The organism is Bacillus sp. FJAT-27245 (assembly GCF_001273955.1).
In the GTDB taxonomy this organism is placed as follows: domain Bacteria; phylum Bacillota; class Bacilli; order Bacillales; family Cytobacillaceae; genus Bacillus_D.
This window is the reverse complement of the sequence record NZ_LIGI01000001.1, coordinates 4023969-4081639: the sequence shown is the minus strand read 5'-3', so window position 1 is coordinate 4081639 and position 57671 is coordinate 4023969. Positions and strand designations below refer to the sequence as shown.

Sequence of the window (57671 nt, the reverse complement as noted above, 5' to 3'; positions counted from 1 at the left end):
AAAAAGCTTTCAGTGTCATCATCCTACGGCCCGTCCGTTGATGTCGTGGCTCCAGGGGAGGACATTTACAGCACGATTTATGAATATGAGCGAAAATCGAGCTACCGAAAACTGACCGGCACCTCGATGGCCGCGCCAATGGTCGCCGGTGTTGCATCACTTCTGCTATCAAAATATCCGTTGCTGACCCCTTATCAGGTCGAGTATATTCTCGAACATACAGCCGAGGATCTTGGCGAAAAGGGGTTTGACGTCAAATATGGAAACGGGCTCATCAACCCTGTTGCCGCATTGCAGTTCGATATGAAAAAACTACCTGATATTGTAAAGAAATCATACACTGAAAAGGAATTACTGGAGAAGGCGCAGCCGGTTTCACTCGGTAAGGAAGTGAAGCTTTCCGGAAACATCACCGCAACCCATGAGGAAAAATGGTATAAGGCAGAGGTGGAGAAAGGCGACAATCTTCAGTTTATTCTTGATGGCGGGTCCCAGTTTGACTATAAATTGATGATCCACATGTATTCAGCTTCAGAAAAAATGATGGTCGATGTTAATAAAGTCCGGGAAGGCGTAAAGGAAGGGAAATTCTTCGAAGCGCCGTTCAGTGGCACAATCCTATTCGGTGTAAAGGATGTAAATGGAAGCTATGACGATTCTGCTAGAGGGGGATCGAAATTCACACTTACTGTACAGAAGTCCAAGGATTTGCCGGAGGATGAGTCTTCCATCGATAAACCGATTGCAATCGAGCTTCCATATAATAGCGGGACCACGCCATTTTACCTGCTCGGAAAAGACGGTGATGATGACTATTACAAGTTTTCCGTCAAAGAACCCCAGGCTGTAAGGATTGAGCTATCGGGAGTGCCGGGCACGGATACGAGCATCAGCCTTTATTCAGCTGATATGTTCTTCCCGCCGGATTTTGACAAGATGCCTGCTGAAGAGCAGAAAAGGCTACTGGATGCATTGGCGTCGGGAGAGATGAAAGCTGACCCGATGCTATACAGCAACAGGGGCGGCCATGGTGCCGGGGAAAGCCTGAACTTTACCTCCAACCCGGAAATGGCCTATATTATTAAAGTTTCGAACAAAATCGACCCGAACTATTTTATGATGTACGATTTCTTTTTCAACCCGGGGCTAATGTCCAAAGACCAGGTTGCCGAGCCTTCGCTTGTCCCTTATAAGCTGAAAGTGGAAGGGAAGGTTTTCCCGGAAGATGAGGATATGTTCCCGTTTATGGGCGGAGGTAAAGAAGAAACAAGCGAAGGCCTTGATGAGCAAAAGAAGGAAATGGGAGTGGGGCCATCAGAAGACGGGGAAGATGAGTACCTGCGGATGATCAAGGAGGGTTCCCAGCCTTATGGGGTTGGCCAACAAGCTGGCGGCTACCTGCAATCGATGGAAGATGAGGACTGGTTCCAGACGACTCCTTCCGAAACGGGCATTTACCAGTTTGCTTTTTCTGAAAAAGGCTTTACCGTGCCGATCATCGGAATTTATAAGATTGTCGAGCTAAAGGATTATAACGGTAAACCATTTAAATATCTTGCCCAGATTGGTTCCAATATGACATGGGACTGGTCCGGAATCAGGATGGATTCATCCCTTTATACCGGATTGCGAAAGGGCGAAACGTACTATATTAGAGTGAACTCGAATTATTATACTGGTGAAATGTCCTTTGATCCGTACGAGTTCACATCAAAGCTATTGTATGCCAACCCGGAGGATCAGTATGAAGACAATGACAAACCTGAAAACGTCCGGAACCTGCCGTCAGGAACAGTGGAAGGAAACTTTGCAATGCCGTTCGATCAGGATAATTTCTATTTTGAATCGAAAACAGATGCAATATATGGCGTGACGTTCGGGATGAAAGCTGTTGATCCGGCCACCTACAGCAAGTATCCAAAAGAGCTGGTCAACCCGATCTACGGCATGGTGATTGTTGTGGAAGACACCAACAAAAACCGGAAGCTTGATGAAGAGGAAGCCAGGAAGGTCCAATACATTGACCGCGGTGCGTTTTCCGGAAATACGTACGGCTCATTCAAAGCAGGGAAGAACAAGAATTATATTCTAATTGTCAATGGGTATGTGGACGGTCCGGTTCCGCTATCCCTTCTGCCATATCAGCTGAAAGTAGCCCCTGTGAACACGGTTGATGAAGACAAAGGATCTGTTGTGAAAAATAATATTCCTTCAAAACCAATTAAGCTTGCGGCTAATGGAAAGAATGTCCTGAAGGCTACCGGTTATTTGAACTCGGGTGTCCCTTATGGGGATGAAGATTGGTATGAGCTGAAGCTGGCTAAGGATTCGAAAGGGAAAATCGAATTTGCGGCCGGAATCGAAGTTGACAGCACCATCTCCCTCTACAAGGACGGAAAGTTGCTCGCCTATGCGGATTATTATCCGGAAGGCGACGCGGAGGTTCTGAATTTCTCTTTGAAAAAAGGAACGTATCATATTAAGGTAAGGGACGCATTTGGGAACTCGACAATAAACCCGTACACTTTGAAAGTGGAATTCAAGTAAAGGATTTACCATCAAAATTGACAAATGGCCATCCCGGCTGTTAGGGGTGGCCTGTTTTTTTTGCCTAGAGGAACTTCAAAAATGCTTTCAGGGGGGAATGCGGCTCATAAATGGTAACGACTCCATAATAGATTGGTGAACTTTCCAGTCGTTCATGAAAGGGGGAGGTTGCCATGTAAAATGGTTTGTGTAAACGTCCCTATTTTTCTATTACGTTCCTAAAACAGGAGAATCGGTTCATTAATATGGAAATCGGTTCATAAAAGTGCGAACAAGGTTCATAAATAGCAAAAGCCGGTTCATAAAGTCAGAAATCCGGTTCATAAAAAACTAGAGCAAATCAACACATTCGTTAAAACCACTTTTGTGGATTAAAAATCAGAAGAAAGGCCTTTTGGTAAAATAAGGTCCCTTTACCAAAATATTTTTCATAAAAGTTTCACTAAAAATTCAAAAATAACAGGTCCATTTACCCAAAAAATGACTAAAGTCCCTCTATACGGAAGAGAGCCAACCTACTAAAATGAGGTGGTACAAAAAAGAAAAAGGGGAATGGGAATGACCTTATATAGAAAGTTGCTTAAGGTGGCTGCGTCCGCATTCATGCTCAGCACCGCCTTTTATTTTGTGCCGGCCGAAAAGGGGAAGGCCGCCGAATTGTGTAGTGGGATTTCATCAGGCACTATCGTTCAATGGGATGGTGATGAGCTGAAGCTTGGCCAGATTGGAAGGCTCACGGTCTTGAGCGACACACCGCTTTATAAGGTGGCTGGCGACAGCAGGCAGTTTGCCCGAATGCTGAAAGCTGGCGAGACATACAGGATTTACGCTTTTAAGCCGGGTATGCTGAGTGTTGGTGGTGGCTACTATGTTGACCGCGACACAAGGGTAAAATACGAAACGCCATCGAAAACGAAGCTTGGCCAGCTGGAATGCAAAAAGGCATCAATAGCCGAAAGCAAGATGCCGGTCGAACTAACGGATACAAGGACAATCATTGTTGATAAACTTGGAACGGAAAAGCGTATTAGCGCAAACGAATACGGAACCTCCTGGTATACCTACCATAAAGGGTACAGAAAGTACTATATGATTAGCTATGTAAATGGAAAAATTGGCGCGCTTTACACTATGGACACCGCCTTTCAATTCGAAAATGTAAAGGTGGGAATGGCCCGCGATGCAGTCATAGCCTCGCTCGGAAAGCCCGTGGAAGGAATTTTGAAGGGGAGTGTCAGCTACTCCACCCAAAATGACAGTGAGCAGCAAACCTTCTATAAGAATGGCTTTTATATAACTGCATTTTACGATATTCATAACTATGGAAAAGTAACTGCCATACAAATTGTTTCCAGTGATGTGGAGAGCAGAAAGGCTGGTTTCCTGGCGTCGCCTTCAGCATCATTGCAGCAGGCATACGAGCCTCAGCTATTTGACCTTGTCAATGCGAGCCGTGTTAGGAATGGATTGGCCGCCCTGGCCTGGAGTGAAAAAGCCCGGCTATCCTCAAGGAATCATTCGCTTGATATGGCGGCAAATAATTACTTCAGCCACACGAACCTGCGCGGCCAAAATCCATTTGACCGGATGAAAGGCACCGGAATTGTCTATCGGGCTGCGGGGGAAAACATCGCAATGGGCTATGTGAGCAGTATTTTCGCCCATGAAGGCCTGATGAATTCACTTGGCCACAGGAGGAATATCCTGAGCGGAAACTATACGTATCTTGGCACAGGGGTACAATTCCAAGCAGGGACAATGCGCCCTTATTATACACAAAACTTTTATAAACCGTATTAATGGACAAGCGTTACAAGCGAAGATCCAGTGCCCGGATTGGCATCAATTCCGGGCACTCTTTTTACAGGATAGGCATTCGGTTTGCTTTATATAGGTTGAAATAATAAAACCAATTTTGAATGTAAGTTGATTGTAACGGAGGGCACCGACTCCTGCGGGATGCAGCGGCAAGGTGGAGACCCCACAGGCGCCCGCGCCGAGGAGGCTCCACTGACGCCCCGCGGAAAGCGTGTGCTCGTAGTGGAAATCAACGGCAAGGTTCCATTAGAAAATAAAATCTTTGATTCAACCTATATAGTCATATTTTGCTATATTTCTAATCCGAATGTCCCGGGCATAACGTTGGCCTGGCTGGAAATATGGTTCAATATTTCCAATTTTATATAAATTAAGGCATTCATGGCAGGAATTGTCGTATACTAGAAAAGAAGTGTTTGAGAGATGAAGGGAGATACAAATGAGAAATAAGGTTTTTATTTGCATAGTCTTATTGTTGTCCATTGTTACAGCCCCATTTTCTGCCGGGAGCGCACATGCCGCGACAACCACTCCATATGTTAGCTGGGACGGGGCGCAGCTTGTGAAAGGCCAGATTGGCAGGGTGGATATCCTTAAGCCGATAAATTTATGGAAAAAGGAAAATAGTAAGCTAACGTTTGTCCGTGTCCTAAACCCGGGTGAACGGTACCGTGTCTATCAGTACAGTTCGGAATTCGGAGGCCAATACGGGGTTGGCGGACCTTATTTTGTTACTAAAATGCCGGGGTACATAGAGTATAAAACTCCGTCTCTCCAAAAGCTGAAGCTTGTGAATCCAGAACTTTATGGCACAAAGCTTTCCATTGGAACGGTGACGGATGAGCAGTCAAAAGTGCTTGCGCCAGGGGTAACCCAGTCCAAGCTTTCGGTCGACAGCTCCCGGGGAAAGCAGCAAATTTACGTTCTTGGAGTTGACCAACAGGCTTCACAAATCAAATTCGAAACAACTCTGGCGAAGGACCAGATGATTGGCTTCGAAACTGTAAGTTCCATGGCTGCCCGAAACCAGGCTGATGAGCACTTTATTATCGGGGGCGTAAATGGCGATTACTTTGAATCGAATGGCGCGCCGACTGACCTGACCGTCCATAACGGGGAGCTTGTGACGACAAACAAAACCCCTGAAAGTGAACGGACCATCTTTGGGGTATCCCCTGAAGGCAAGGCGATGATCGGCAATCCCGATATTACGCTTGGCATGACGGTCAATGGGCAAAAGCCTTATCCGATTGATTCTGTCAACAAGCGCCGGTTTGCCGACCATCTTGTCCTCTATACCCCATACTTCGCTTCTACGACGATGACGAATGAACTGGGGACCGAAGTTGTGTTAACAAATCTTGAAGGCCAGTTGAACGGAAATGGTACAGTCAAGGCAATCGTTAAAGAGGTTGCCATTGGCAAGGGAAGTGCTCCCTTACTTCCAGGTGAGTTGGTTTTATCTGGACATGGAAAAGGAAGCGAGTACCTGAAAAGCCTTGTCGCCGGCGATGTGGTCGAGATTAATCTTGCCTATAACAATCCGGTATGGGACAAGGTTGACCAGGCAATCGGCGGCCGGTACTATCTTGTGAAAAATGGCGTTGCCCAAACGATCAATGTCGCGGGTACGGCGCCAAGGACTGCTATCGGAATCAAGAAGGACGGCTCTGTATTCGTTATCGTTATTGATGGCAGGCAGACAGTTAGCGCGGGTGTAACGTTGACTGATACCGCCAAAGTTATGAAAGACCTTGGTGCTGTTGAAGCAATGACATTTGATGGAGGCGGCTCGTCTACAATGGTCGCTCGTGAACCAGGAAATGCAGACGCAACCGTCATCAACTCTCCTTCTGACGGAAAAGAGCGCTATGTCGCCAATTCATTGCTGATTGTCGGTCTGTGGAAAGCAGGTCCGCTTCATACACTGCTGCTTTCCCCAAATGACCTGAAGCTTTTTGCGGGAGCGACCTATAAAAACCTTAACATCACCGTGCGAGGGCTCGATAAGAACAATAACCCGATTGCTGTAACGGATCCGCTTGCCTGGACTTCGACGATTGGAACATTCAACAGCGATGGATCGTTTACAGCAGGAAAGATGGCGGGGAAAGGCACAATCACTGCTTCAACAGGTACAATCAAATCGAGTGTGAATGCGGAAATCGTCAATACACTTGATAGCATCCAAGTCGCCAATTCAACTGTTATCGTTGATAAAAACGGGTCATTCCCGGTTCCGGCTGCGGGTTATCTCGCCGGCAAAAAAATCGTCGATGATCCGGCTGTATTCCAATACAAGCTATCTTCACCGATCGGAACTGTGGAAAAAGGAATCTTTAAAGCCGGAAATGTTGACGGCTCGGCAACGGTGACTGTTTCATACGGAACCGTATCCGCCAAGTTCAATGTGATTGTCGGCAATCCGGGCTCTATCGTCGCTGAAAACTTTGAAGGCGGCCTGTCAGGATGGAAAGCAAGCGGTGCGCGATTTAATGCTGTGTCGATTGCCCCGGAAAAAGTGTATGTCAAAACCGGAAGCCAGTCTCTGAAGGTAGCGTATGATTTTATTGGAACAACGGGAACGTCGGGGGTTTATGTAACTCCACCTGCATCAATTGACATTCCGGGAGCTCCGGTAAAAATCGGCATGTGGGTATATGGCGATGCAAAAGGCCATTGGCTGCGTGCCCAATTGAGAGATGCGGCCGGCACCGAAGTCCAGCTTGATTTCACAAAAAATCTTGACTGGACAGGCTGGAAATATGTTGAAGCCGAAATACCGGCAGGCTTGAAGGCTCCTTACAGGCTCGAAATGCCTGTCCGCTATATGGAAACAAATGACCTGAACAAGAACAAAGGCCAGATCTTTGTGGATGATATTACAGCGGTTTATTAAAATGTAACTAGTTAACGGCAAAGGCCCCTGCAAGATTTGCAGAGGCCTTTGGTATGATGTCACTGTTGAACTATTTACCTATAATTTAATCTTGCGCCAAGATAGCCAATTTACTTTGCTGAGTAAAAGGGATTAGAAACAGATGTTTGCAGTTTAATAACCATTATGATAATAATAAGATGATATGTTTACAATCTTGTTACTATTGATTATGCTAAAAAAGCATATTACTACTGTGAATCTCTACTTATTGTATCCACTATCTTAAGAGCTGGAGGGAGTATTTTTAGCAATGGAACACTTAAATGGTCAAAATGAGCTTTTGGAACAATTGAAGGAAAACCCTCCGAAAATTATTGGAGGATATAAAAAACAGGGATGGGCAGTCAAAGCACTCGAAAAAATTAGCAATGAGCCGCTTGAAGTAGAAGAAGATGGAACCATTACAGCCAAAGCTGTGCTGGAATCGAGTGATCTCTCATACTATCCGGCATTCCTTAATTTAGATCCGAAGCAATCGGGGAAAATACTTGGCGTTTATTTTATAGCGGAAAGCCAAGACCAGTACGACCTCATTCCGTTTGAACTCGCAATGAAATTTCTTGATAAACAAGAAGGCGAACTGCTTCCCTTGAAATATCGTACAATTGAAAAAATCGAAGGCGATGAATTCCAGAAGAACTGGCCGGAATTCAGTTAAGCAGAAGGCGGGCTCTATAGTGAGCTTGCCTTTTTATTTTGGCCAGAATATATTTTCATTCCCGATTCAGATGTTATTTAAACCTTTGTAACAAAAATGTAATATAAAAACGGCATTTGTAAAACTAGTGAAATAGACTCTAACAAATTCCTATACTAAAATGTACATATGTTGTAAGAAATTCCATAATTTTTGCAAATTCGACAAAGAGAGACTTTTTGGGGGTTGCTGATGAAAAAGGTTAGAAATCTATCATGTTTACTAATGTTAATCATAGCTTTGTTCACTGTGGGCCAAGGGAAAGTTCATGCTGCAGAAATTGTGGATTTGACGGATTATGCGCAAAAATTTATTGGTGTTCCATATAAATGGGGCGGCACGACGCCATCCGGATTCGATTGTTCTGGCTATGTCTCCTATGTATATAGCGAATTTGGGGTGGAGCTCCCGCGGACGAGCGCGGACCAGTTTGCCCAGGGCGAAAAAATCGATTCGGCCGACAGGGTTCCGGGCGACCTCGTGTTCTTCACGACTTATAAAGCTGGCCCATCCCATTCCGGTATCTATCTCGGAGACAATAAATTCATTCATGCCTCACCAAAGGGAATTGCGATTGCCAGCCTGAATGACAGCTATTACAAGAAGAGATATCTAGGCGCAAGAAGGTACATACAGCCTGCTCCAATGAAGGATGGGCAAATCGGGAAAGTTTATATAAAAAAGAAAGTGAACCTTTGGCAACGCGACGAAAACGGTAAGCTGAAGGAAGTAAGGGTCCTCAATCCTGGTGAAACCTACCGTGTATATGGAAGCGATTCACTATACGGGGGGCAATTCAACCTTGGGTCGCAGCTTTACATAACGAATATTGCAACCCACATCGAATTTAAGCCTGCGGGCAATTAAATAGAATCATAGAATAAAACCTCCTGGCTTGGGAGGTTTTTGTTGTGGGAAAAGTAAAAACAGCCCCCTTTTGAAAGGGGCTGCGAAGCATTATTGGTTTTGTGTAGGCATTATTACCTTCCAGCTGGACATATCAGGGTTTTCTTTTGTAAGAAGTTCTTTTGGAAATACAAAAGTCCATGGTCGTGTTGCATTGGACTTTACCTTAAAATCATTAAGTTTAAAGCCTCCCTTGGCGATAATATCCCCGGTCGCATCCACAATTGCCAATGGAATTTGCTCTAATTGAATGGCGTTTTCACTTCCATTCCTTATCATGACTGTTACCCCAAGTTGGCCTTCTGGGGAAAATTCAGCTTTAAATCCCATAATATTTACTTGATTGGGTTCAAGTTTGGGTAGGTCGGCAACAATTTTTCTTAGATTTTCCTTCTGTTCCGGTCCTAGTTGATCCTCCCAACTAGGAGCAAGATCCAATTCATGGGGTTTATCTTCCCGGGATTGTACAAGCTCAAATTCAATTCTCCACCCTGTTTCAGGAATGGTTTCACCGAGCTTATCACTTTCCTCGAAAAGAAATCTCCATGGTATACAAGAGTGTGCTGGAATTTCACCAAGAGTATCCAAATCAAACCTCCTTTTAGCTAACGCTTGTCCCTCGCCATTAAGGAGAATAAGGTTAATAGATTCAAAGTGTATAGGTTTATCCAGTGTGTTTCGGAGGAAGGCGACAACCACAAAACCATCGTTATAATTTAAAAGTTTTATACCATCTATAGAAACCTGGTTCGGCTTTAATAAAGTAAGTTGCTGATGTTGAAACATATAAATATACCGTTCCGAGCTTGAAAGTTCCCAATCTGGATGGAAGATTAGGGTCGTTTTTACGCGACCTTCTTCGTTCGATATATTTTTTTCTTCATTCCCTTTTTCAAAATTATTACTTTCTAATGTCACTATTATTCCCCCTAGAATTATTCACTTTGAAACTTATTTTGGCTCTTTATATATTCAATAAACCGGATAGTGACACCGGATTCGATTTGAAACAAGAGCTCGTTGAATTCCCGGAGTGCGTCAAATTCGAAAAGACGATAAGGGTCTTCCTGGCTGTAACCTCTTAAACCGACTCCATCCTTGTATTGTGTCATTAGAACAAGGTGTTGGATCCAATTCATGTCAATCATTTGAAGTAGGAATATTTTAAGCTGTTTACCAAGATTCTCGTCTTCCTGCAGTGAAAGAATTTCTTTTTTGAGTGCTTCATATTCCTTCATTAAGCTGATTAGAATCTCATCTTTGGTAAGATCTTCGATATCTTCAACTTTCATTTTGAAATGAATAAACACAAACCCAAGTTCCTGTATAAGGCCTTTTAAATTCCATCCCCCAGCATTCATGTCACTGTTATCCGGGCAGTATTTATCGACAATTGCCCTAATGTAGTTTTTTATATAATCGGTCAATTCTGGAAATATATCTTTAGGCTCGGTGTTAAGTACCCTGTCTCGCATAGAATAAATTATCTTGCTCTGGCTATCCAGGACATTGTCGAGCTTCAGGATATGCTTCCTTGAAGAGTGGTGGGCGTATTCGACTGTCTGCTGGACCTTGAGCACGAATTTATGCGGGTCCGGTGACAGGACAAGTCCGGTTTCATCTGTTTTCACCTTCTTCAGGTAGCGTTCCATCTCCTCCTCGTCGTAATAGACAAAAAGGTCATCCTCGAGGGAAATAATGAAAATGGTGGAACCTGGATCGCCTTGGCGACCAGAACGCCCCCTCAGCTGCATGTCAATCCTGAAGCTTTCATGCCGCTCGGTTCCGATGATATGAAGGCCGCCAAGCTCCTTGACGCCCGGGCCGAGGGTAATATCGGTCCCGCGGCCGGCCATATTCGTCGCAATCATGATCTGGCCTTTTTGTCCGGCGGTTTGGATGATTGCGGCTTCATCTTCTTCCGTTTTCGCATTCAGGATTTGGTGTTTGATCCGTTTTTCTTTTAGAAGCTTCGACAGGGTTTCCGATTGTTCAATCGAGGTCGTTCCGATAAGGATCGGCCTTCCGGTTGCGTGGACAGTTTGGACCTCTTCTATAATCCGGCGCATTTTCGATTTTTTATCCCTGTAGATAAGGTCGTCCATATCGATTCGTTGGACTGGGCGGTTCGGCGGTACAGAAACTACGTGCAGGTCGTATGTTTCGAGGAACTCTTCCTTGGAAGGGGTCGCGCTCCCTGTCATTCCGCAAAGCTGACTGTACATACGGAAGTAGTTCTGGATTGTGATGGTCGCCTGGGATTCGTTTTCCTCGGTAATTTCAAGGCCTTCCTTTGCTTCAAGTGCCTGGTGGAGCCCTTCGCTGAAAGTCCTGCCCTCCATGATCCGGCCGGTAAATTTATCGATCAGCGCAATTTTCCCATCCTTGACGATATAATCGACATCGATCTTCATGGTGAAAGCCGCTTTTAAGGACTGAACGACATTATGCAGAAGATCCTGATGCTCGGCGTCATAAAGGTTCGCGATGCCAAACGCCTTCTCGACCTTTGCCGCGCCATTGTCCTTCAGGTAAATTTGCTTTGTTTCCGAGAACAGTTCATAGTCGGAATCAGCTTCAAATGTTTTCATTAATTCTGCTGTAATGTAAAATAAATCGGCCCCATGGCTTGATTTGTTGGCAATGATGAGCGGAGTCCGCGCCTCATCAATCAGGATGCTGTCTATTTCATCGACAATCGCATAATGGTGCGGACGCTGGACCTTGTCATTTATATTGAACACCATGTTGTCGCGCAAATAATCAAAGCCAAACTCAGTTCCAGTTCCATACGTAATATGGGCGGCATACGCCTCACGCTTGGCTTCAGGCGACATTTCGGAAATATTCAAGCCAACTTTTAATCCTAGAAATTCATGGACCTTGCCCATTTGTTCAAAGTCTCTTCTTGCCAGATATTCATTTGCAGTAATAATATGGACGCCTTTGTTTGTAAGGCCGTGGAGATAGCTTGGCAATGTTGCGACAAGCGTTTTTCCTTCGCCCGTCTGCATTTCGGCGATGCTCCCTTCATGAAGGACGAGCCCGCCGATCAGCTGGACGTCAAAATGCCGAAGCCCCAGGACGCGCTTTGATGCTTCCCGGACTACGGCAAACGCTTCAGCCTTTATATCATCAAGGGTCTTGCCTTTTTCCAATTCTTCCACAAAAAACTCAGTTTTGTTTTTTAATTCCTCATCGCTGAGGCTTTCGAATTGTTTTTCAAGTGCATTGATTTTATCAACGATTTTCGACAATCGCCTAACTTCCCGGCTGCTGTCGCTGAAAAGCATTTTAACCTTCGCTAGCATAATTTTCTCTCCTGTATAGGTATAGAATGGTCTAGACGCATTATACCATACATAGGAAGGAAATGGTCGAAAACCGGCACAGGGATAATTTCCCAAGGTGGAAGAGGGGCTTGCCCGGGCATGGTGAAACTTTTAAGGAGAGAATCTCGTCGTTATAAGGAGAAAGGCACAGTTTTTCGAGTAGGGAGGGCGGGTAATGAAAGGTAGGCGGCAGACTATTTTCCTAACTAGTTTGCCTGGAGGGTTCCGTAAAGATGCATCCCAATTAAAAAATCATTGCTTAACCTGCTATATGTGTTACGATAGGAATGATTGGGAAGACTAAAACAAACCTACAAAAGGTGATGATGTATGTACACACAAGCTATCCTGGCTTTTTTTGCTGCATTGATAACTGTCCTGGTACTCACGCCACTTGTCATTAAATTCGCTGTTTGGTTTGGAGCAATTGACAAACCGAACGAAAGAAAAGTCCATCAGAAAATTATGCCCCGTCTCGGCGGGCTTGCCATATTCCTTGGAGTAATTGCCGGCTATCTCGCTGGCGGCCTTTATGAACAAAAAGTAAATACAATCAGCGTAGGAGCAATCCTGATTATCCTAATTGGGATTCTTGATGATAAATTCGAACTTTCCGCAAAAACAAAATTAGCCGGCCAGCTCATCGTTGCTGCGCTTATTCTTGCAAGCGGGCTGAAAATTGACCTTGTTACCATTCCGTATATCGGCAGCTTCGAATTAGGATTGTGGAGCTATCCTCTAACTATTTTCTGGATTGTTGCCATTACAAATGCCATCAACCTGATCGATGGTCTTGACGGGCTTTCGGCGGGGGTTTCCGCAATCGGGATCGCTACGATTGCCATTTTGGCTGCGCTGGCTGGRAAGGTGCTTATTTTCACGCTTTCGCTTATCCTTCTCGGAAGCATCATTGGATTCCTGTTTTATAATTTCCATCCGGCGAAAATATTTATGGGAGACACCGGAGCCTTGTTCCTCGGTTACTCCATCTCGATATTGTCGCTGCTTGGGCTTTATAAAAGTGTTACGCTGTTCAGTTTCCTTGTCCCGATTATTATACTCGGGGTTCCGGTATTTGATACCACGTTTGCCATTATCCGCCGGATTGTAAATAAAAGACCGATTTCGGCACCGGATAAATCGCACCTTCACCATAGGCTGCTTGATTTGGGGCTGTCGCACCGCAATACGGTCCTGGCCATTTATGCATTTGGCATTTTGTTCAGCGCAGCCGCGGTTCTGCTGTCCGAATCAACGCTCTGGGGCTCAATTTTCATCATTTTCGGCCTTCTGGTGATCACGGAAGTGTTTGCCGAATTGATTGGTATTGTCCACGTAAAGTACAAGCCCATTCTTGGGCTCTTTAGAAAACTCACCCAGAAAAGGCCCGTTGGCGGAAGGCGCTACTAATTTTCTCATATGATTGCCTGCACTGTCAGTTTTATGCAACAGCGTAAAGTTAATGGCTGTTTTATGAATGTTAAAGCGATTAAACAAATATCAAGGCTTCCAGCAACTTGCAAGCCTGTCCGGGCCCGGCGGCAGCCGGGCCTTTTTCGTGCAATGAAACGGAAAACGTGCACACAATTGCCTTTCTAGTAAGAAATTATTTCCCTTTTGCCTTGTTTTATGCAAAAATAAGTGTGTTTCCGATTATTTTTTCCAAGTAATGGGCTGTGTCGAATAAAGTTATGCTTTTTTTGTCAAAGTATGGCGGTTTTTAATACGGAAAATATGTTAAACTAAGACATGTTTTTATTTAAAAAACATGCCGATTTTACACTATTGGAGGTTTACCTATGAAAGTGCCTATGCTCGATCTTAGTGAACAATATCAGGGCCTTCGTTCTGAAATTCTGGACGTGCTGGATCAAGTAATGAGCTCCTCGCAGTTCATTCTGGGCAGCAATGTGAAGAAGCTTGAACAAGATGTTGCCGAATTCAGCAATGTCGCTCATGCGGTTGGATGCGCGAACGGCAGCGATGCTATACATATAGCTTTGCAGGGATTGGGAGTGGGTCCCGGGGATGAAGTCATTACAACCCCGTTCACATTCTTTGCTACCGGCGGAGCGATTGTCCGTGCCGGCGCAACGCCTGTATACGTTGATATTGACCCGGTAACCTTTAATATCGATCCGGCCAAGGTCGAGGAAGCGATTACGGATAAAACAAAAGCCATCCTTCCTGTCCATCTGTATGGCCAAATGGCAGATATGGAGAAATTAGCGGAAATCGCGAAAAAGAACAATTTGTATATTGTTGAAGACGCTGCCCAGGCAATCGGGGCAAAGCAAAACGGGCAGTCTGTCGGTGAGCTTGGCGACGCTGCAACCTACAGCTTTTTCCCTACCAAAAACCTTGGTGCATATGGGGATGCCGGCATGATTGTAACCAACAACGATGATACGGCAGAAAAAATGCGTGTCATCCGCGTCCATGGAAGCAAGCCGAAATATTACCACCATGTCCTGGGCTACAACAGCCGGCTTGATGAAATGCAGGCAGCCATCCTGAACGTGAAATTCCCGCATCTTCCAAAATGGGGCGAACTGCGCCGTGAAAAAGCCGCTGAATACACAAGGCTTTTACAGGAAAAGGTTGGGGGCCATGTACAGGTTCCGGTTGAGGTGGAAGGGAACTACCACGTGTTCCATCAGTACACCATCCGTGCCGAAAATCGTGATGAACTTCAGGCATACTTGAAGGAACAAGGCGTGGCGACAATGATTTATTACCCGCTTCCGCTTCATGTACAGCCTGTCTTTAAAAACCTGGGCTACAAGGAAGGGGATTTGCCGCTTGCTGAAAAGGCGGCGAATGAAGCGCTTTCACTGCCGATGTTCCCTGAATTGAAACAGGAACAGCAGGAGTATGTCGTTTCGAAAATTGCTGAATTTTACAATAAATAATGACTGGAAAACGTCGCCAAAAAACGGGGGCGTTTTCTTTGCTTGCCTTTGCGCCAGACTGCTAAGGCAGCAATTCAAGAATTTTTGTAGAGGATGGTGCCGAATTGGCGGAACAAAAGAAATACGTTTTATATGAATATTTGTCTTATTTTTGGAAAAGAAAATGGCTCTTCGTCATTATCCCGCTTGCCACAGCGGTTCTAATTGCGGCGGCGGTGTATATTCTGAAAGCGGATAGCCGCGGGTATATTGCGGAAGGGAAGGTCTTTACAGGGTCTGTTACTGATAGAGAACTTACCGACCCGGATGTTATTGAGGCCAAGTATCAGGATGTAAAGGGACTTGAACCACCTTTTGTATCCGAAAAGGGCAAGGTGAAGTTTACAGTCAAAGCAAAGTCCAAAGCTGAGGCAGAACAAGTACTTGATCAGGTGACGAAGCAATACTTGTCTGATCTTGAGAAGCATGCCAATTTAAGGATTGATATTACGTCCGAGCAACTTGCCGTACTTCAAAAAAGAGCAGATGTCCTTGAGTCCAATTTAACGTTCTACAACGAAAGAGTGGCGGACGAAAATATGGATTTGACACGAGAAAAAGATTACTTGGAATTAATCGGAAAATCGCTGGATGAACAGACAAGGGCCAGTGACCGGGCGAATAAAATGATAGGCGATATCAAGCTCTTCTCCATGCCACAAATCCTGCCTTATGAGATCCATCAGACTAAATCCTATATCCCGGAAAGCCTTGCAATTGGCATTATCCTGGGACTTATCCTGACAGTAGCCATATTGGCCCTGATGAAATACCTGTCGGATGCGAGAAAGTTTTATAAGGAAAGAGGCTCGTTTCTCGATTAATTGAGCATTAAGCAATTTTGACTTCCAGAAGTGGTGATTCCGCCCAGTTAATTGTAATTGCTGGAAGCTGCATGGTGATGGTTTGAATTTAACGATAATTAAATGATAAACTAACAAAAAATTGTCCCTTATCATGAAAAGGGTAATTGCCGGGTAATAGACTCAAAGCCGGCTTCAATTTTTGGAAGCATTGATTTATTTTACGTTGATTAGCGCCCAGCTAGAGAGTGGGGATCAACAACTATTTAACAAATAACAAGTCCAGTGATTCGCAAAGTAAAGGAGAAGAAATCATGGGTTCATATGAAAACTTAATTAAAAAGATTGAAAATAAGGAAGCAGTAATCGGGGTTGTCGGCCTAGGCTATGTCGGCCTGCCGCTAGCAGTTGAAAAGGCAAAAGCAGGCTATAAGGTCATCGGTTTCGATGTCCAGGCATCACGCGTTGAACAGGTTAATATGGGAATCAACTATATTGGCGACGTTGTGGACGCCGAATTGAAAGAAATCATTGACAACGGCAGGCTTCAGGCAACAACCGACTATGCCCGCATCAAAGAAGTGGATGCCGTGGCTATCTGTGTTCCAACTCCGCTTGACATTTATCAGCAGCCTGATACTTCCTATGTGAAAAGCTCGGCAAATGAAATTGCAAAATTTGCCCATGAAGGGATGCTCGTTGTCCTTGAATCGACAACCTACCCAGGCACAACTGAAGAGATCGTAAAGCCAGCCCTTGAATCCAAAGGCCTTGTTACAGGCGAAACAGTATTCATTGCCTACTCTCCTGAACGGGTCGATCCGGGCAATAAGCAGTTCAAAACGAAGAATACGCCAAAAGTTGTCGGCGGCATTACGCCAAACTGTACGAAAGTTGCCGCGGCTCTTTACCGGAACGTCCTTGAAGGGGATGTTCACGAGGTTTCTTCTCCGGCAATCGCTGAAATGGAGAAAATTTTCGAAAATACATTCCGCCATATCAACATTGCGCTTGCCAATGAAATGGCGATCCTTTGCGACAAGATGGGCATTGATGTTTGGGAAGTGATTGATGCCGCTAAAACTAAGCCATATGGCTTCATGGCGTTTTATCCGGGCCCAGGGCTTGGCGGCCACTGCATTCCAATCGACCCATTCTATCTGACATGGAAGGCTCGTGAGTACAATTACCATACCCGCCTGATCGAGCTTGCAGGGGAAATCAACAACGCCATGCCGGAATACGTTATCAACCGGATGATGCAAATCCTCAATGATGAAGGAAAAGCTCTCCGCAACGCGAAAGTCGCCGTACTTGGCGTCGCGTATAAGAAAGATATTGATGATGTCCGTGAATCGCCGGTATTGAAAATTATCGAGCTTCTGGACCACCACGGAGCGGACTTCAAAGTCGTTGACCCGTATGTTAAAAGCTTCCGTTCTTGCAATATGAAGATGGAAACGGTCGAATTGACGAAGGAACTGCTTCAGGAATCCGATTTGGTTATTATCGCTACGGACCATTCCGACTTTGACTACAACATGATTGCACAGGAAAGCAAAGTTATTTTCGATACCCGCAACGCGCTGAAAGATGTTGAAAAGCCGAACAGGTACGTAAAGCTGTAATAATCAACGTATAGTATAAAGGGATTCGAAAAACGAAAGCCCGAATTTGCCTGTAAGGTGAATTGAACAGGTACGAAAAGCATGAGATAGAAATTGAGGGGGCCGGGAAAAAGCCGGCCCTTGCCTACATAACATTCAAAAGGGAGATTTATTTCATGAATTATATCGATCCTTCTGCAGTCCTAGGCTCTAATGTTTCAGTTGGCCACTTTACTGTTATTGAAAAAGATGTCCGCATCGGTTCCGGCGCCGTTATCGGCAACCGTGTGACAATCCACGAAGGTACGGTTATCGGGGAAAATACAACCGTGGCTGATGGAGCTGTGCTCGGCAAGCAGCCGAAGCCGGGGAAGACAAGCACAGTCAAGCTTACCGGAACATTGCCGCCACTTGAACTTGCGGATGATGTGACAATTGGTGCCAACTGTGTTGTGTACAGGGGAGCAAAAATCGGCTCCGGTACATTGATTGCGGACCTTGCGAGCGTCAGGGAAAATGTTGAAATTGGAGAAGCCGTAATCGTTGGCCGAGGTGTAACCGTCGAGAACTATGTCAAAATCGGCGACCGGACCAAGATTCAATCCAACTCGTATATCACAGCCTACACAACGCTTGAGGATCATGTCTTTATTGCTCCGTGCGTTACGACGACGAATGATAATTTCATGGGTAGGACTGAAGAGCGGTTTGATAAAATCAAAGGCGCTTATGTTAAAAAAGGCGCGAGGGTCGGGGGCGCTTCAATCATTTTGCCTGGCATTACAATCGAGGAAGAAACATTTGTTGCGGCCGGTGCACTTGTGACGAAAGATACCGAGCCGAAAGCCCTTATAAAGGGTGTTCCGGCCAAGTTTGTCCGTTCAGTGGATGAACGGGAGCTGTTATAGGGTGCTGGCCCAATTTAAGCGTTTAGGAGCGGATTCGCTCCTTTACGCATTTATGAATGTCGGTACGAAGCTGATTGCGTTTGTCATGCTGCCGATTTATACGAAATTCCTGAACCCTGAGAAATACGGGTACCTGGATATTGTCGACAAATGGACTGCGATGCTGACGTTCCTGATAATTTTCGGCACGGATTCGGCTTTGTCGTTTTATTATTTTGACACGAAGGACAAGGAGAAGCGTCTTCAGCATGTCAGGAATGTGATGTATTTCCGGCTTGTGATTGTCGGAATTCTGGCGCTTGCCGTTGTTACGGCGGGGCCTCAGATTTCCGCGATGCTCTTTAAAGGGGATGCAAGCCACGTAGACCTATTGTATATCTCGATTGCAACGCTTCTCGTTGATACAGTCACAATCGTTGTCCTGATGGTCATGCGCTTTGATTTCAAAACAAAGAAGGTTGTCATCTTTACCGTCGGGAAAATGCTCTTGATGGCGGTTTTCTCCTACCTTTTCCTGAAATATTTCATGCAGTCGGCGGCAGGCATCCTTTGGGGCCGGTTCGCCGGGTTTGGGCTAATCTTTGTCCTTATGCTAGCGACAAGCATTAAATACCTGAAGCCGAAAATCGATATGCACATGATGAAGGAAATGCTGAAATATGCGGCGCCACTCGTGCCCGCTTCTCTCGCATTTTGGGTGATCGCCAACCTGAGCGTGTTTGTCCTCCAGGCGTTCCAGTCAACGGCTGAGGTTGGGATTTATGGCGCAGCGACGAGGCTTGCGACCATTATTACTTTGCTGACAAGCGGAGTCCAGATGGCTTGGCGCCCATATTCAATGAATATTAAGGACAAGGAAACAAGCCCGCTTCTTTTTTCGAAAATTTATATGGCGCTTTTGCTTCTTGGTATTTTCGGCATCATGGCGATTGCCACGGCAATGCCATGGGTCATCCGGATTCTTGATAACGAGTTTTATGAAGCGTATAAATATGTCGCCCTCGTCTCAGCGGCTGTATTCCTGAATTTTTATTACCTGATCATTTCGTCAGGGCTATTTTTTACAAAAAAAACATCCTTTATTTCCCTTGCATTCGGCATCATCGCTGTGGTGAACACTGTGCTTAACCTGGCATTGATTCCAACGTTCTCGATTTGGGGCGCGGTCGCATCGTATGTCATTTCCTATATGCTTGCGGTCATCTTCATTTTCCGAAAAAGCCAGAAGGAATACTACGTGCCAGTGTCATTCGGCAAAATGGCGTTCTTGTTCACGGTCATGCTTGCGGCTGTTGTCGGGATTATCTATGTCCAGGAAAACGGCCTCGGGTGGACGTACCAGGGACTCGCATGGCTGGCAGTCGCGGTGGCAATCGCCATTAGCCGCGTCGACAAGGACCTGAGGAAGAAAGCTGGCGACGTTGCTGTCCGGTAAGGGGCTTTTTAAAAAGAATAGTGATATAACAGATAGGTTCACTGGAAAGAAAAATCAATTTGTGAGTGTTTAAGGAGGCAAATCCGTGAAGATTATTACCGTCCTCGGCGCCCGCCCGCAATTCATTAAAGCGGCGCCCGTATCGCGCGTCCTGCGTGAAAATCATACAGAGATCATCGTACACACCGGACAGCATTACGACCCGAACATGTCCGATATTTTCTTTGAAGAATTGAACATCCCGAAGCCTGATTACCACCTGGCAGTCGGTTCCGGCAACCACGGCAAGCAGACAGGCGAAATGCTTCAGAAGCTTGAGGAGATTGTCCTGGATGAAAAGCCGGACTATTTGCTCGTATACGGGGACACCAACTCCACGCTTGCCGGCGCGCTCGTTGCCGCAAAGCTTCATATCCCGGTCATCCACATTGAAGCCGGCCTGCGCAGCTTCAATAAGAAAATGCCGGAAGAAATCAACCGGATCATGACGGACCATGTATCGGAATACCTGTTCTGTCCGACCGACACGGCTGTCGAAAACCTGAAGAACGAAAACATCACGAGGAATGTCTTTAATATTGGCGATGTCATGTATGACGCAGTCCTTTACAACCGCGCGATTGCAGAAGAAAAGTCGACGATCCTTGAGGACAATGGGCTTGAGAAGAAGGAGTATCATCTCATCACCATCCACCGCGCGGAAAATACGGATGATGTACAAAATATGCAAAACATCCTCGAGGCATTCTCGAAGATCGATACGGTCAAGGTTTGGCCGCTCCATCCAAGAACGAAAAACAAGCTGGCCTCCTACGGCATTGATATCAACTCTATTCCGAATCTTAAACTGATTGAGCCGGTGGGCTACCTGGACATGCTGACATTGGTATCAAATGCAAATAAAATCATCACCGATTCAGGCGGCGTTCAAAAGGAAGCCTATTTTATGAAGGTTCCTTGCATCACAGTCCGCGAACAGACTGAATGGGTAGAAACACTTGAGGAAGATGCAAATATCATTGCGGGCACCTCGGTCGCGAGAATCCTTGAAGCAGTCCAAAAGAATGTTACTCCATCCTACAAGGACGTGTTCGGTGATGGGATGGCTTCCGAGAAAATTGTTGAAATCATTGAAACTCAATCGTAAGGTGGACAGGCTATGCTCTTTCTCCTAATCTGGCTTGTTGTCCTTTCGGGCTCCATCTTTTTCTTTAAGAGGGCAAGCGGGAGCCTGAGCCTATTAAAGCCTAATATGAATTCAATCATTTTTTACTATTCGTTTTTCATTTCCAGCTATATCGGCGCCCTGCTGATTGCGATGGGCGTCGATCATTACTATATGATCAACAGGATGGTATTTGACTACAATCGTTACGTCGGCTTTTTTGCCATCTCGTTTGTGATGCTCGTTTTCCCGCTTGTCATGTACTTAATTGGGAGGCTCGTCGGGTTTGATGCGAAAAAGGAATACAACACCTACCTGGAAAAGCCGGTTGAGCTTCCCTTCGCCGGAAGGAAGGATTTTTTCCTGATTTTCCTTGGTATCTCGCTCGTCTCGCTTGCGGCGATTGCCTATACGATGCTGAAAACAACGCATATCCCGATTCTCGACCTTGTCCTGCACAGGTCGGGGCTTTCGCCGGGGGAATTGAGGATAAGCGCCCAGCGGAACTTTGGCGGCAATGTACTTATCCGGAATATTTTCGCGATCGCACTTACGCCAATCCTGTCTCTCGTGGCTTATGTGTATGCCGCAAGGACAAAGGATCCGAAATGGCAGGTACTCTTTGCGGTACTGTTTTGCGGTGCCATCCTGATCAGTGTGTATGACCTTGCGAAATCACCAATTTTCTTTTACATCATCATGTTCATGCTGCTGATGCTGTATATAGGGAAGCTCCGCTTTACGTGGGGCAGGCTTCTCGCATGGGGTTCGCTCGGTGCGATTTTGCTGGTTGGCATGTACGTCGTGATCCAGGGCGTAACGAATATCGATGCGTATTTATCGTATAACTCCGGCCCAATCGGCAGGATGATTTTCGCGCAGATTTCGCCGACATTCCTGCACTTCGATACCTTCAATGAGGCAAGGCCATTCCTTGAAGGAAGGAGCTTGCCTTCGTCCCTCATCGGGTTGTTTGATGTCGAACAGGTGCGTTCCGCAAGGCTTGTCATGGAAAGGGTCTTCCCGGAAAAGGTAGAACAAGGCACGGCCGGTGTGTTGAATACTCTATTCATCGCCGAAGCGTACGCCAATTTCGGCATGCTCGGTGTAATAGCCGGAACCGTTTATATTGCCGCCCTTGTACAGGCATTGTATATTGCATTTTTAAGGCTGCCGAAGAACCCTGTGTTCCTGTGCCTGTTCATTTATTTTACCGTCAACATCCCTCGCACGCTTGTCGGTGGGTTCAGTGACTTTCTATTTAATCCGATCTGGGTGATGATTACGSTCCTTTTTGTCGGAATCATCGTATTTATTCGCTTGCGGATCGATTTGTTTGCCTTCCTCCGGCATAGAAGATCGAGAGTAGGGCGTTAGGAGGAAATAATGAAAACTGTATTGCTTTACTATCCCTTTCAGCTTGCCAAGAATGCAAACAGCGGCTCGAAGCTCCGGCCGAAGAAAATGCACGAAGCCTTCCTAGAATGGGGGAAGGAGCACGGAATTGACATCCTGCTCCTGTCCGGCCAGTCAAAGGAACGTTCCGCACTGTTTGAGCAATGGAAATCGGAAGGGCGTCTCGACAATCTTCTGTTCTGCTATATGGAAAACCAGACGATTCCGTTCTGGCTGACCGATTCAGGCCATATTCCGAAGCAGCCATTTGTCGACTCAGCTGTAATGTCTTTTTTACGGAAAAAAAATGTCCCTGTCGGGGTTTTTTACAGGGATGTGTACTGGAAGTTCGATGAGCTCTATCCATTGAAGGGGGCCAAAAAGGCGCTCATGCAGTTTGTGTACAGGATGGAAGAGCGTTTTTACGAAAAATACTGCAAGGTTGTCTTCCTTCCAAGCGATGCGATGGGCAGCTTTGTCGATATAGACCTACCGAAGATTTCCCTGCCGCCGGGTGGAACGGACCGAATTTCCGAAACTTCGGAGGCCGATGTACTGGAGGGGGCGGATGGCAGCGTACCGGGCACGCCGTCAAAAGCAATTTACGTAGGCGGAATCAACAACGAAGATTACGGGCTCTTCCTGTTGCTTGATGCCCTTGAAAAAGTGAACGCCGATAGGAAGGTATGCGACCTGACTGTTGTCTGCCGCGAGGATGAATTCGCAAACCTTCCGGCTGACAAAAAGGAACGCCTTGAAAGACAGGAAGTGGCGGTACGCCATGTGAGCGGCGAAGACCTGAATGACCTTTACCTGGAAATGGACTTCGCATTCATCCCACGCTACAAAAGCACCTACAACGACTTCTCCGTCCCTGTAAAGCTCGTTGAGTACCTCTCCAATGGCCTGCCTGTCCTCGGGACGAATTGCAGCGCACAGGAGGAAATCATTGAGGGTGGCGGCTATGGCCTTATCTGTGAGGACAATCCCGCTTCAATGGCCGCGGCAATTAGCCAGATGAGCGGGGAAACCGGGAAGTACCGTGAAAATATTAAAGAGACGTTCATCCGGAACCATTCCTGGAGAGCCAGGGTGGAGAAGGTACATCAAAGCCTGACTGGAGGTGGCAGACTGTGAAAATCCTTCTGCTCGCGCCGGGAAGATCAATCCATACCCACAAATGGGCGCTTTTTTATAAAAATAATGGCATTGATGTGAAAGTTGTCACGTTTGCCGACCACTATTCGGAGGAAAATGCAAAGGAAGTGGAGACCATCCAGCTTCCAAAGCTGCTGCCGGGTAAACTTTCCTATTTTTCGGGTGTGTTCAGCCTGAGGAAGATTTTAAAGGAATTCAAGCCGGACATCCTCCACGCACATTATGTGTCGAGCTACGGCTTCATTGGCGCATTAGCCGGCTATAAGCCGTATTATGTATCCGTCTGGGGACGCGATATTTTCCAATTCCCGCAGCAGGGCTCCGTCAACAGGAAAATCGTTGAATACACCCTTGGCAAGGCGGATACGATCTGCTCAACAAGCCATGTCATGGCAGTGGAAACCAATAAATATACAAGCAAGCATATTTACGTGACGCCTTTTGGGGTCGATTTGGAAAAATTCAAGCCTTTGGAACAGCCGGCTGCTGAGTCAGGCGACGATGGCATCACAATCGGAACAGTCAAAGCCCTGTCCGATAAATACGGCATTGCCGACCTGATCAGGGCGTTTGCAATGGTTTATGAGGTTTACCCTTCCGCGAAGCTGTTGATTGTCGGAGACGGGCCGCAGCGGGCTGAATACGAACAGCTTGCCCGGGACCTTGGAATCGGAGACGCCACGGAATTTACCGGGCGCGTTCCGAATACGGAAGTTCCCGTTTACATCAATCGAATGAATATTTTCGCAGTGCCGTCAACGGAAGACAGCGAAAGCTTCGGCGTGGCTGCGGTTGAGGCCATGGCGTGCGGCGTCCCGCCAGTCGTATCGAACGTGGGTGGCCTGCCGGAAGTCGTCATTGAAGGAAAGACCGGTTATGTCGTTCCAAAGGAAAACCCGAAAGAGCTGTCGGAAGCTTTCCTGAAGCTGATCAGGGAGCCGGAAACAAGGCGGGAAATGTCTGCTAATGGAATCCAGCATGTCCATGAAAACTATGACTGGGCGCAAAATGCGGCCGATATGGTTAAGCTATACAGGGAGACATTGAAGATGGAGTAAGCCAATAACGAATAATTAGCGGTATTCTTTTGGTAAATTCGCTTTGCGGCAATTTTTTTTGATGAAAATGTTGCGTGCTCGAAACACTATGCTACCGTCCTTTAAAGGGCAGCAGTTTTATCCCAACATATTGGAGTTTTTAAAATGAAAGTTATCTATTTATGCCAGCATTTCCCGCCGGAAACAGGGGCGCCTCAAATCCGTGTGTATGAAGTAAGCAAGGAATTGATCCGGCGCGGCCACCAGGCGGAAGTCCTGACCGCGTTCCCGCACCATCCAAAGGGAGTCATCCCCGACGAGTACAAGGGAATGTTTTATAAATTTGAAAATTGGGATGGCATCCCGGTCCATCGCTCTTGGATTTATCCATCGCCAAAGGGCAGCTTTTGGAAACGGCTCGCATCGTATTTTTCGTTTACGTTCAGCGCATTTTATTCCATTTTCAAGGCAAGGCCGACCGATGTCATCATCTGTAACTCCCCGCCATTATTCCTCGGAATAACCGGGTACCTGGGCGCGAAAATCAAACGGGCGAAGTTTGTATTCAACGTTGCCGACATATGGCCGGAGTCTGCCGTTGAGCTTGGTATTCTGAAAAACAAGAAATTTATCCGGATGGCAGAGTGGCTTGAAATGTTCCTGTACCGAAAGTCGTGGAAAATTGCAACCGCAACAGAAGGGATCCGCCAGTATATGATTGACAAAGGAAAAAAGCCGGAAGATGTATTCCTGCTTCCAAACGGAGTCAATACGGATACATTCAAGCCGATGCCAAAGGACGCGGGCCTGCTTCAGGAAATCGGCGCTGAAGGGAAAAAGGTGTTCATGTACGCCGGAACGTTCGGCTACGCCCAAGGGCTTGATTCCGTCCTGGAGGCCGCGGCGTTGTTGAAGGAAACCGAGCCGGATGCACATTTCCTCTTTGTCGGTGACGGCCAGGAGCGTGAGAAGCTTCATAAAATGAAGGAAGACTTGAAGCTCGATAACGTCACTTTTTATGGATCCGTACCGGTTTCCGAAATGCCACGTCTGTTCTCCGCTGCGGATTACAGCATTGTGTCGTTAAGGAATATTGAATTGTTCAAGGGTGCCCGCCCTTCGAAGATTTTTCCTGCCATATCCTGTGGCGTTCCGGTCCTGTATTGCGGCGACGGTGAGAGTGCCGCAATCCTTGAGGAATACAGTTGCGGAAAAATTGCTCCGCCGGAAAATCCCGAGGGAATCGCAGCGGCTATTCGCGATTTGATGAAAGTTGACGAAGCCGAATACACGAAGATGAGCGAAAACGGTAGGAAGCTTGCTGTTGACCAATATTCATGGATCAGTATCGTTGATGACATTTTGGAAAATATTAAAGGCGCGGCGAAGAAATAAGGTTGAGGAGTGCGGGGCAGAGGTGCCCCGCATTTTGTTTTGGAGTGGGAGTATTCTCAGTCAGAGTTTTCCGAGGGTGAACTTTTGGTAGCACCTTTCTAATGCGTCCTGGCTTTTATAAACCGGAAATGTCAGTTTATGAACCGGAAACAGGATTTATGAACCTGAAACCTGAATTTATGAACCACAAACCTTATTTTACGAACCGATTTTTAGAATTATGAACCTGGCCCCACTCCCCAACCCCAACGAATACGTAGTAAACACCAAATAGAAACCCACACCAACACCAATGAACACGACTAAAACCCCAAAATGAAAAACCCGCACCAGAACCAGTGCGGATTTTCCAAAAAACATTAAATTACTTCGATACAGTCGTTCCCTTGAAGTAGTGGGTGACGATTTGTTCGGCGGTGTAGCCTCGTTCAGCGAATCCCTTGGCTCCGTATTGGCTCATGCCGATTCGGTGGCCCCAGCCTTTTCCGGTGACGATGATTTCAGATATGCCGGATCCTTCGCTGGAAACGACACCTCCGGAGGTTTGGATTGAGACACCCGAACCATCCAGTGTGACAGTGCCTTGAGGCGTCTGGACTGTGTAGCCTTTCAGTGATTCAATGGCTTCCGTGCCTGTCGATGTCTGGACGGACATGTCGGCTGTTTCCCTCTTCACTGATACATCGAACCAGTTCGAGTAAAGAATATTGTAGGCTCCCGGGTTGTTGAGCGGGAATAGCTGCCTGATTTGCTGCTCGTTTCCGGTTTTTGTCATTGTTCCGGCTGATGTTTCAATTGTGACGCCCCTTACTTCACCATTCGCGCCTGTTTTTGAAAGGGTGATGTTGTAAAGGGTGGCCGTTGCCGGGTAACCGAACGATTTTAAAATAGTGGAGGCAGGGAAAACCTCTGTCCACGAAGTATATTTCGATGTTTCATATGGGTCATCGACGGAAACGAGATACGGATAGTAGGATTGGTTGGAATTCCAAACATCGCCTACGTTCGCTGTTTTTCCGCCGCTTGTGGAAAAGAAGAATGTTTCGGCCACTTTACCGCCGTATTTTACTAGAAGCCCTTCAGTTTCCTTAATGGCCGCATTGGACCTCGGATCTTCCGCAGTATAGCCGCGGTAAACCTGGCTGGCCGCAGTACTGGTAAGGGCCCTTATCCGGGTGGCATATGTCCGTGCGACGATAGCCTGGGCCTTCAGGGCTTCCTTGTGCCAGGAGGCGGGCATTTCGCTCGGTACGACCCCTTTTAGATAATCCTCCATGCCGAGTGTGTTCAAGACTTCAACCTTTGAGCCGTTCGGCTTCAGGAAAAAGCTGCCCCGGTATGTGAGGTTGTTGTTGATTTTCGTAAGCGACTCGGAAGGCGCGTCGAGCAGGTTGACGTACATGAATGGAACCCAGCCTGTTTTTCCGGCGGCTGTGACCCTGTACCATACTTGTCCCTGTGAGTTTGTAATCTCCTCAAGGAAATCGGCGGTATCGTTTCCCTGGAATGTATGAATGACGTCATAGCCGGTCGAGGCACCGCGCCTCATGTCGGTTTCATAGGTGAAATAGGCAATCTTTTTCGTTGAAGAAACTTCCTGGAGGTCAAACCCCTTGGCGGAAGTCGCGCTGAATCCGGTGTACGTTACCGTTACGCCGGCTGTGTCCTTTTTTACCGAAATGGTCGTTTCGGGCGGAATGATCTGGACTTTTCCTGTATCTTTGTTAACAAGCTGGTACGCCCCATTCAATGCCATTGGAAAGCTCGCCGCCAGGAATATCGAGACGTCGACTTTATTCTGGTACTGGATGGGTTCAGCCGCCTTTCCTGTTTTCGGAAAAGCTGAAAATAAAAGCAGGAGGCAAAGGAACGGATAAAACTTTTTCAACTTAATTCACCTCGCCAAGGGTGCTGATCATCCAGCCCCGGACTCCGGCTGAGGTTTCTACGTTGTACCAAGTTTCCCCTTTTGAATTTGTGAACGTGTTCAGGTATTTCAGCGTTGCCCCCGCTTTAACGGTTGCAACAATCGGATAGCCAGTTGAAGCCCCTTTACGGATATTCGCCTCTGATTTAACTGTGACAGTCGTTGGAGTAGTGGCAGATGGCTTTGTTGTTGAAACATCGCCTGAGAAAACCCAGCCCAATGTGCTTGATGTTACTTCAACCCTGTACCAGAGCCCTGTGGAAACTGTTATGGAACCGACTACCTTCAATGCGCTTCCGGCAGGTTTTGTGGCAAGGATTTTATATTCGGTCGATGCCCCGGAACGGATGTTGACAGAGCCCTTCGCGTAAACGGTGGACGGCAGCTGTCCTTCTGCAGGCGGCGGTGGCGGTGTCTGGTTCCCGATTTGTGCCCTAAGGCTCTCGATTTCCTGCTGCTGTTTAGTGATTTTTGCTTCAAGGTCGGCTGTCTTTGTTTCAAGCGTTGTTAATCTCGTTTTTAACGGATTAACCTGGGATGTTACCCAATCTACGCTTGCAAGGACAACGTTCCCGGCTGCGTTCATGCCCATTGGTGTAAAAATGACTGCTCCTGTGCCAATCCCAAGGGCGATCGCCCCTGCGGCAATAAGTTTCTTCGTGCGTTTCATTCTTTTTAACCCCCTGTACAAATGTTTAAGAGAAAATGATAGGGGAAAAAGTAAAGCAGTGTCCCTATCATTTTCTCTTGATGACTAGAATTATATGAAAGTCGCAAACTGGCGATTTTTTTCAACAAGTAGATTGAAAATTCCTAGAGATTGCTGAAATACTCTTCAAGCCCTTTGCGGATTCCTATTGCCGAGTTCCTCCTGAACGTATCGGAACGCATGAGGGTTTCTTCTGTTTTATTCGAGATAAAGGCGAGTTCAATCAAAATGCTTGGCAGCTCGTTCATCCTGTTGACATAAAACTCCTGTTCCTTGACGCCCCGGCTTGGAGTTCCGATGGTCGAAACGAGATTTTTTTGAATCGAATCAGCCATTTTCGCACTTTTCACGCCATTGAAGTTCACAGTCGTATTGTAATACGTTTCCGTCCCTCTAGGTGTTTGGGAAGTATTCGCATTCGCATGCAGGCTTATAAACGCATCGTAATCAGAGGCATTTGCGATCGCGGTCCTTTGTGAAAGTTCAAGGAACACATCAGTCGAGCGGGTCATGAAAACGATTGCCCCTTGGCTTTCCAATTCCTTTTTTAACAGAAGGCCGGTTGAAAGGACAACATCTTTTTCCCGCAATCCGGTAGGGCCGATTGCTCCGGGATCCTTGCCGCCATGTCCGGGGTCAATGAGGATTTTTTTGCCGAATAGGCCAGTTTCCATGACTTTGATCGTTACCTCGGTCTTGCTGTTGCGGATGGTGAAAGTATGTCCTGGCTGGAAGGTCAGCACCGCGGACTTTTCTCCCGAGCCATAATTCTGTACTGAAACCGATTCGATTCCCGGCACAAATACATTGGGCGTTTCAATGTCCGTCAGGCCGCCATACAGTTTCAGCTGGTTGCCTGATGTTGAATATTTAAATTTATAGTTGGATGACTTTTTCCAAACGAGATACTGGTCTCCGTTCCTGACTTCCAAAGTTGGCGCCGAAAGCCTTCTTATCGTAAGGGACGTAGGGGAGGTAAGCGATTTGTCGACCCATCCGCGGATTCCGGCCGATGTTTCGACATTCAGCCAGCCGTTCAGCTCGTTCAGGACCGTCACTGCCTCGTTTTCCTTCAGATACACAGAGACGGCGTAATTCGTGGAAGCTCCTCGCCTCACCGGTGCCTTGTTCATCCCATATACATAGGTGATTTCACTTTTTGATGTAACAAGTTCAGATTTGGGCACCCAGCCGGTGACGCCTGTTGGCGTTTTTACATTCAGCCACGTTTGCCCTAGGGAGTTCGTGAATTCTTGTAAAAAAGTAACAGTGCCTAAATAATCCAATTTTTGCTTTATTCTATATTGATAGCTCGCTCCCGAATACAGGGAGGTGTTTCTGGTCGCTACATACCTTGTAGGAGAAACATAGACAGGCTGCTGTGAAACGACCGTCTCGTGCACCCAGTAGTTCTGGTTTGACGGGGTCAGCACCTTGTACCATACATCCCCGGTAGCATCCGCCTGCTGCTCCAATGCCCTGAATGCTGTCCCTTTCGGATAGGCTTCCATTACATCATTGTCCATTGAAGGGCCGCTGCGCACATTCGCCGAATTGACGCTCACGAATAAAGGCATGTCCAATGCCTGGGCAGTGCCCACCTGTGAGGCGGGAATCCAGCCAGCGACCGTTGGTGTTGCCTGAACCCTTAGCCATACTTCACCAGACGGGGATGTGTAGGTTGCCAGGACAGGTACTTTTGCATTAAAGGAGAGATAGGCATTGACTGCGTAAGAGACCGATGCGCCACGCCTTACTTCCGCGTTGTTCAGATAGGAATAAACATCTGCGCCAATTTCCAGGCCTCCGCCTGGAAGCTCGGGAGCCGGTGGTGCTGGCGGTTCCGTTTCATCCAATTTTTTGAATTGGGTGGCCGGTGCCCACCCTTTTATTGTTCCAAGGTCCACCCTGTACCATAATTGGCCAAGAGAATTTGTAAATTGATCAATGACTGTAACTTTCTGGCCGGAGGAAATAAAAGTAACGACCGGGTAATTCACGGTGGCACCTTTATGTATTTCTACTTTCTCGGCTGTAGTTAACTTGGTCGGCAAACGCAACTCTTCCGCTCCAGCGAGGACAGGAAACAGAACCGTTGTAGCAAGGACAGAAGAGGCTAAAAACTTTTTCACGTTATCGTTATCCCTCCATGGACATTCAGATTCAATAACTATTTTAGCGGAATTTGTCAAACATTCCAATGCGAATATAGTTCTATTCTGGCAGATTGGGAGATTAATGGGCGAATTGCCAAGGATACCATCACTTTGAAAACTGCGGTACATAGCGGTTTCTTGAAAAAAAAGAAATGGGTTCGCAGGAATAAATTACCGGTTGTTTGCATATAAAAAGCTCCCGTCTGGACGGCGGAAGCCTGGTTCGTATGAATGGTTTTTTAAAAAAAGGAGATCTGCCTGCCCCTATTCGCTCCTGTATTCGCTGAAAAGTGGAGTTGCGGGGAGTTGCTTATTTCCGCCCAACTGAAAAATTTAAATTGGCGGCCGGTACCCATTCCCACACTCGTTCAAAAATGGAATCGATGCTAATCATTCCAGTTCTGGCCGTCGTCATCCAAGCCTGATGCGGCAGCGGAATTGGCAGAACTTGTGCCTGCCAAGGAAGATGAGTCACCAGTGCCTCCGTTTCGCGCCTGTGACAGAAGCGTGGTCAGCTCGGCAAGTGAATCCTCGTCCGGGATGAAATAGGAACCATTGTTGATTGTTTGGTCGGAACCCGCGATTTTAAGATTCTGAATTGGTGCGTTTTTAAGCTTGGAATACAGTTTCACAAAACTTGCAAATTTGGATGGGGGAATGTTGGTTTTAACGTTTTTCCCCATGTCGTCTATTAAATTATCAATCTTTGTAATGGATGTAAATGAAGTCCCTTTGTCGATAATGGCTTTAATGACCTGCTGCTGGCGCTCGTTCCGGCCATGGTCGCCGTTCGGATCGGTTTTCCTCATCCGCACATAAGCGAGCGCTTCGTTGCCGTTCAGGTCCATTTCGCCTTTGTAGTAGGTTTTCCACTTCAAGCTGCCGGTCAGCTGCGCCTTGAAGGTAAAAGGCACATCCACCTTTACGCCATTCAATGTATCGACGACATCCTCGAATCCATCAAAGTTCGTGGAAATATAGTAATCGATTGGGACGTCAATGAGGCTCTGGACAGCCTTAATGGTTGTCTCAATTCCGCCATGCCCGTACGAATGTGTAATCTTGGTCTTATAGCCTACCTCGTCAATATATAGCCTCGTATCCCGCGGGATGCTCAGCATGTATATTTTTTCGGTTTTCGGATTGACGGTCGCAAGCATCAGGACATCCGATCGTTCCCCGCCACCTTGGTTTTCGATCCCGACGAGCAGGACAGTGAAGGGGTCCTTTGTAATTTGGACGTCAGGGGCTGTTTTATCAGCATCAAGCTGCTGGTATATACTCTTGGAAGCTTTTTGGGTACTATAAAAAATCTCATATGCAAAAAAGGAGACGGTTCCAATCACAAGGAATGCCATCAGCAGGGCAATAATCCGGAAAATCCGCATTTTCCGTTTTTTCTTCCTTTTTAATCTTGTATTCTCAATCATGGAAAGATCCTCACTTAAGTCGAAATATGAAACAAAAATAACTTGCGGCAATACTTTATTTTATAGTAATTTCCAACTAGAGTAAATAGGATTATTTTTCAATCCAGTCTTTTTCCAAATAGCTTAAGCTGCCCTCTGTAATTGAAGCCTGGCCGTTTGTCAGCTCAGTCATCCAGTCAGTAAAATCCCCGGTTTCATTTTCCTTCACAAAAACGTCAAAAATGGCCTTATCCGAATAGTCGACGCCATTCAGGATGTAGGGAGCGTTCCTCAATTCGTTTTCAAGTTTCCCAATCCATGTATAGTCGACTGAAACCTTCATGCCCTGCATAAGGATCCTTTCAACAATCCCAGTTGCGTTAAGTCCTTCCGAGGCCGATTTCCCATAGGCGCGAATCAATCCGCCGGCGCCTAGCTTGATTCCTCCAAAGTACCTCGTTACAACAACGACCGTGTCCTTCAATTTCTTCTTTTTTAGAACTTCAAGAATCGGTACCCCGGCTGTGCCGCTTGGTTCCCCGTCATCATTCGCTTTTTGGATTTGGTCGTTTTCGCCTATCAGGTAGGCAGAGCAATTATGGGTCGCGTCCCGGTGAAGCCGCTTGATTTCCGATATGAAATCCTGTGCCTCGGCTTCTGATTCGGCACGGGCGCAATGCGCGATGAACCGTGACCTTTCAATGGCAATTTCATGTGTGCCGGTTTGTTTCACAGTACGATAAACAGCAAGCATTCCAGGGCTCCTTTCTTTCCCACTTGTTAACTACCCGTTATTTTATATTTCCCAACCTCTACTATAGTGCTTTTTAGCCAAAAAAACGAAAATATTTAAACATTGAAAAATCTAACATGCTATAATTATTACTGTTTGTATAGTGGTATCCTAGTGATTCAAAACGAAAACTTTGCGTTTAGTTAAAAAATCCTAGTACAATGATGTTTAGCCACCCATCCTATAGGCTAAAGGATTTAGATAGAGAAATCAATCGTGAATCGAATTGCCGATTTTTGGCGAAAACTATATTTTATTCCAAATAGAGATAGTTTCATTTAAACATTCACGATAAACTAGGGAAAAAGGGCTTAATCTGCCAATACGGCAGCCTAGCCCGATACGGAGTTTAGGTGGGGCGGAGAATGGCAATGAGTATAAAGGATTTTGACACGAAAACACTCGATATCATTCTTGATAGAATGATTGAATCCGTCGGGAAAAGCAAGGATGAAATTTTCAGGATTGGCGAGCAGTCCAGGACCGATCATGAAACGCTCACATCCGAACTGGCAGAGGTTGAGGAATTGACTGCCAGGGTCATATGCGAGGGAGACAGGCTCGAGGGACAGGTGCGCAGAGCCCGGGATGTGCTTTCAGAAGTGAGCATGCACTTTAAGGATTATACCGAGGACGAAGTGCGTGAAGCCTACGAGAAGGCGCATCAGCTGCAAATGGAACTGACCTTGAACAGGCAGATGGAAAAGCAGCTTGGCGAACGGAAAAAAGACCTGCAGCGAAGGATGCGTGTTATCCGGGATACGATTGAGCGGGCAGACCACCTCGTTTCGCAAATTTCCGTCGTCATGAATTACTTAATGAGCGATTTGAAGGAAATGGGCGATATCCTTGAGGATGCAAAGCTAAAGCAGGAATTCGGCATAAAAATCATCGAGGCGCAGGAAGAGGAGCGGCGGAGGCTGTCGCGGGAAATCCATGACGGGCCGGCGCAAATGCTTGCAAACGTCATGATGCGCTCCGATTTGATTGAGCGGGTCTACCGTGAAGACGGAATCGATGCGGCTCTAGCCGAAATAAAAAGCTTTAAGCAAATGGTCAGGACTTCCCTCTATGAAGTCCGCCGGATTATTTACGACTTGCGCCCGATGGCCCTTGATGATCTTGGCCTTGTACCGACCCTCAAAAAATACTTGCGTACGATAGAAGATTATTACAAAACCGTAAAAATTGCATTTTACAATTTAAAGGAAGAACGGCGCCTTCCCGCAAATTACGAGGTAGCGCTGTTCAGGCTCATCCAGGAATCGGTCCAAAACGCGCTTAAACACGCGGAGGCGACAGAAATCCAGGTGAAGCTTGAAATATCTGAGAATGCTGTTACCGTCGTTGTAAAAGATGACGGGAAGGGATTTGACCCGAAAAAACGGAAATACAATTCGTTCGGCATAATGGGAATGAAAGAAAGAGTCGACCTTTTGGGGGGCCAGTTTGCCATCTCCTCCAAGCCCGGGAAAGGAGCCGCGGTCATTATCCAGGTTCCGTTTCCGGATGGGAAGTAAGTGGCAGGCAGTAGTTACAAGGAGGCGATTGGATTGAAAACGAGAATAGTAATTATTGATGACCACCAGCTTTTTCGGGAAGGCGTAAAAAGAATCCTGGAGTTTGAAAAGTCTTTTCAGGTTGTTGCCGAAGGAGATGATGGGACTGCCGCGCTCGATTTGATTCGGGAATATGATCCGGATGTTGTCATCATGGACATCAATATGCCTACCCTGAACGGGGTCGAGGCAACGGGGCGCGTAATGGAACGGTACCCTGACGCGAAAATTATCATCCTGTCGATCCATGATGATGAGAATTATGTGATGCACGCGCTTCAAACAGGAGCACGCGGCTATCTTCTAAAAGAGATGGATGCCGATGCGCTAATCGAGGCCGTCAAGGTTGTGGCCGGTGGGGGCTCCTATCTTCATCCGAAGGTAACGCATAACCTGGTGAACGAATATCGCCGCCTCGTCGGGTCCGGTGAAGAAAGCGCGGCTGCCACACTTCAGCAGCCCGAAATCCGCCGCCCTCTCCACCTCCTGACAAGGAGAGAGTGTGAAGTGCTTCAAATGCTTGCTGATGGAAAAAGCAACCGCGGCATAGGCGAAGCGCTCTACATCAGCGAAAAGACAGTAAAGAACCATGTGAGCAATATTTTGCAGAAGATGAATGTAAACGACCGTACCCAGGCAGTCGTTGTAGCCATTAAGAATGGCTGGGTGGAAGTTAAATAAGTTTGTGGGCGAATAGAGTGGTGTGTGCGTTCACAATATACATAAGTGCATCATGGTGCATTGGCAAAGGACACGGGAGGATTCCCGTGTTCTTTTTTTTCAAAAAAAGGGGGTGAAGGCTGGTTGGCCGCTGTATATTCATGAAGCTGGTGTTTCGATTCAATGGTGCAATCCGGCCGTGGATTCGGTACAATGGTAGCAACGTTGATTGGATAAGGATGGTAAATGATGAAAACCGCAGTCGTAACAGACAGTACAGCCTACATACCCCGTGAAATGCGAGAAAAATTGAATATATATATGATTCCGCTGAATGTTATTTTCGGTGAAGAAGCGTATCAGGAAGAAGTCGAATTGGGAGCGGCCGAATTTTACGAGGAGGTCAAAACAAAGGAATTGCCAACGACTTCCCAGCCGCCGATTGGCCAGTTCGTCGAGTTGTATGAACAGCTTTCCAGGGAATATGATGCGATTATTAGCATCCACTTGTCGAGCGGGATCAGCGGCACGTACCAGGGTGCGGTTACGGCCGGCGGTATGGTCGAAGAGGTGAAGATTTACCCGTTCGATTCGGAAATTAGCTGCATGGTGCAGGGGTTTTATGTCCTGGAAGCGGCTGAGATGGCACAGCGCGAGGAAGAACCGGATGCCATTCTTGCCAGGCTCGGGGAAATGAAGCAATCCGTCCGCGCCTACTTTATGGTCGATGACCTTGCCCATCTCCAGCGCGGCGGCCGTTTGTCCAGTGCCCAGGCGTTCATTGGAGGCCTGCTCCAGGTCAAACCGCTCCTCCATTTCGTGGATAAAAAAATCGTGCCTTTTGAAAAAATCCGCACCCGGAAACGGGCAATGAACCGGATCGTCGACCTGCTCGGTGAAACCGTCGCTGCAGGCGGGCAATACCGCGCCGTCATCATCCACGCCAACCGTGAGGCAGAAGCCCTCGAGTGGAAAGCTGAACTTGCAGAAGCCTTCCCCCATGTCGAATTCATGGTCAGCTACTTTGGCGCCGTCATTGGTACGCATCTTGGAGAAGGTGCGATGGGGATGGGATGGTATAGGAAGTAGGAGTTTTATTTATGTTGTTATACGGCCACCCTGGCGAAGCGGGGTGGTTTGTTCTTTTGTGGTAACTTGAGGTGGTTGGGCAGGGGGGACGGTTCATAAATTTGGAATTCGGTTCATAAAACCGTTCCATCGGTTCATAAAATCCGAAACTGGTTCATAAAACGTCCACCGCGGTTCATAAACTAACAAACCAGGTTCATAAAAGCTAGAGGCTGCTAGCATATTGAAATTGAAATTAGGAAGCGTAGCTTGTAATCCAACTGCCGGCCACCCTCGCGAAGCAGGGTGGCTTGTTCATTTTTTGTGGTAACTTGAGGTGGTTGGACAGGGGGGCGGTTCATAAATTTGGAATTCAGTTCATAAAATCCGAAACTGGTTCATAAAACGTCCACCGCGGTTCATAAACTGGCAAATCCGGTTCATATAAAAACTAACAAACCGCTAGCAGTTTGCTAGATAGCCCCAGCATGATTAGCCACTACCAACATTGTTCAAAAAATGTTCAAAAATTTCCCGCAATCCAGGAAGGGAAACCGGACATTCATGGGGAAATCACAAATTTACAAAGAAAAAGGAGTGAAATTTTTTGAATGTCAAGGAAAGAACAATTCCCCTTCGCATCCTTAAGGATGAAGCTCTCCTTAGGAACATTTCTCCCCAAAATCCAGCCTATTCAGAAATTGAATCCGACTATTACCGGCGAAAAGCGGGTTACTGGGGAGAGACCCAGATTGACTACTACCTCCGGTTGCTTCCCCAACAGGATAAATACTATATACTGAATGACCTCCGCCTCCCTTTCAAAGGTTATTTTTTTCAAATTGATTCCCTTATAGTCACAACAAGATATTGCCTTGTAATTGAGTCGAAAAATATAAAAGGAACCTTATTTTTTGATGGTGTATTCGACCAATTGATTCGGATTAACGATGATACGGAAGAGGCCTTTGAGGATCCCATCACCCAAGCGAAGAATATTATCCTCCAGCTTAAAGAAATTTTGATAGAGCTGATCCCCAGTTTGCCTTTCGATTATATTGTTTCGATTGCCAGCCATAAAACAATATTGAAAACAGACGCAAAAACGATGAAGCGAGTTTTCCATGCTTCAAGCCTTGTCCAGAAAATCATTGAGTTGGATGGCTATTATACTGATGAGGTTATAAAAATTGATGATATCGAAGAAGTTTGCAATTTCCTTCTTAAGCTTCATAGCCCCGCACAACAGAATATTGCAGAAATTTACCGTTTAACGGAGAGGGATATTTTAAAAGGGGTTCTTTGCGGAAAATGCAGGGGGAAAATGGTGTTTGTAAAATATAGATGGGTTTGCTGCCAATGTGATCATTGTTCACAAGATGCCCATTTGCAAAAACTAATGGATTACCTTCTCATCTTTCGGCCATTCATCACAAATAAGCAGCTGCGTACTTTTCTTGAAATTCCGTCGAGGCGTGTAGCCAATCGTATTTTAAAAAACAGCGGGCTAACATGGAGTGGTGAAGGGAAGGCAAGAGTTTATTTTGCACCAACTTCATTAATACCTAACAATATCCTTTTTGCAGAGGGGGAGCAGGATGAGATTTGAATTTTCAAAAGGCCAAATTATCCCCATCCACCCAAACGAACAACATCCGCATTTCCCGCCTGGCACGCACCGTATCTCCCAGCTGCAATTCATCCCGCAACCACCGCTCAACCCCGACTTTACACCGAACCCATACCTCCAAGAACTCCTCGCCGGAAAACAGCTGCTCCTCGATGATATCAACCTGCCCCTAGAAGAAATCCACACCCACTATGAAAATGGCTTCATAACATACTCGAAAGGAGTTGAATACCTTGGGAAAAGGCCTCGCTGCTCCCGGTGCCGGAACAAGGATCCCGGTTTGTTCGCATCATTCGCATGTTCGCGGTGCGGGGAGGCTTGTTCGTATTGCAGGAAGTGCATCATGATGGGACGGGTGAGTGAATGTACACCGCTTATTGGCTGGTCGGGGCCGCCTCCAGTTTTTCAAGCCACTAATAAAATTCTTGAATGGGATGGCACTCTTTCCGAAGGCCAGCTAGTTGCCGCCACCCGGGCTGTAGAAGCCGTCCGCCAGGATACTAGTGTCCTAGTTTGGGCGGTCTGCGGAGCTGGGAAAACTGAGGTGCTGTTTCCTGCGATTGAAGCAGCTATCGCGAGCGGAAAGCGGGCCTGCATTGCCACTCCACGGACTGATGTCGTCCTCGAACTCACTCCACGCCTTAAGCAGGCTTTTCCTTCTATTAAAATTGCATCCTTGTACGGAGGAAGCGAGGACCGCCACGTGTGTGCCCAGCTGACGATTGCGACAACCCATCAGCTTCTCCGGTTCTGCCATGCGTTTGATACGATGATCCTCGATGAAGTCGATGCGTTCCCGTACACGATGGATGAATCGCTTCAATATGCCGCAGAAAGGGCGAGAAAGTCGATTTCTTCCATTATCTATCTTACCGCCACCCCGAGCAAGAAGTGGCAGGATGAATGCCGTTCGGGGAAACGCCCCTATGTGACAATACCGGCGAGGTTCCATCGCCACCCTCTTCCTGTCCCGGAATTCGCCTGGTGCGGCAATTGGCAGAAACAGCTTTTGAAAAAACAGCTGCCTAAGGAATGCGGGAAATGGATTAACGAAAGACTCAATGCTGGCAAGCAGGCGCTCGTCTTCTTCCCACACATCGAATCGATGCAAGCGGCCTTGCCGATTTTAAAAAAGCTTCATAAAGGGATTGAATCGGTCCACGCCGAGGATCCGGACAGGAAGGAAAAAATTCAGAGAATGAGGACCGGTGAAACGCCCATCCTCCTGACCACCACCATTCTTGAGCGTGGCGTCACCATCGCAAACATTGACGTAGCGGTCATCGGTGCCGAGGACCGCATTTTTACCGAAAGCGCCCTCGTCCAAATCGCCGGGCGGGCGGGAAGGAGTGCCAGGCACCCAACCGGTATCGTAACATTCTTTCATTACGGTAAAACAAATGCGATGGTCGATGCGCGAAAGCAAATACTTGCGATGAACAGGGAAGGGAAAGCCAGGGGATTGCTTGATTAAAATTAGGCAGACGGATTTTTATAAAGTCTTCCGTAGGCCCATCCACTACTGAAGCCGAACATTTAGAGGAGGGCATGAAATGCTTTTTACAACAAACCGCTGCCTGCTGTGCGGTAATGAAGCCGACGAAGAGGAATCGTGGACAAACTTGTTTGCGAAGGTGAAGGAGTACATAGTCTGCGAGCCGTGTACGGGACGCCTTCAAAGGGTGGACGGATGCCAGTGTAGCATTTGCGGGCGGCCGTTTTCGGGATACGACGAGAGGTTTCGGGTCGGAGAGCTTTGCGGCGACTGCCACCGCTGGGAACAGGATGTTGAGTGGGCGGGGCTGCTCACCCGCAATCGTTCGCTTTACGTATACAATGATTTTCTGAAGGAGGTGATTGCTCGTTTCAAGTACCGGGGTGACTACATCCTGGCAAGGGCATTCAGCGGGTTGGCTGCTGAGGAAATCCGAAAATGGAAGCCTGATATTGTTGTTCCAATCCCGTTAAGCCCGGAAAGGCAGTATGAGCGTGGCTTCAACCAGGCGGAAGCAATCGTAAGGGAAGCCGGCCTGCCGTATGAGCTTTTGCTTGCCCGGATCCACGGTGAAAAGCAATCGAAGAAGTCCCGGGAAGCGCGCATTGATATCCCGCAGGTTTTCCGGCTCTCGGGAACCCCTGAACTTGCTTTTAAAAAAATCCTTCTCATCGATGATATTTACACTACCGGTTCGACTCTCCGCCATGCGGCCAAACTTCTGAAGGAAGCGGGGGCGGAGGAAATTTCTTCGCTTACAATTGCCAGAGGCTGACACAATTCCCCATTCTACGACAAGCCCCATCGATGATTAATACCGAAAAAAGAGTCTATTTTTGCGAGAAAAAAAGGTTGTCACTATATCCTTAGTGCATTTGTCAAATAATCGACAAACTTTTTGTTCTGTTTTAGCAGGATTCTCATAGGGTAAAGGAGAAGTATAGATACATAGTCTTAACAAAAGGAGGAGTTTCATTATGAATTACAACATTCGTGGTGAAAACATTGAAGTAACTCCAGCAATTCGCGAGTATGTGGAAAAAAAGATTTCCAAACTGGAAAGGTACTTTACTGAAACACCGGATTCAAATGTAAACGTAAACCTCAAAGTTTTCCAGGACAAGACTTCCAAAGTTGAAGTAACAATTCCGATGCCGCATCTCGTCCTCCGCGCAGAGGAAAGCCATGAAGACATGTATGCCGCGGTTGACCTGATTACCGATAAATTGGAACGCCAAATCCGTAAGCATAAAACAAAAGTTAACCGTAAATTCCGTGAAAAAGGCGATTTCGCCGCAATGTTCGCAACTGTACAGGGGTCTGAATCCTCCGAGTTCGAGGATGACGAACTTGAGGTAGTCCGTACGAAGCGATTTGAATTAAAGCCAATGGACAGCGAAGAAGCCATCCTGCAGATGAACATGCTTGGCCATAACTTCTACGTATTCACAAACGCCGAAACGAACCAAACGAACGTGGTCTACAAGCGCCACGATGGCCGCTACGGTTTGATTGAAGCCCATTGATAAAGTGAATCTTCCATTGGTAGGGATCACCCACCGATTGCTAACCTTGTAAAAGATAATCCGGTTCCCGATTTGGGAGCCGGATTTTTTAAGTAAAAACGTATCCGGAAGCTCTTTTTAAAAAGGTGAAGGATTTTCATTTAGTGTGTCGAAATATAGGGTATTAGAATGTACAAATACATACGAAGGGGGACGATTACATGACCTTTTCCATTGTCGGGTTTGATCCGGTAGAAAAAGAATGGGGGATCGCAGTCCAATCAAAATTCCTTGGAGTCGGCGCGGTAGTACCTTGGGCGAAAGCCGGAGTCGGCGCAGTTGCAACTCAGTCGTACGCCAACACAACGTATGGCCCAAAGGCGCTCGAGCTCATGGCGGCTGGCAAAACGGCGGAAGAAGCACTGCAAATCATTCTCGAGGAAGATAGGGAACGGGAAATGCGCCAGGTCGGCCTCATTGATGCTCAGGGCAACCCGGCGACTTTTACAGGATCTCAATGCTACAAATGGGCTGGGGGCGTAACAGGGCACCATTTTGCAGCACAGGGGAATATTCTTGTCGATGAAACCACCGTCACCCAAATGGCTGCTACCTTCACCGAAACGAAAGGAACCCTTGCGGAACGCCTTTTGGCTGCTCTTGATGCGGGCCAGGCGGCAGGCGGGGATTCCAGGGGCCAGCAGTCTGCTGCACTATGTATCGTCAAGGAAAGGGGCGGATACGGCGCTTTCAATGACCGTTACATCGATCTCCGAGTCGACGACCACCCCGAGCCAATCAAGGAACTCATCCGTATTTACGAGCTCCAGCAGCTTTATTTCGCACCTTCCAAGCCGGAGCGTATCGTACCGATTACGGGCGATGTTGAAACCGAGCTTGTCCAGCATCTTGGGCGCCTTGGTTATTTTAAAACAAACATTGCCGGTAGACAGGAAACACTTAAAGCGCTGACAGCCTATTTGCACACTGAAAACTTTGAAATGCGCGAACAAGAGGAAGGCTACATCGACCTCGATGTTCTTGAATACATGAAAACACAAGAACCGTCCACACAACAGAAATGAGATGAACGTTGAATGAAACAAGCTGAGTTATTCATGGCCTTCTTCCGGGTTGGCATGCTCGGGTACGGCGGGGGACCATCATCCATCCCTCTGGTTCAAAAAGAAGTCGTAGGCCGCTATAAATGGATGGACAGCGAGGAGTTCGGCGATGTCCTCGCCCTCGCAAACGCACTCCCGGGGCCAATCGCTACAAAACTTGCTGGTTATATCGGTTACCGGGTTGCGGGATATACAGGGATGCTGAATGCAGTCCTTGCAACCATCGTTCCGACCATTGTGCTAATGATTCTGCTCCTGGCCGGGCTGAATGCTTTCAAGGACCAGCCATGGGTACGGGGGGCGGCAAGCGCGGTCGTCCCGGTCGTCGCCGTCATGCTCCTCACAATGACATGGGATTTTATTAAAAAATCACTTGGCTCAACCCTTGGAATGGTCTGGACGATTGTTCTTTTGGTCGGCAGCTTTGTCCTTCTTGAAGCTTTGGGTATCCACCCGGCCATAATCATTTTTGCCCTGCTTCTCGGTGCCTTGCTGAAAAGGGACAAGAAAGAGGGAGGCACATCATGATCTATCTTCAAATTTTCTGGGCATTTTTCCTCCCTGGAATTCTCGGCTATGGTGGCGGCCCGTCTTCGATCCCTTTGATTGAAGCTGAGGTTGTTGACCGTTATTGTTGGATGACGACGGGTGAATTTTCCGAGGTACTTGCAATGGGGAATGCGCTGCCTGGACCAATCGCGACAAAAATGGCCGGCTACATCGGCTATGAAATCGGCGGCACACTCGGCGCAGCTGTCGGCGTTTTCGCCAGCGTCGCTCCATCGCTCGTGTTAATGATCGGGCTTCTAGGCCTGCTCATGAAACACAAGGAATCGCCAAAAGTAAAACGAATGACCATGATTGTAAGGCCGGTCATCGCCGCCTTGCTTGCTGTCATGGCATATGACTTTTTTATTGAATCCTATCAAGGTCCGGGCCTTCTTCATACGGTGTTTCTTGCTGCTGCCAGCCTTGTCCTAATGGAAAAAATGAACGTCCATCCGGCTTATGTAATTGCTGGAAGTCTGCTGTATGGGGCGATATTTCTTGGATAGTTAAAAACCGAATGGGGAGGGGGTCCTTTCGTTTTTTTTGGTGAGCAGGCTTCAAAGGTGTGCATAATCTTTCTCCCATTTAGGATTCTTTTAAAGAATTTGTTGGGTAGGAAAAAAGAGAGCAAATGCGCCAAGGTTCAGCAAATATTTCCCGGGAAAAGAATAAAAGCAACCCGATTTTTGTCGGGTTGCTTCTATTTATGGCTTGGGAGCGGCACGATTGACAGTTATTGTGTAAGAAGTTTCTTTTCCTTCAGGTGATTTTACCGTCACTGTGAAATTGTTTAACCCTACGTTTAATGCCTTGTTACCGGTCCCGCTGATAGTATCATTGGAATCCTTTGGTTCACCAATGACAGTTACGGTTGAAACTGAATTATCTACCTTTACTGTATAGTTAAGGCTGTAAGGAGAAAACTTGGGGCTTAAAGTCTGGTTGCTTACCTCGGACTCATTTAATGGCTGGTTGTTCACCTCAAGTTTACTTAAGGACGGCATTGCCTTTCTCGGTGCGTGTGCGGCATTCATGGCTTTTTCTCTTGCATCTTTCCCTATTCCGTGGCACTTGGAACATGGTATATCTTTGTTCGCTACCGAATCCAAATGACCGTCCGACTTTTCGGGATCAGGTATTTTTCCTTTAACTCCATAAATAGCTGTACTGCCATTATGGCATTTAAGGCAGAAACTTCTCTCTACTTCCGGTGTCCAATCGTCGTTTTCAACAGCAAAAGGCTGCTTGTTTTCGTGTCCAATTGTGGTTTTAAGCTGCTTAATATTTAAAGAACCGTGTGTATCATGACAATCCGCACAAGGTATATGGCCAGCCAACGGGCTTCCATCCAGTGCTTTAATTGTATGTCCGGAAAAAACAAGCTCAGCGGGAGAAATAGTCCTTTTAATGAAGGACGATTCTCCGTTAATTTCTTCATAATCAGCCTTAACCTGTTTAGTTAAATTACTATAATACTGCGCAATGTCAGCAGCTTTGGCTGTCTTCTCGTTTATTTTTTGATACTCGGGGTTATGGCAGCGTAAACAGAGTCCATAATCTTCATATATCCCGATAGCCGTATTGGCATTTTTATATTCAAAAATATTATATTTCACCTCTTGATTGGCAAGCTTATTAGCGGTTTCGGTTTCATGGCAGGTTTCACAGAGCTGGGCTTTACTGCTTATTTCACCCGAGGGCTTCCCTGTCTGAGGAATTGTATCATCATGGGTATAAGTAAAATGCCCTTGAGTTAGAATTGGATTGGCAGTCGACCACTCGGAATGTGGATTATGGCAGCTGGAACAGGAACTGCCGGTTATTGTTCCATCCATACTGATTCCGGCATTGTGTGAATGTTTACTTCCACTATTCTCCGCTTTTGGTGCAACGGTCCCGTCATGGCATGCCATACAATATTGGTCAACTGTTAAATCTCCATTGTCGTTTTCGCTATTTTTCTTTTGGTCTAGAAGTTTTGGGTTGCTCGCAGCGTGCGTGCTGTGGCAATTCCCGCATGTATTAAAGTTATTTGAGTAAACTCCATGAGGACTTTCCCGCTGAAGATTTTTACCGTTGTAGTTAATATTATCATAAACAATTCTTCCATTTACTTTATGGGAAGGACTGCTTTCTGTCGTGAAGGACCAAAATCTAGGAAAAGCTTCGTTTCCTGCAGCATCCAACACACCGGATGGATTAATTGCCACATGATATTTTGTGCTTCTTTCTAAAGGCTGGGTAAGTTCGAATATTACTTCCTTTGTTGCTTCGGTGTAACCAACGTAACGAATTGGTACTGGTTCCAAGGCCCCGCTTTTAACCAAAGTGAGGCTCTCCTTCAGTTCATTTTCGGAAATTTTATTAGCATCCAGAATCCTGAATTTTAGTAGTGTAGATTTTATATCGATGGCAACTTGTGACATCCCAGGTTTAGGATCCAGGCTGCTTGGTAAAATAATTGGCCTTAGCGTGTCTAAAATAAAGCTGATGCTGAAAGGATTTCCAACGTTGCCCGCGCGGTCAGTCGCCTTGGCAAAAACAACATGTTTTCCCTGGTTCATTTGAGGGTTCTCATAAACGAAGTTTCCAGAACTGCTTGGTGTTTCCGGGACGGTAATCCAACTGCTTTCCAATTCTTCTCCTGTTTTCTCTGTACAGTCAATACAGATCTTCACCTCTGAACCTGGTTCGGTTTCCATTTCTATAGCGGGGATATTGGAAAAAGCCCCTTCAGTTTTATTTAAAAAGGAAATCGTAGGGAGGACTGTGTCACTTGTAATAGTTAATGGAACTCCCGGCGCTTTCACTCCTCCTGAATCCGATGCCTCTATATATAATTCATTAGGCCCTTCAATCAAGGGTACTGACAAACTCCAGGCATTTTCCGTGTCTGGCACCTTTACAGAACCAATTTCTTCTCCTCTGTGGATGCTTACGGTAACAGCGGATGTAAAGTTCTTGACGGCCCCTGAAATGGTGATAGTTGATTGGTTTGTAAAAGATCCGGATTCTGGCGAAGAAATCGTCACGACGGGATCCGTTCCAGATAAGGCTGCCGCTTTTTGAATTGGCTGGCCGGGAAATTGCGAAGGTGATTGTAAATACATATATAAAACAATAATTGTTAAGAGGTTAAAGGTTCTTTTAAACAGGAGTCTTCTTTTCATTAGCTCCGCCTCATTTCTCCTGATGATGCTAAATCGAATCGTGTCTATACTAACATTATAATCCCATTGCGAAGGCGGTACTAGTGAATGTAGCTATAATTCAATGAATATTCATATATGGATTGTAAAAATGTAGTTTTGCAGAATGACGGTGTATTACATCTCTTTTAGAGTTATATTCAATAATGCTTGGACCCTCCTACACCGGAAAAAATAAGATGCTATGCCTAAACATAGCACCTCATTCTTCAGTACATTTTGTTATAGGCTAACCACTAGTGGGGCTAATGGTTAGCTAGCTTATATTAATAGCCTGTTGGCATTCCATTTGGATGGTCAGAACGGCGCTCAGCGTTTTTAATTGTTTCAGCGTGAGAGCTGTTGTGGCAAGCCCAGCATACAGACATGTTTGTGAACTTCTTAAGAGCGGAAGAAGCATTGTTGTCTTGCATGTAAGCTAAAGCTGCAGCTTCTTGTTCTGCAGGAGTTCCAGTATTAAAGCCAGGAGTTCCTACCAGGTCCTTAATTGTACGTCCAAGAGAATCCTTCATGATGTAAGCGTCAGTACCGTGACCGTAGTGGCAGCGTACACACGTGTAGCTGTCGCTGTTTGTGCTGTGACGGTAAGCCTCAGTACCTTCACCGAAGTGAGATTTCTTTCCATCCGAGTTAGCCTGCAGGTAGTCTGTATGGCAAGCAGCACAGAATTGAGACATCTTTACTCCCACATTCTTTACAGTTTTTGCACCAGTTGTTTTGTCAGTTGTAACTGTGTAGCCCAGGTCTTTCAGTTCTGCTTCCGTTTTTGTTCCGAATTTGGAGATGTCTGCACCGGCCCAGTATGCGCTTTGAATAACGTTGTACCCATCTTTAGCAATTTTAACAACTACAGGACGAGCGATGAACCCTTTTGTAGCAGATTTCAGTGCAGAAGCACCTTCAGCTTTAGTAGAATATGCTTCTGCATGCTCGTAGTCGAAGTAAACTCCATCTGTTGAACCGTAAGCAGCGATAACATCAATATCAAAGTCTGTTTCAACTACCTCTGTTGTTGCTGGGTTATCTCCTTTTCCTGGTTTTACTAATCGTGACCAGTAAGATAGACCGTCTGTACGGCTGTCATAACCATATAACCATGGAGCAGTTGAATTAGTATAGCCGGTATAAGTTTTTACATCTTTGCCATCAACCTTAGAAGTTGTAAATCGCTTGATATAGTGAGCTACTGTAACTTTCCCAGTTCCAGTATCTTCAGTACGCAATAATACGTCATTAGAAGATTCTTCAGTAGCTGTTGGTAATGTTTCAACTACCGGAACATTTTCTAATTGGTTACCACCCTTAGAAGCTGGAATTGCACCAATTCCGTTTGGATTGTATTGAAGCAAACGGTCAGAATATGATCCGTGTGGAGCATGGCAGCTTGCGCAGTTGAAGTTTTCTCCCCACATAGTTCCTCTAACTTTATCATCAGTTTTGTCAGCATCCGTTAAATCAGCTGGGTTTCCACCAGGAGCGGCTTTGATTTGAATTGTATCGTTAGCCATATGCTGGGATGCACCATGAGTMCCACCGAAAGTACCTGCACCAGCCATAGTTTTAGTGGTATCAGCAGTAACTGAACCATCTGAGAATACGTTTAGTTTACCTAAAGTACCATCATGGCAAGCGGTACAAGTGTTATAAACACTGTCCGCAAAGAGCAACTGGTCACCTTTAGCAGTGTGGGTTTGGTGACAGCTAGCACAAGAGTTTGTATTGTTTTGATAAGATGTGTGGGTGGCATGCCCATTAAGATTTTTAATGACAGTTCCTTTGGTAGAACCGTCGTTGATATCCACGCCTTCACCTGTTTTGTTCGCGTTTTCAATGGATGTCCCTTTTTTTCCTGGTGTCATGCCACCGTTATATGGTGATGATGGGCTTTCTGCAGAAGCTGCTGCAGCAAACATCCCAAACAGCATGAGAGCGAAGAGCAGGCTAAAACTTATCTTTCTCATCCTTAAAAACCTCCCTGTTAATCTCTTTTTTTTTTACTTTGAAGACTTGCACTCCTTCTTTTTTCCATATCACCTCCTTAATGTGAAGGATTTGGTTTGTCGAAAGTCTATTAATTGAAAGCTTGAACCCTGATGTTTAATGTGTCGGTGACTAATACATTATCGTTTTTATCGATAAACAAGCCATTGGGAAGTGAGAATTGGCCATTATTTTCGCCCAATCCGCCAAATTGGAAGACTTTTTTTCCTTCCTTGTCAAAACCGTAAACAAGGTGGGTCAGGTTGCTGACGACATACATGATGCCGCGGCTGTCGATGCCGATGCCTCTAGGGTTAACAAAAATAGATTCGCCTTTTCCGTTTGCTGATCCGTTAATGATTTTTAAAAATTTGCCTTTTGAATCGAAAATCTGTACGCGCTGATTCCCGGTATCGACAACATAAACATTGCCCTCATCATCCGCGGTGATGCCATTCGGTGCGTTTAATTCGCCGTCTCCGGTACCTGGCTTGCCGACTTCGAGGAGTAGCTTGCCGGTCAAGTCAAAGACATAGGCTTTACTAGTTTTTATATCGGTCATATAAACCTTGTTACCGATGATTCTTAATGCGGCTGGGGCTGAAATGCCTTTATCCGCCAGTACTTTCTGTGCGAAGTAGTCGATAAACTTACCCTTTTCATCGAACACCGAGATGTTACCGTTATATAAATCTGCTACAAACACTCTGCCTTGGTCATCTGTTGAAATTCCATACGGGAATTTAAATTGTCCTTTCCCGCTTCCTTCTTCTCCGAAAGCGAAGAGGAGGTTGCCTCTAGTATCGAAAGCGAGGACCCGCTTATTGTTCGTATCAGATACATAGGTAAACGAGCTGTTTGCTGTAACATCCATCGGCTTATGAAGTGGTTTGTTAAAGTCGCCTGTAAGTGAAAGGCTGTAATCTGGTGCATTATCTGGTTTGATGACAGCCAATAGTCCTGTATTAACATCTTTTGTCTGGTAAAGAAAAAGGAAGGTAAATACTGCTGCCGTGGCAATAGCAATGAGCGCCATTCCGATATACACATTCCGTCTTTTCATGGTTACTCACCCTTACCCTTTGTGTCTTTATCTTTTAGTCTATCAAGTGCGTCCAAGGCATCCTTGTATAATGGGTCATAGGATAATGAGTCTTTGTAAATTGCTATTGCGTTTTCAAAATCGCCTTGTGCTTCCGCGACCATGCCAATTTGATAAATGATATCCGAATTGGTCGGAGCCAGTTTGTTGGCCTGTTCAAGGGATTTCATAGCCTTGTCGTATTCCTTTAAACCGCGGTAGGCGATGCCCATCTGGACATGCCCCTTAAAGTCGCGTGGCGCGATTTTTACCGCCTTCTCAAGTTCGATAAGCGCTTCGCTGTAACGTTCTTCATCGATGAATACCAATCCTAAATTGTAATGGGCGTCATAATAATTTTTGTCCTGCTCCAAAACATAATCAAACTGTCTGATCGCTTCATCGTGATCACCTTTTAAATAATAGGTATAGCCAAGGACGATGCGGTTTTGCAGGTTTGACGGATCTTTTCTCACTTCTTCTTTGTAATAATCCAGCTGCTCATTCACTCTTTTCATATCAATGTCATTCCAGAAATAAAAGTGGCCGAGAGCATAGCCTGTTCCTACGGAAATGGCCAATGTAAGGAATAGGAGCATGAATGCTGTTCTCTTCTTAAATTTCTTGGGAAGTTTCTTGGGAGTTTGCCCATTAACTTCCTGAGGTGCTTTTTCTGTTTCCATAATAAAATCCCCTCTCGGAATTCTACTTCTTTTTACTATTGTCCCTGTGGCATTTTGAACATGTCGTTTCAACATGGCATTTTAAACACGTTTTATTATATTTCTGATTTTCTGGAACTTCGAACGGATGCCTGCGTCTCCAGGTGTCACCATGCTGGCTTGGGTGGCATGAAGCGCATTGTACCTTTGTAACCGGTGAGGAGCTTGTGATCCGGTTATCGTGGCATGTAAAACATTTTTGGTTATCCTTTGATAAGGTTCCATGTTTGGACATAAAAGCATCAATTTTATGGCTTGTTGGCCTTTGTCCATGGCAATCCTTGCAAAATGTGTTCGTTTTTGCGTATTGGTTAACTGAAACCTTGGCCGTATCTGTATTTGTATGTCCATTTTTTAAAAACTGGGTATATTTTGGCTCTTCTTTAAAGAAGTCATAACTTTCCTTCGACATGTAGGAGTGGCACTGCTCGCATGTTTTTAAATTGGAAGGTTGGATTTTGCCGTGTCCGCCGGCTTTAAAAGCTGTTGTTTTATGATTTTCGGGAACCATGGAGGTTTCATGGCAAGCTTTGCATTCCAGGGTAACTTTCCTGGCTTCATGGCACTCCATGCAAGTATCCATCTTCGGGCTGCTATACTTCCTGTCACTCATGAACATGGCGCCAAGCCTTTCATCCCATTTTTCATAATCACTTTTATAGGTTACCTTGCGTTCGGCTATTTTTCCGTGGGCCACACCGCTGTGGCACTGGACGCATTCTATGCCTTCTTTCTTATGCTTATCATGCGGAATGATGATGTCACCGGAAGGGGAGACCTCTCGGTTGAATACATTGTGACACCTTTCACATGACTTATCTGGGATTAGGCTTGGCATTTTAATCGGTGCGAGATAAGTGTTTGTCTGTTTCTTGAAAAGCTGTACGAGTCCGTTGCCTTTTGCTTTTGCTAAATTCTCGACCCCAGGTTCGATATGGCAGTTTACGCAATCCACTTCACCATGGGAGGAGGCCTTCCAGGTGTAGTACTCCGGTTTCATTTCATGGCAGGATGAGCAGAATTCGGAGCTTGATGATGTTTCGAGCCCTACAAATCCGATGGTGAAAAAAAGGACCAGAAACAGCAGGGTTAACGTTGCGATTTTGAAAAACGTATTGCGAAAACGGGGAGGGGCCGGGAGTTCCTGGTCAATCTTTTCTTCTTCCATAAGACTGTCCCTCCAGTTTCGGTATTACGGTTATTTGAGCAGCCCTGTAATCCCAGGGCCGCACATAATTTAATGGCTATACGCCTTTTTCACTCTTGAAGCCGGTTCTGTGGCAGTATTGGCAGTAAACGTCTGTTGGAGCGGTTGACTTCGTTCCTTCCACAGGCTTTTCCTTGTCGTGGCACACATAGCAGCGGGCTTTTGCTTCTTTGGTTCCTGCTTTTGGTGCGTGCGCTGTCAGCCATTGATCGCTGTCTAGGTGGCCTGGCGGGCGGTTTCCGTGGCAGGCGGAGCAGAAGGCACTGACACGTGATTTGTCTTTAACGACCGTGATATCCGGTACGTACTTTTCTTTAACGCCTTCATCCTTGATTAATGTCAGGATGTCCTGCTTGGCAATGTCGCGAATCCATTTTGAATCCTGGTGACAGTTGATGCATTCATTGAGCTCTTTAAAGGCGGTACCGCCATGGCTTTCGTTCCATTTCACTTTTTCGTGGCTCTTTGGTATAGCGACTTCCTTGTGGCATGTAAAGCAATCCATTGATATCTTAACGCCATCTTTTTGCTTTCCAATTGCCTGGAGGATGATATCCTGTGTTTTCTTTGTTGCTTCATGGCTGCCTTGTACTCCGATCACATCCGCTTCGTGGGGCTCGGCGGTTGCGGTTTCTGAGCCAGGGCCTTTTTCTTTTTCAGCACCGTGTGTATTGACCGGCAGGCTGTATGCGATATCCTTCCAAGGCTCTTCGCCTTTGTTTACCTTGTCGTGGCAATCAATGCACGTTCCCATGTTCGGGTTGGTGTATTCTTTCGTCATCAGTTTTTTAATGTTTTTCTCTGTCCAGTGGTCGTACGTTTCAGAACCGTTAATTCCGCGGTCGACCACTTTCGCGTGCGCAACACCCGCGTGGCAGGTAATACAAGGGATATCTTTTTTAATGTGCTTTTTGTGGTTTACTTTCAGGTCGCCGGTCGCGGTGACAAGGCGGTTATCCGAGTGGCACTGTCCGCAGTTCACTTTCATGACCGGTGCCGTCTGGACGATCGGGTCTGGCGGACCAACGATGTGGTAGTAAACCTCTTTCATAGAATGAATCTTATGGAGAACCATATTCTTCGCGCCAGGCTCGATGTGGCATTGGGTACATTTGATTTCGCTATGGGCACTAGCCTTGAATGTCTGGTATTCCGGCGCCATCTCATGGCAGCTCGAGCAGAACGCGGGATTAGATGTGAAGGCAATTGCCCCGTAGGCCGTTCCACTCATCGCAATTATTCCGAAGAGGAGGACAAAGCCTAGCTTCCAGCGGTTAACCGGGTTCTTCCAATCTATATTTCTGAATTTGCGCCATAATCTGCGTATAAGGCCGACTTTCTTTTTCCCTTCCCTTGTGTCTGTATCAGGGCTAGTGTCTGTCTGTTTGGATTTTCTCCAAAAGGCCACGCTGTTTCACCCTTTCCCTTTTTTCTGTTTGATTTTCTATCTACTTTTATTTCCATATTAACCTCTCTAAAGGTAGTATCTAACACCCATAAGTGATTTTCCAATGTACAATTTGTGAATAAAATTGCGAAGGATGTCATCCCTTTTTTTGAATAGAAATTTCTTTTGAAAATTTGATGTCCTGGGCCTTTGGTTAATAATGTGAAGGTAGTGAAAACCTTCATAAGTATTGATATTTATTCAGTAATATGAATAAAGAAAACCAGATTCTTCCCACTTTTCGCTTGTTTTTATGCATAAAGGAAATATCACGGAGTAATTGGCTGCCCTTACTTATCAATGAGGCGACTTGTGTTTTTATTATGGGGAAGTTGTGAAGAAGTTGTGAAGATTTGGCTGTTTTGAAAAATTGCCCCACAAACAAAATGGGGGAATGCGCTTTTACAAAAAGAGCTTTCCGGGAAATGGAAAACGCAGAAAACTTGTGATGTCTCCTCAACCTTTGCACCAGGCTGGGAAAACATGAAGTCCAAAAAGCTCAGAGAAGTTTGCCTAGAAAACGGAATGAAATGAAGATTGCCGACCAAATACTTGCCAACCAGTTGTAAAAACGTGAACCGGTTCATTGTACTTTTCGAAATTGCTTTTCCAAATACCGGTATCCTTTTAGAGGAGAAAACATTCCGGCTGTTCCTTGAGTATGCCTTTTAAAGACCGGAAAGATTTTATGGATAATTTTCAAAAACATCCCTTGGTCATCAGTTTCAATGCCTTTATCCAGGTGGCCATTTGTTGTCACTGCATAGCGGAAGTGGTAAGATGGTAACAGAAATTGGCGAATTTTATTTAGAGGATAAGTGCTTTAAATAGAGAATCCTTTCTCCTTATGGGATTCGAATGTTGAATGAAGAAGGAGAGTCAAAATGGGAATTTTAAATAAATTGTTTGATTTGAATAAACGCGAAATCAAGAGGCTGACCCGGATGGCGAGCAAGATTGAAGCGCTTGCCGAGGAAACGGAAAAGCTGACTGATGACCAGCTTCGCGAAAAAACGGAAGAATTCAAGCAGCGTTACCAGAACGGCGAAACGCTCGACGATTTGCTTGTCGAAGCGTTTGCGGTTGTCCGCGAAGGCGCGCGCCGTGTCCTGGGACTGTATCCATATCCGGTCCAGCTAATGGGCGGTATCTCCCTTCACGAAGGAAATATTTCCGAGATGAAGACAGGGGAAGGTAAAACGCTGACCGCAACAATGCCAGTGTATTTAAATGCGCTCTCAGGTAAAGGCGTCCATGTTGTTACCGTCAACGAATACCTGGCCAGCCGTGACGCCACGGAGATGGGCCAGTTGTACAACTTCCTCGGCTTAACCGTCGGGCTGAACCTGAATAGCATGACGAAGGAAGAAAAGCAGGAAGCATACGCGGCGGATATCACGTATGGTACGAACAATGAATACGGCTTTGACTATCTCCGCGACAACATGGTGTTATATAAGGAACAAAAAGTTCAACGCCCGCTTTATTATGCGGTCATTGACGAGGTCGACTCCATCCTGATCGACGAAGCGAGGACCCCGCTAATCATTTCCGGAACCGCCCAGAAATCGACGTCGCTCTACATGCAGGCGAATGCGTTCGTCCGAACGCTGACAAAGGATCAGGATTATACGTATGATGAAAAGACGAAGGGCGTCATGCTTACCGAGCAGGGGATTTCCAAAGCGGAGCGTGCCTTTGGCATTGAAAACCTTTTTGACATCAACCATGTAACCCTGAACCACCATATTAACCAGGCCTTGAAGGCGAATGTGTCGATGCACCTGGATATTGACTATGTCGTCCAGGATGGGGAAATTGTCATCGTTGACCAGTTTACCGGCCGTCTCATGAAGGGCCGCCGCTATTCCGAAGGTCTTCACCAGGCAATCGAGGCGAAAGAAGGCCTTGAAGTCCAGAACGAGAGCATGACGCTGGCGACAATTACATTCCAGAACTATTTCCGGATGTATGAGAAGCTCGCTGGTATGACCGGTACGGCGAAAACCGAGGAAGAGGAATTCCGCAACATATATAATATGAATGTTATCGTCATTCCGACAAACCGCCCAATTATCCGTGATGACCGCGCTGATTTGATCTATGCATCGATGGATGGTAAGTTCCGCGCTGTTGTAGAGGACATCGCAGAACGCCATAAAAAGGGCCAGCCAGTCCTTGTTGGTACGGTTGCAATCGAAACATCCGAGTTGATTTCGAAATACTTACAGAAAAAAGGCATTCCGCATAACGTCCTGAATGCGAAAAACCATAGCCGTGAAGCGGAAATTATTGAGGATGCCGGCCAAAAAGGCTCTGTGACCATCGCGACGAACATGGCCGGACGTGGTACCGATATCAAGCTTGGCGAAGGTGTTGTGGATCTTGGCGGACTTGCTGTTATTGGTACGGAACGACATGAATCACGCCGGATTGACAATCAGCTGCGCGGACGTTCAGGTCGTCAGGGAGACCCGGGTGTAACGCAGTTCTACCTTTCCATGGAAGACGAGCTGATGCGCCGCTTCGGTTCCGATAATATGAAGAATATGATGGCCCGCCTTGGCATGGATGATTCCCAGCCAATCCAGAGCAAAATGGTGTCGCGTGCCGTCGAGTCCGCACAGAAGCGCGTTGAAGGAAATAACTTCGATGCCCGTAAACAGCTCCTCCAGTACGATGACGTTCTGCGCCAGCAGCGTGAAATTATCTATGGCCAGCGAAACGAAGTGCTGGATGCGGAAAACCTTCGCGAAATCGTCGAGAATATGATTAAAGCAACCATCGACCGGGCAATCTCCGCCCATGCCCCTGGAAGCGGGGATGAAGATGAATGGAATCTTCAGGGCCTTGTTGACATCACTGCGGCCAACCTGCTCCATGAAGGCGACATTACTGTGGACGATTTGAAGGACAAGGATTCGGACGAAATGGCGGATATTATTTTTGCTAAAGTCAAGGAACGCTACGATGAGAAGGAAGAAATTCTTTCTCCGGAGCAAATGCGCGAATTTGAGAAGGTTATCGTGTTACGCGCGGTTGATTCCAAGTGGATTGACCACATCGATGCGATGGACCAGCTTCGCCAGGGTATTCACCTGCGCGCCTATGCCCAAACGGATCCTCTCCGCGAGTACCAGCATGAAGGCTTTGCGATGTTTGAAAGCATGGTCGTCTCCATTGAGGAAGAGGTTTCCCGCTACATCATGAAGGCGGAAATCCGCAGCAACCTTGAGCGCCAGGAAGTTGCAAAGGGCCATGCCGTCAACCCGAAAGAAGACGGGGAAAAAATCAAGAAAAAGCCAGTTATTAAAAAGACGAACATTGGCCGCAATGACCCATGCCATTGCGGCAGCGGCAAAAAGTTCAAAAACTGCCATGGTGCGGTGTAATAGTGTTTTGCTGAAGGGAGCTGGCGGTTGCCGGCTCTCTTGTTTTTACTGAGGCAAAAATCCGCCTGCTTGACCAGGTTTGGACACAGAACTGCATTTCCTTGAGTTGCGAGTCCAAAGTTGCCCAATGTTTGGACAGCGATATTAATTTTTGAGGGTTGGCTGTCCAAAGATGTTTGATGTTTGGACAGCAAAGTGAATTTTCTCGGGAAGTGAGTCAAAGCTACTCGATGTTTAGAAACAGGACAGTAATGCTCTTAAAAGCAAGTTTACTTGGGAAATGCTCACCTGTTTTTTCCTGCGTAACCCGTGCTTGGAGGTTTATAATTTTCATAGGAGCTTTGGCATTCGGAGCTTGAGGGTATATACTAGATAAAGACTATTCTAATGGAAAGATTTTTGAGGTGATTGATATGGAATTTGCAGATATCAGGAACGAATTGGAGAAAACAGCTAAGCGATTAGCGGGCTTTAGGGGGTCTCTTTGACCTGGAGGAAAAGGAGGCGCGGATAGCACAGCTTGATAATGAGATGCTGCATCCGGATTTCTGGAATGATCAGAATGCCGCCCAGACAGTGATCAATGAGGCAAATGCTCTGAAGGACCAGGTGCATGAGTTTCTTGAGATGAATGAGAAGTATGAGGATCTGGAAGTAACCTTTGAGCTTTTAAAAGAAGAGCCTGATGAAGAGTTGCAAACGGAACTTGAAGAAGAGCTTGTTGCACTGACGGCACGTCTTGACGAGTATGAGCTTGAGATGCTATTGAGCGAGCCTTATGATAAAAACAATGCGATTCTGGAGCTGCATCCCGGTGCTGGCGGTACGGAATCCCAGGACTGGGGATCGATGCTACTCAGGATGTACACCCGCTGGGCGGAGAAGCGCGGCTATAAAGTTGAGACGCTTGATTACCTGCCTGGTGATGAAGCTGGAATCAAGAGTGTCACGCTGTCGATCAAAGGGCATAATGCTTACGGCTATTTAAAGGCGGAGAAGGGCGTCCACCGGCTTGTACGGATTTCACCATTCGATTCATCGGGCCGGCGCCACACATCATTCGTGTCGTGCGAGGTTATGCCGGAATTCAATGACGAGATTGAAATCGATATCAGGACCGAAGATTTGAAGATTGATACGTACCGGTCGAGCGGTGCGGGCGGCCAGCACGTCAATACGACTGATTCGGCGGTCAGGATCACGCACATTCCGACTGGTGTGGTTGTGACGTGCCAGACGGAGCGGTCGCAGATTAAGAACCGTGAACGGGCTATGAATTTGCTGAAGGCAAAGCTGTACCAGCGCGAGATTGAGGAAAAGGAAAAGCAGCTTGCGGAAATCCGCGGCGAGCAGAAGGAGATTGGCTGGGGCAGCCAGATCCGTTCGTACGTGTTCCATCCTTATTCTATGGTGAAGGACCATCGGACGGGTACGGAATCCGGGAATGTGCAGGCTGTTATGGACGGCGAGCTTGACCCGTTCATTGATTCGTATTTAAGGTCAAAACTGTCATAAGAAAAAATTAAAGCCTTTGCCGCAAATGCGCCGGCAAAGGCTTGTTTTAGTTTTGGGATTTCATTTGCCGACGTGGAATAGTCGGAGGGGTTAAATTTGCATACGTTTTTTAATGTGGAGATATCTGTTTCGTGGATGCCGGATTTGGGACTTAATGTTTGATATCAAACTTAATACCCTTGATTTCGTCAGCAACGACATTGAATACTTTTTCGTGCTCGTCCAACTTGGTGTGAATATGTTTAAAATGGCTTCTAAACTCAATTGCGTGGTTGTTGATTGTTTCAGTGAGTGTTTCCAGGCGGCCATCCACTCCATCCAGCCTTGCGTCAATCCCTTCGAGTCGCTGGTCGATCCCCTCGAAGCGCTTATCCATTCCATCGAGCCGCTGGTCAATCCCATCGAAGCGCTTGTCCATTCCATCAAGGCGAACGTCAAT

At 46.4% G+C, this 57671-nt stretch carries 41 protein-coding genes and 1 pseudogene (1 of these 42 only partly in view); 28 read left to right on the top strand and 14 right to left on the bottom strand.

The genetic code is table 11. The features are described 5' to 3' along the window. The 5 genes from ADU24_RS20090 to ADU24_RS20065 all read left to right on the top strand — a co-directional run. Positions 1–2547 carry the 3' portion of a S8 family peptidase gene (locus ADU24_RS20090; protein ID WP_053368302.1) on the top strand. 942 nt of this gene lie to the left of the window's left edge, so the window shows 2547 of its 3489 coding nt (coding positions 943–3489); its start codon lies off the left edge, out of view; the stop codon is at positions 2545–2547. A 558-nt stretch (positions 2548–3105) separates the two neighbouring features. Next, complete coding sequence (locus ADU24_RS20085; protein WP_053368301.1) at positions 3106–4347, top strand: CAP-associated domain-containing protein; 1242 nt, start codon at positions 3106–3108, stop codon at positions 4345–4347. A 457-nt stretch (positions 4348–4804) separates the two neighbouring features. Continuing rightward, the gene (locus tag ADU24_RS20075; protein ID WP_053368299.1) at positions 4805–7264 is read left to right on the top strand and encodes a phosphodiester glycosidase family protein; all 2460 of its coding nucleotides are present in this window, start codon (positions 4805–4807) and stop codon (positions 7262–7264) included. Between the two features lie 292 nt (positions 7265–7556). Next, a complete protein-coding gene (locus ADU24_RS20070; RefSeq protein ID WP_053368298.1) occupies positions 7557–7964 on the top strand; it encodes a hypothetical protein in 408 nt (135 codons plus the stop codon). Positions 7965–8195: 231 nt separating this feature from the next. Continuing rightward, complete coding sequence (locus ADU24_RS20065; protein WP_053368297.1) at positions 8196–8870, top strand: C40 family peptidase; 675 nt, start codon at positions 8196–8198, stop codon at positions 8868–8870. Between the two features lie 90 nt (positions 8871–8960). Here ADU24_RS20065 and ADU24_RS20060 read toward each other — a convergent pair whose 3' ends face one another. Then, on the bottom strand, positions 8961–9827 hold the full coding sequence (locus ADU24_RS20060) for an accessory Sec system S-layer assembly protein (protein ID WP_231689653.1): 867 nt from the start codon (positions 9825–9827) through the stop codon (positions 8961–8963). A 17-nt stretch (positions 9828–9844) separates the two neighbouring features. After that, positions 9845–12220, bottom strand: coding sequence for an accessory Sec system translocase SecA2 (secA2, locus tag ADU24_RS20055; protein WP_053368295.1), 2376 nt, complete (start codon positions 12218–12220; stop codon positions 9845–9847). 351 nt (positions 12221–12571) lie between these two features. Here secA2 and ADU24_RS20050 point away from each other — a divergent pair, with 351 nt between their 5' ends. The 11 genes from ADU24_RS20050 to ADU24_RS20000 all read left to right on the top strand — a co-directional run bounded on the left by ADU24_RS20050 (position 12572) and on the right by ADU24_RS20000 (position 26095). Further along, the gene (locus ADU24_RS20050) at positions 12572–13651 is read left to right on the top strand and encodes a glycosyltransferase family 4 protein (RefSeq protein WP_053368294.1); all 1080 of its coding nucleotides are present in this window, start codon (positions 12572–12574) and stop codon (positions 13649–13651) included. A 389-nt stretch (positions 13652–14040) separates the two neighbouring features. Then, positions 14041–15153 (top strand): DegT/DnrJ/EryC1/StrS family aminotransferase, encoded by a 1113-nt coding sequence (locus tag ADU24_RS20045; RefSeq protein ID WP_053368293.1) that lies wholly within the window; start codon positions 14041–14043, stop codon positions 15151–15153. Positions 15154–15257: 104 nt separating this feature from the next. Continuing rightward, positions 15258–16016 carry a hypothetical protein gene (locus tag ADU24_RS20040; RefSeq protein ID WP_053368292.1) on the top strand — a complete coding sequence of 253 codons (759 nt, stop codon included), beginning with the start codon at positions 15258–15260 and terminating at the stop codon, positions 16014–16016. 293 nt (positions 16017–16309) lie between these two features. Then, the gene (locus ADU24_RS20035) at positions 16310–17623 is read left to right on the top strand and encodes a nucleotide sugar dehydrogenase (RefSeq protein WP_053368291.1); all 1314 of its coding nucleotides are present in this window, start codon (positions 16310–16312) and stop codon (positions 17621–17623) included. 155 nt (positions 17624–17778) lie between these two features. Beyond that, entirely contained in the window at positions 17779–18510 is a 732-nt protein-coding gene (locus ADU24_RS20030) for an acyltransferase (protein ID WP_053369025.1), read from the top strand. 1 nt (position 18511) lies between these two features. Then, on the top strand, positions 18512–19945 hold the full coding sequence (locus ADU24_RS20025; RefSeq protein WP_053368290.1) for a lipopolysaccharide biosynthesis protein: 1434 nt from the start codon (positions 18512–18514) through the stop codon (positions 19943–19945). Positions 19946–20030: 85 nt separating this feature from the next. Next, positions 20031–21092 carry a non-hydrolyzing UDP-N-acetylglucosamine 2-epimerase gene (gene wecB / locus ADU24_RS20020; protein ID WP_053368289.1) on the top strand — a complete coding sequence of 354 codons (1062 nt, stop codon included), beginning with the start codon at positions 20031–20033 and terminating at the stop codon, positions 21090–21092. Between the two features lie 12 nt (positions 21093–21104). Beyond that, entirely contained in the window at positions 21105–22487 is a 1383-nt protein-coding gene (locus tag ADU24_RS20015; protein ID WP_053368288.1) for an O-antigen polymerase, read from the top strand. A gap of 9 nt (positions 22488–22496) precedes the next feature. Further along, entirely contained in the window at positions 22497–23642 is a 1146-nt protein-coding gene (locus tag ADU24_RS20010; protein WP_197277538.1) for a glycosyltransferase, read from the top strand. Then, positions 23639–24721, top strand: a complete 1083-nt coding sequence (locus ADU24_RS20005; protein ID WP_053368286.1) for a glycosyltransferase — start codon at positions 23639–23641, stop codon at positions 24719–24721. Before ADU24_RS20010 ends, ADU24_RS20005 begins: the two co-directional genes overlap by 4 nt. 144 nt (positions 24722–24865) lie before the next feature. Further along, entirely contained in the window at positions 24866–26095 is a 1230-nt protein-coding gene (locus tag ADU24_RS20000) for a glycosyltransferase family 4 protein (RefSeq protein WP_053368285.1), read from the top strand. Positions 26096–26459: 364 nt separating this feature from the next. On the opposite strand, the gene ADU24_RS19995 is transcribed toward ADU24_RS20000, so the two are convergent. The 5 genes from ADU24_RS19995 to ADU24_RS19975 form a co-directional block, all read right to left on the bottom strand. Then, positions 26460–27983: a SpoIID/LytB domain-containing protein gene (locus ADU24_RS19995; RefSeq protein WP_053368284.1), complete on the bottom strand. Its 1524-nt coding sequence runs from the start codon at positions 27981–27983 to the stop codon at positions 26460–26462. Between the two features lies 1 nt (position 27984). After that, on the bottom strand, positions 27985–28692 hold the full coding sequence (locus ADU24_RS19990) for an SH3 domain-containing protein (protein WP_053368283.1): 708 nt from the start codon (positions 28690–28692) through the stop codon (positions 27985–27987). A gap of 143 nt (positions 28693–28835) precedes the next feature. After that, positions 28836–30863 carry an N-acetylmuramoyl-L-alanine amidase gene (locus ADU24_RS19985; protein ID WP_082306988.1) on the bottom strand — a complete coding sequence of 676 codons (2028 nt, stop codon included), beginning with the start codon at positions 30861–30863 and terminating at the stop codon, positions 28836–28838. A 410-nt stretch (positions 30864–31273) separates the two neighbouring features. After that, positions 31274–32317: an LCP family protein gene (locus ADU24_RS19980; RefSeq protein ID WP_053368282.1), complete on the bottom strand. Its 1044-nt coding sequence runs from the start codon at positions 32315–32317 to the stop codon at positions 31274–31276. 91 nt (positions 32318–32408) lie between these two features. Then, positions 32409–33050, bottom strand: a complete 642-nt coding sequence (locus ADU24_RS19975; protein WP_053368281.1) for a YigZ family protein — start codon at positions 33048–33050, stop codon at positions 32409–32411. A 410-nt stretch (positions 33051–33460) separates the two neighbouring features. Between ADU24_RS19975 and ADU24_RS19970 the strand changes: the two genes are divergently transcribed. The 10 genes from ADU24_RS19970 to ADU24_RS19925 all read left to right on the top strand — a co-directional run bounded on the left by ADU24_RS19970 (position 33461) and on the right by ADU24_RS19925 (position 43185). After that, a complete protein-coding gene (locus tag ADU24_RS19970; RefSeq protein WP_053369023.1) occupies positions 33461–34609 on the top strand; it encodes a sensor histidine kinase in 1149 nt (382 codons plus the stop codon). Positions 34610–34642: 33 nt separating this feature from the next. After that, the gene (locus ADU24_RS19965) at positions 34643–35329 is read left to right on the top strand and encodes a response regulator (RefSeq protein WP_053368280.1); all 687 of its coding nucleotides are present in this window, start codon (positions 34643–34645) and stop codon (positions 35327–35329) included. Between the two features lie 228 nt (positions 35330–35557). Next, a complete protein-coding gene (locus ADU24_RS19960) occupies positions 35558–36397 on the top strand; it encodes a DegV family protein (protein ID WP_053368279.1) in 840 nt (279 codons plus the stop codon). A gap of 586 nt (positions 36398–36983) precedes the next feature. Next, positions 36984–37985 (top strand): nuclease-related domain-containing protein, encoded by a 1002-nt coding sequence (locus ADU24_RS19955; protein ID WP_053368278.1) that lies wholly within the window; start codon positions 36984–36986, stop codon positions 37983–37985. Continuing rightward, positions 37975–39480 (top strand): DEAD/DEAH box helicase, encoded by a 1506-nt coding sequence (locus ADU24_RS19950; RefSeq protein ID WP_082306987.1) that lies wholly within the window; start codon positions 37975–37977, stop codon positions 39478–39480. Before ADU24_RS19955 ends, ADU24_RS19950 begins: the two co-directional genes overlap by 11 nt. Before the next feature lie 79 nt (positions 39481–39559). Then, entirely contained in the window at positions 39560–40276 is a 717-nt protein-coding gene (locus ADU24_RS19945) for a ComF family protein (protein ID WP_053368277.1), read from the top strand. A 202-nt stretch (positions 40277–40478) separates the two neighbouring features. Then, positions 40479–41027 (top strand): ribosome hibernation-promoting factor, HPF/YfiA family, encoded by a 549-nt coding sequence (gene hpf, locus ADU24_RS19940; protein ID WP_053368276.1) that lies wholly within the window; start codon positions 40479–40481, stop codon positions 41025–41027. A 200-nt stretch (positions 41028–41227) separates the two neighbouring features. Beyond that, positions 41228–42091 (top strand): DUF1028 domain-containing protein, encoded by an 864-nt coding sequence (locus tag ADU24_RS19935; RefSeq protein WP_053368275.1) that lies wholly within the window; start codon positions 41228–41230, stop codon positions 42089–42091. 12 nt (positions 42092–42103) lie between these two features. After that, a complete protein-coding gene (locus ADU24_RS19930) occupies positions 42104–42658 on the top strand; it encodes a chromate transporter (protein WP_053368274.1) in 555 nt (184 codons plus the stop codon). Continuing rightward, complete coding sequence (locus ADU24_RS19925; RefSeq protein ID WP_053368273.1) at positions 42655–43185, top strand: chromate transporter; 531 nt, start codon at positions 42655–42657, stop codon at positions 43183–43185. The genes ADU24_RS19930 and ADU24_RS19925 overlap by 4 nt, the downstream gene beginning before the upstream one ends. Before the next feature lie 198 nt (positions 43186–43383). Here the strand turns inward: ADU24_RS19925 and ADU24_RS19920 are convergent, their stop codons facing one another. The 6 genes from ADU24_RS19920 to ADU24_RS19895 all read right to left on the bottom strand — a co-directional run bounded on the left by ADU24_RS19920 (position 43384) and on the right by ADU24_RS19895 (position 52286). Continuing rightward, positions 43384–45849: a cadherin-like beta sandwich domain-containing protein gene (locus tag ADU24_RS19920; protein ID WP_053368272.1), complete on the bottom strand. Its 2466-nt coding sequence runs from the start codon at positions 45847–45849 to the stop codon at positions 43384–43386. Positions 45850–46154: 305 nt separating this feature from the next. Then, positions 46155–47849, bottom strand: a complete 1695-nt coding sequence (locus ADU24_RS19915; protein WP_053368271.1) for a cytochrome c3 family protein — start codon at positions 47847–47849, stop codon at positions 46155–46157. A 110-nt stretch (positions 47850–47959) separates the two neighbouring features. Further along, entirely contained in the window at positions 47960–48931 is a 972-nt protein-coding gene (locus ADU24_RS19910; RefSeq protein ID WP_053368270.1) for a 6-bladed beta-propeller, read from the bottom strand. 2 nt (positions 48932–48933) lie between these two features. Beyond that, positions 48934–49632, bottom strand: a complete 699-nt coding sequence (locus ADU24_RS19905; protein WP_053368269.1) for a tetratricopeptide repeat protein — start codon at positions 49630–49632, stop codon at positions 48934–48936. A 22-nt stretch (positions 49633–49654) separates the two neighbouring features. Continuing rightward, complete coding sequence (locus tag ADU24_RS19900) at positions 49655–50839, bottom strand: NapC/NirT family cytochrome c (RefSeq protein WP_053368268.1); 1185 nt, start codon at positions 50837–50839, stop codon at positions 49655–49657. 76 nt (positions 50840–50915) lie between these two features. Beyond that, positions 50916–52286: a cytochrome c3 family protein gene (locus ADU24_RS19895; RefSeq protein ID WP_053368267.1), complete on the bottom strand. Its 1371-nt coding sequence runs from the start codon at positions 52284–52286 to the stop codon at positions 50916–50918. A gap of 923 nt (positions 52287–53209) precedes the next feature. Between ADU24_RS19895 and secA the strand changes: the two genes are divergently transcribed. Together secA and prfB are read left to right on the top strand one after the other, a co-directional pair. Next, entirely contained in the window at positions 53210–55717 is a 2508-nt protein-coding gene (gene secA / locus ADU24_RS19890) for a preprotein translocase subunit SecA (RefSeq protein WP_053368266.1), read from the top strand. A gap of 413 nt (positions 55718–56130) precedes the next feature. After that, positions 56131–57232 (top strand): peptide chain release factor 2 gene (gene prfB / locus ADU24_RS19885; RefSeq protein WP_156324647.1). Its coding sequence is split into 2 segments (ribosomal slippage): positions 56131–56202 and positions 56204–57232, totalling 1101 coding nucleotides; the frame shifts between segments, so codons are not numbered across the junction. 151 nt (positions 57233–57383) lie between these two features. On the opposite strand, the pseudogene ADU24_RS19880 reads toward prfB, so the two are convergent. Then, positions 57384–57671: pseudogene (locus tag ADU24_RS19880) on the bottom strand (hypothetical protein); the annotation flags it as partial.

Bases quoted from the DNA above. Each gene is read 5' to 3' on its own strand.
- ADU24_RS19945 (WP_053368277.1), top strand. From the start codon at position 39,560: ATGCTTTTTACAACAAACCGCTGCCTGCTGTGCGGTAATGAAGCCGAC.
- ADU24_RS20010 (WP_197277538.1), top strand. From the start codon at position 22,497: ATGAAAACTGTATTGCTTTACTATCCCTTTCAGCTTGCCAAGAATGCA.
- ADU24_RS20070 (WP_053368298.1), top strand. From the start codon at position 7,557: ATGGAACACTTAAATGGTCAAAATGAGCTTTTGGAACAATTGAAGGAA.
- ADU24_RS20065 (WP_053368297.1), top strand. From the start codon at position 8,196: ATGAAAAAGGTTAGAAATCTATCATGTTTACTAATGTTAATCATAGCT.
- ADU24_RS20045 (WP_053368293.1), top strand. From the start codon at position 14,041: ATGAAAGTGCCTATGCTCGATCTTAGTGAACAATATCAGGGCCTTCGT.
- ADU24_RS19950 (WP_082306987.1), top strand. From the start codon at position 37,975: ATGAGATTTGAATTTTCAAAAGGCCAAATTATCCCCATCCACCCAAAC.
- ADU24_RS19920 (WP_053368272.1), bottom strand. From the start codon at position 45,849: ATGAAAAGAAGACTCCTGTTTAAAAGAACCTTTAACCTCTTAACAATT.
- ADU24_RS19930 (WP_053368274.1), top strand. From the start codon at position 42,104: ATGAAACAAGCTGAGTTATTCATGGCCTTCTTCCGGGTTGGCATGCTC.
- ADU24_RS20035 (WP_053368291.1), top strand. From the start codon at position 16,310: ATGGGTTCATATGAAAACTTAATTAAAAAGATTGAAAATAAGGAAGCA.
- secA (WP_053368266.1), top strand. From the start codon at position 53,210: ATGGGAATTTTAAATAAATTGTTTGATTTGAATAAACGCGAAATCAAG.
- ADU24_RS19960 (WP_053368279.1), top strand. From the start codon at position 35,558: ATGAAAACCGCAGTCGTAACAGACAGTACAGCCTACATACCCCGTGAA.
- ADU24_RS20030 (WP_053369025.1), top strand. From the start codon at position 17,779: ATGAATTATATCGATCCTTCTGCAGTCCTAGGCTCTAATGTTTCAGTT.
- ADU24_RS20075 (WP_053368299.1), top strand. From the start codon at position 4,805: ATGAGAAATAAGGTTTTTATTTGCATAGTCTTATTGTTGTCCATTGTT.
- ADU24_RS20000 (WP_053368285.1), top strand. From the start codon at position 24,866: ATGAAAGTTATCTATTTATGCCAGCATTTCCCGCCGGAAACAGGGGCG.
- ADU24_RS19935 (WP_053368275.1), top strand. From the start codon at position 41,228: ATGACCTTTTCCATTGTCGGGTTTGATCCGGTAGAAAAAGAATGGGGG.
- ADU24_RS20085 (WP_053368301.1), top strand. From the start codon at position 3,106: ATGACCTTATATAGAAAGTTGCTTAAGGTGGCTGCGTCCGCATTCATG.
- ADU24_RS19990 (WP_053368283.1), bottom strand. From the start codon at position 28,692: ATGAAACGCACGAAGAAACTTATTGCCGCAGGGGCGATCGCCCTTGGG.
- secA2 (WP_053368295.1), bottom strand. From the start codon at position 12,220: ATGCTAGCGAAGGTTAAAATGCTTTTCAGCGACAGCAGCCGGGAAGTT.
- ADU24_RS19910 (WP_053368270.1), bottom strand. From the start codon at position 48,931: ATGAAAAGACGGAATGTGTATATCGGAATGGCGCTCATTGCTATTGCC.
- ADU24_RS19925 (WP_053368273.1), top strand. From the start codon at position 42,655: ATGATCTATCTTCAAATTTTCTGGGCATTTTTCCTCCCTGGAATTCTC.
- ADU24_RS19970 (WP_053369023.1), top strand. From the start codon at position 33,461: ATGAGTATAAAGGATTTTGACACGAAAACACTCGATATCATTCTTGAT.
- ADU24_RS19980 (WP_053368282.1), bottom strand. From the start codon at position 32,317: ATGATTGAGAATACAAGATTAAAAAGGAAGAAAAAACGGAAAATGCGG.
- ADU24_RS19975 (WP_053368281.1), bottom strand. From the start codon at position 33,050: ATGCTTGCTGTTTATCGTACTGTGAAACAAACCGGCACACATGAAATT.
- ADU24_RS19900 (WP_053368268.1), bottom strand. From the start codon at position 50,839: ATGGAAGAAGAAAAGATTGACCAGGAACTCCCGGCCCCTCCCCGTTTT.
- hpf (WP_053368276.1), top strand. From the start codon at position 40,479: ATGAATTACAACATTCGTGGTGAAAACATTGAAGTAACTCCAGCAATT.
- ADU24_RS19905 (WP_053368269.1), bottom strand. From the start codon at position 49,632: ATGGAAACAGAAAAAGCACCTCAGGAAGTTAATGGGCAAACTCCCAAG.